The sequence below is a fragment of the Microbacterium sp. NPDC007973 genome, from assembly GCF_042958465.1.
In the GTDB taxonomy this organism is placed as follows: Bacteria; Actinomycetota; Actinomycetes; order Actinomycetales; family Microbacteriaceae; genus Microbacterium; species Microbacterium galbum.
In genome coordinates, this window is record NZ_JBIBJJ010000001.1 from 978,416 (window position 1) to 1,035,074 (window position 56,659).

General features: G+C 71.2%; 52 protein-coding genes (2 of these 52 cut by a window edge). 26 read left to right on the forward strand and 26 right to left on the reverse strand.

The window, feature by feature from the left end:
- Both ACFZA2_RS04830 and ACFZA2_RS04835 read left to right on the forward strand, forming a co-directional pair.
- Positions 1-199 carry the 3' end of a hypothetical protein gene (locus ACFZA2_RS04830; protein ID WP_315993667.1) on the forward strand. The gene continues 329 nt to the left of window position 1, outside the view, so only the last 199 of its 528 coding nucleotides appear in the window; its start codon lies beyond the left edge, outside the window; its stop codon occupies positions 197-199.
- A gap of 30 nt (positions 200-229) precedes the next feature.
- The gene (locus ACFZA2_RS04835) at positions 230-718 is read left to right on the forward strand and encodes a SprT-like domain-containing protein (RefSeq protein WP_315993668.1); all 489 of its coding nucleotides are present in this window, start codon (positions 230-232) and stop codon (positions 716-718) included.
- A gap of 142 nt (positions 719-860) precedes the next feature.
- Here the strand turns inward: ACFZA2_RS04835 and ACFZA2_RS04840 are convergent, their stop codons facing one another.
- Positions 861-1,481, reverse strand: coding sequence for a 2-phosphosulfolactate phosphatase (locus tag ACFZA2_RS04840; protein WP_391401300.1), 621 nt, complete (start codon positions 1,479-1,481; stop codon positions 861-863).
- Positions 1,482-1,620: 139 nt separating this feature from the next.
- Between ACFZA2_RS04840 and ACFZA2_RS04845 the strand changes: the two genes are divergently transcribed.
- Both ACFZA2_RS04845 and ACFZA2_RS04850 read left to right on the forward strand, forming a co-directional pair.
- Positions 1,621-2,130, forward strand: a complete 510-nt coding sequence (locus tag ACFZA2_RS04845; protein ID WP_315993670.1) for a hypothetical protein — start codon at positions 1,621-1,623, stop codon at positions 2,128-2,130.
- A complete protein-coding gene (locus tag ACFZA2_RS04850; RefSeq protein WP_391401304.1) occupies positions 2,127-2,636 on the forward strand; it encodes a GNAT family N-acetyltransferase in 510 nt (169 codons plus the stop codon). The genes ACFZA2_RS04845 and ACFZA2_RS04850 overlap by 4 nt, the downstream gene beginning before the upstream one ends.
- A 9-nt stretch (positions 2,637-2,645) precedes the next feature.
- Here the strand turns inward: ACFZA2_RS04850 and ACFZA2_RS04855 are convergent, their stop codons facing one another.
- The 3 genes from ACFZA2_RS04855 to ACFZA2_RS04865 form a co-directional block, all read right to left on the reverse strand.
- Positions 2,646-3,296 (reverse strand): response regulator transcription factor, encoded by a 651-nt coding sequence (locus ACFZA2_RS04855; protein ID WP_315993672.1) that lies wholly within the window; start codon positions 3,294-3,296, stop codon positions 2,646-2,648.
- Positions 3,297-3,342: 46 nt separating this feature from the next.
- Positions 3,343-4,530 carry a sensor histidine kinase gene (locus ACFZA2_RS04860; protein ID WP_391401307.1) on the reverse strand — a complete coding sequence of 396 codons (1,188 nt, stop codon included), beginning with the start codon at positions 4,528-4,530 and terminating at the stop codon, positions 3,343-3,345.
- Positions 4,531-4,616: 86 nt separating this feature from the next.
- Entirely contained in the window at positions 4,617-5,105 is a 489-nt protein-coding gene (locus ACFZA2_RS04865; protein WP_315993674.1) for an Lrp/AsnC family transcriptional regulator, read from the reverse strand.
- A gap of 108 nt (positions 5,106-5,213) precedes the next feature.
- On the opposite strand from ACFZA2_RS04865, the gene ACFZA2_RS04870 reads away from it, so the two are divergent.
- Together ACFZA2_RS04870 and ACFZA2_RS04875 are read left to right on the forward strand one after the other, a co-directional pair.
- Complete coding sequence (locus ACFZA2_RS04870) at positions 5,214-6,611, forward strand: DUF6421 family protein (protein ID WP_391401310.1); 1,398 nt, start codon at positions 5,214-5,216, stop codon at positions 6,609-6,611.
- 288 nt (positions 6,612-6,899) lie between these two features.
- Positions 6,900-7,622: an SDR family NAD(P)-dependent oxidoreductase gene (locus tag ACFZA2_RS04875; protein WP_391401313.1), complete on the forward strand. Its 723-nt coding sequence runs from the start codon at positions 6,900-6,902 to the stop codon at positions 7,620-7,622.
- A gap of 2 nt (positions 7,623-7,624) precedes the next feature.
- Here ACFZA2_RS04875 and ACFZA2_RS04880 read toward each other — a convergent pair whose 3' ends face one another.
- A complete protein-coding gene (locus ACFZA2_RS04880) occupies positions 7,625-9,196 on the reverse strand; it encodes an MFS transporter (protein WP_391401316.1) in 1,572 nt (523 codons plus the stop codon).
- 106 nt (positions 9,197-9,302) lie between these two features.
- The gene (locus ACFZA2_RS04885; protein ID WP_391401318.1) at positions 9,303-12,500 is read right to left on the reverse strand and encodes a DEAD/DEAH box helicase; all 3,198 of its coding nucleotides are present in this window, start codon (positions 12,498-12,500) and stop codon (positions 9,303-9,305) included.
- Positions 12,501-12,601: 101 nt separating this feature from the next.
- Here ACFZA2_RS04885 and ACFZA2_RS04890 point away from each other — a divergent pair, with 101 nt between their 5' ends.
- Positions 12,602-13,669: a threonine aldolase family protein gene (locus ACFZA2_RS04890; protein WP_391401321.1), complete on the forward strand. Its 1,068-nt coding sequence runs from the start codon at positions 12,602-12,604 to the stop codon at positions 13,667-13,669.
- Positions 13,670-13,757: 88 nt separating this feature from the next.
- Here the strand turns inward: ACFZA2_RS04890 and ACFZA2_RS04895 are convergent, their stop codons facing one another.
- Together ACFZA2_RS04895 and ACFZA2_RS04900 are read right to left on the reverse strand one after the other, a co-directional pair.
- A complete protein-coding gene (locus ACFZA2_RS04895; protein WP_391401324.1) occupies positions 13,758-15,680 on the reverse strand; it encodes a M3 family metallopeptidase in 1,923 nt (640 codons plus the stop codon).
- An 82-nt stretch (positions 15,681-15,762) separates the two neighbouring features.
- Positions 15,763-16,377 (reverse strand): NUDIX hydrolase family protein, encoded by a 615-nt coding sequence (locus tag ACFZA2_RS04900; RefSeq protein WP_315993683.1) that lies wholly within the window; start codon positions 16,375-16,377, stop codon positions 15,763-15,765.
- A 162-nt stretch (positions 16,378-16,539) separates the two neighbouring features.
- Here ACFZA2_RS04900 and ACFZA2_RS04905 point away from each other — a divergent pair, with 162 nt between their 5' ends.
- The 5 genes from ACFZA2_RS04905 (at position 16,540) to ACFZA2_RS04925 (ending at position 25,569) form a co-directional block, all read left to right on the forward strand.
- The gene (locus ACFZA2_RS04905; protein WP_391401327.1) at positions 16,540-17,208 is read left to right on the forward strand and encodes an alpha/beta hydrolase; all 669 of its coding nucleotides are present in this window, start codon (positions 16,540-16,542) and stop codon (positions 17,206-17,208) included.
- 278 nt (positions 17,209-17,486) lie between these two features.
- Positions 17,487-19,082: an ABC-F family ATP-binding cassette domain-containing protein gene (locus ACFZA2_RS04910; protein WP_391401330.1), complete on the forward strand. Its 1,596-nt coding sequence runs from the start codon at positions 17,487-17,489 to the stop codon at positions 19,080-19,082.
- A 180-nt stretch (positions 19,083-19,262) separates the two neighbouring features.
- Positions 19,263-23,936, forward strand: coding sequence for an ATP-dependent helicase (locus ACFZA2_RS04915; RefSeq protein ID WP_391401333.1), 4,674 nt, complete (start codon positions 19,263-19,265; stop codon positions 23,934-23,936).
- Complete coding sequence (locus ACFZA2_RS04920; RefSeq protein ID WP_366374258.1) at positions 23,929-24,705, forward strand: DNA-formamidopyrimidine glycosylase family protein; 777 nt, start codon at positions 23,929-23,931, stop codon at positions 24,703-24,705. Before ACFZA2_RS04915 ends, ACFZA2_RS04920 begins: the two co-directional genes overlap by 8 nt.
- Positions 24,706-25,161: 456 nt before the next feature.
- Positions 25,162-25,569, forward strand: a complete 408-nt coding sequence (locus ACFZA2_RS04925; RefSeq protein ID WP_076673580.1) for a transferase — start codon at positions 25,162-25,164, stop codon at positions 25,567-25,569.
- A gap of 110 nt (positions 25,570-25,679) precedes the next feature.
- Here the strand turns inward: ACFZA2_RS04925 and ACFZA2_RS04930 are convergent, their stop codons facing one another.
- Positions 25,680-26,069: a DUF1304 domain-containing protein gene (locus tag ACFZA2_RS04930; protein ID WP_391401338.1), complete on the reverse strand. Its 390-nt coding sequence runs from the start codon at positions 26,067-26,069 to the stop codon at positions 25,680-25,682.
- A gap of 34 nt (positions 26,070-26,103) precedes the next feature.
- Here ACFZA2_RS04930 and ACFZA2_RS04935 point away from each other — a divergent pair, with 34 nt between their 5' ends.
- From ACFZA2_RS04935 to ACFZA2_RS04970, 8 genes are all read left to right on the forward strand, one after another.
- A complete protein-coding gene (locus ACFZA2_RS04935; protein ID WP_391401341.1) occupies positions 26,104-26,826 on the forward strand; it encodes a LysR substrate-binding domain-containing protein in 723 nt (240 codons plus the stop codon).
- 195 nt (positions 26,827-27,021) lie between these two features.
- A complete protein-coding gene (locus tag ACFZA2_RS04940; protein ID WP_391401344.1) occupies positions 27,022-28,161 on the forward strand; it encodes an ABC transporter substrate-binding protein in 1,140 nt (379 codons plus the stop codon).
- Complete coding sequence (locus ACFZA2_RS04945) at positions 28,158-29,075, forward strand: ABC transporter permease (RefSeq protein ID WP_391401347.1); 918 nt, start codon at positions 28,158-28,160, stop codon at positions 29,073-29,075. Before ACFZA2_RS04940 ends, ACFZA2_RS04945 begins: the two co-directional genes overlap by 4 nt.
- Positions 29,072-29,875, forward strand: a complete 804-nt coding sequence (locus ACFZA2_RS04950) for an ABC transporter permease (protein ID WP_391401350.1) — start codon at positions 29,072-29,074, stop codon at positions 29,873-29,875. Before ACFZA2_RS04945 ends, ACFZA2_RS04950 begins: the two co-directional genes overlap by 4 nt.
- Positions 29,872-30,981: an ABC transporter ATP-binding protein gene (locus tag ACFZA2_RS04955; protein ID WP_391401353.1), complete on the forward strand. Its 1,110-nt coding sequence runs from the start codon at positions 29,872-29,874 to the stop codon at positions 30,979-30,981. The genes ACFZA2_RS04950 and ACFZA2_RS04955 overlap by 4 nt, the downstream gene beginning before the upstream one ends.
- 136 nt (positions 30,982-31,117) lie before the next feature.
- Positions 31,118-31,846, forward strand: coding sequence for a GMP synthase (locus ACFZA2_RS04960; RefSeq protein ID WP_391401356.1), 729 nt, complete (start codon positions 31,118-31,120; stop codon positions 31,844-31,846).
- Between the two features lie 80 nt (positions 31,847-31,926).
- Positions 31,927-32,742 carry a tryptophan-rich sensory protein gene (locus ACFZA2_RS04965; RefSeq protein WP_391401359.1) on the forward strand — a complete coding sequence of 272 codons (816 nt, stop codon included), beginning with the start codon at positions 31,927-31,929 and terminating at the stop codon, positions 32,740-32,742.
- A gap of 156 nt (positions 32,743-32,898) precedes the next feature.
- Positions 32,899-33,939 carry a sodium:calcium antiporter gene (locus tag ACFZA2_RS04970; RefSeq protein ID WP_391401362.1) on the forward strand — a complete coding sequence of 347 codons (1,041 nt, stop codon included), beginning with the start codon at positions 32,899-32,901 and terminating at the stop codon, positions 33,937-33,939.
- 27 nt (positions 33,940-33,966) lie between these two features.
- Here the strand turns inward: ACFZA2_RS04970 and ACFZA2_RS04975 are convergent, their stop codons facing one another.
- Positions 33,967-36,105 carry an alpha-galactosidase gene (locus ACFZA2_RS04975; RefSeq protein ID WP_391401365.1) on the reverse strand — a complete coding sequence of 713 codons (2,139 nt, stop codon included), beginning with the start codon at positions 36,103-36,105 and terminating at the stop codon, positions 33,967-33,969.
- A gap of 53 nt (positions 36,106-36,158) precedes the next feature.
- Here ACFZA2_RS04975 and ACFZA2_RS04980 point away from each other — a divergent pair, with 53 nt between their 5' ends.
- On the forward strand, positions 36,159-37,271 hold the full coding sequence (locus ACFZA2_RS04980) for an ROK family protein (protein WP_391401368.1): 1,113 nt from the start codon (positions 36,159-36,161) through the stop codon (positions 37,269-37,271).
- Positions 37,272-37,310: 39 nt separating this feature from the next.
- On the opposite strand, the gene treZ is transcribed toward ACFZA2_RS04980, so the two are convergent.
- The 7 genes from treZ to ACFZA2_RS05015 form a co-directional block, all read right to left on the reverse strand.
- Positions 37,311-39,062 (reverse strand): malto-oligosyltrehalose trehalohydrolase, encoded by a 1,752-nt coding sequence (treZ, locus tag ACFZA2_RS04985; protein ID WP_391401371.1) that lies wholly within the window; start codon positions 39,060-39,062, stop codon positions 37,311-37,313.
- 84 nt (positions 39,063-39,146) lie between these two features.
- Complete coding sequence (gene treY, locus ACFZA2_RS04990) at positions 39,147-41,552, reverse strand: malto-oligosyltrehalose synthase (protein ID WP_391401373.1); 2,406 nt, start codon at positions 41,550-41,552, stop codon at positions 39,147-39,149.
- Positions 41,553-41,557: 5 nt separating this feature from the next.
- Positions 41,558-43,780, reverse strand: coding sequence for a glycogen debranching protein GlgX (gene glgX, locus ACFZA2_RS04995; protein ID WP_391401376.1), 2,223 nt, complete (start codon positions 43,778-43,780; stop codon positions 41,558-41,560).
- A 97-nt stretch (positions 43,781-43,877) separates the two neighbouring features.
- Positions 43,878-44,360: a glutaminase gene (locus ACFZA2_RS05000; protein WP_391401379.1), complete on the reverse strand. Its 483-nt coding sequence runs from the start codon at positions 44,358-44,360 to the stop codon at positions 43,878-43,880.
- The gene (locus ACFZA2_RS05005; protein WP_391401381.1) at positions 44,357-45,208 is read right to left on the reverse strand and encodes a transposase; all 852 of its coding nucleotides are present in this window, start codon (positions 45,206-45,208) and stop codon (positions 44,357-44,359) included. The genes ACFZA2_RS05000 and ACFZA2_RS05005 overlap by 4 nt, the downstream gene beginning before the upstream one ends.
- A gap of 43 nt (positions 45,209-45,251) precedes the next feature.
- Positions 45,252-45,929: a GTP pyrophosphokinase family protein gene (locus tag ACFZA2_RS05010; protein ID WP_391401384.1), complete on the reverse strand. Its 678-nt coding sequence runs from the start codon at positions 45,927-45,929 to the stop codon at positions 45,252-45,254.
- A gap of 43 nt (positions 45,930-45,972) precedes the next feature.
- Complete coding sequence (locus ACFZA2_RS05015) at positions 45,973-46,125, reverse strand: hypothetical protein (RefSeq protein WP_391401387.1); 153 nt, start codon at positions 46,123-46,125, stop codon at positions 45,973-45,975.
- 115 nt (positions 46,126-46,240) lie between these two features.
- Here ACFZA2_RS05015 and ACFZA2_RS05020 point away from each other — a divergent pair, with 115 nt between their 5' ends.
- Positions 46,241-46,567, forward strand: coding sequence for a hypothetical protein (locus ACFZA2_RS05020; RefSeq protein WP_136586020.1), 327 nt, complete (start codon positions 46,241-46,243; stop codon positions 46,565-46,567).
- Positions 46,568-46,570: 3 nt separating this feature from the next.
- Here ACFZA2_RS05020 and ACFZA2_RS05025 read toward each other — a convergent pair whose 3' ends face one another.
- Complete coding sequence (locus tag ACFZA2_RS05025; protein ID WP_055959437.1) at positions 46,571-46,888, reverse strand: hypothetical protein; 318 nt, start codon at positions 46,886-46,888, stop codon at positions 46,571-46,573.
- A gap of 127 nt (positions 46,889-47,015) precedes the next feature.
- Between ACFZA2_RS05025 and ACFZA2_RS05030 the strand changes: the two genes are divergently transcribed.
- The gene (locus ACFZA2_RS05030) at positions 47,016-47,327 is read left to right on the forward strand and encodes a hypothetical protein (protein ID WP_315993707.1); all 312 of its coding nucleotides are present in this window, start codon (positions 47,016-47,018) and stop codon (positions 47,325-47,327) included.
- Positions 47,328-47,370: 43 nt separating this feature from the next.
- Here the strand turns inward: ACFZA2_RS05030 and ACFZA2_RS05035 are convergent, their stop codons facing one another.
- On the reverse strand, positions 47,371-47,625 hold the full coding sequence (locus ACFZA2_RS05035) for a hypothetical protein (RefSeq protein WP_391401393.1): 255 nt from the start codon (positions 47,623-47,625) through the stop codon (positions 47,371-47,373).
- A gap of 93 nt (positions 47,626-47,718) precedes the next feature.
- Positions 47,719-48,246 (reverse strand): MarR family winged helix-turn-helix transcriptional regulator, encoded by a 528-nt coding sequence (locus ACFZA2_RS05040; protein ID WP_391401396.1) that lies wholly within the window; start codon positions 48,244-48,246, stop codon positions 47,719-47,721.
- Between the two features lie 149 nt (positions 48,247-48,395).
- Between ACFZA2_RS05040 and ACFZA2_RS05045 the strand changes: the two genes are divergently transcribed.
- Entirely contained in the window at positions 48,396-48,896 is a 501-nt protein-coding gene (locus tag ACFZA2_RS05045) for a MarR family winged helix-turn-helix transcriptional regulator (RefSeq protein ID WP_391401400.1), read from the forward strand.
- 31 nt (positions 48,897-48,927) lie between these two features.
- Here the strand turns inward: ACFZA2_RS05045 and ACFZA2_RS05050 are convergent, their stop codons facing one another.
- Positions 48,928-49,167, reverse strand: coding sequence for a DUF3072 domain-containing protein (locus ACFZA2_RS05050; protein WP_315993711.1), 240 nt, complete (start codon positions 49,165-49,167; stop codon positions 48,928-48,930).
- 78 nt (positions 49,168-49,245) lie between these two features.
- Between ACFZA2_RS05050 and ACFZA2_RS05055 the strand changes: the two genes are divergently transcribed.
- Positions 49,246-50,211, forward strand: coding sequence for an alpha/beta fold hydrolase (locus tag ACFZA2_RS05055; protein ID WP_391401403.1), 966 nt, complete (start codon positions 49,246-49,248; stop codon positions 50,209-50,211).
- A gap of 96 nt (positions 50,212-50,307) precedes the next feature.
- Positions 50,308-51,411 (forward strand): FUSC family protein, encoded by a 1,104-nt coding sequence (locus tag ACFZA2_RS05060; RefSeq protein ID WP_391401406.1) that lies wholly within the window; start codon positions 50,308-50,310, stop codon positions 51,409-51,411.
- A gap of 15 nt (positions 51,412-51,426) precedes the next feature.
- Here the strand turns inward: ACFZA2_RS05060 and ACFZA2_RS05065 are convergent, their stop codons facing one another.
- From ACFZA2_RS05065 to ACFZA2_RS05085, 5 genes are all read right to left on the reverse strand, one after another.
- Entirely contained in the window at positions 51,427-52,671 is a 1,245-nt protein-coding gene (locus ACFZA2_RS05065) for an ADP-dependent glucokinase/phosphofructokinase (protein WP_391401409.1), read from the reverse strand.
- Between the two features lie 19 nt (positions 52,672-52,690).
- Positions 52,691-53,554, reverse strand: a complete 864-nt coding sequence (locus ACFZA2_RS05070; RefSeq protein ID WP_076673539.1) for a ketose-bisphosphate aldolase — start codon at positions 53,552-53,554, stop codon at positions 52,691-52,693.
- Between the two features lie 33 nt (positions 53,555-53,587).
- The gene (locus tag ACFZA2_RS05075) at positions 53,588-54,487 is read right to left on the reverse strand and encodes a carbohydrate ABC transporter permease (RefSeq protein WP_391401414.1); all 900 of its coding nucleotides are present in this window, start codon (positions 54,485-54,487) and stop codon (positions 53,588-53,590) included.
- Position 54,488: 1 nt separating this feature from the next.
- Complete coding sequence (locus ACFZA2_RS05080) at positions 54,489-55,418, reverse strand: carbohydrate ABC transporter permease (RefSeq protein ID WP_391401417.1); 930 nt, start codon at positions 55,416-55,418, stop codon at positions 54,489-54,491.
- A 73-nt stretch (positions 55,419-55,491) separates the two neighbouring features.
- Positions 55,492-56,659 carry the 3' portion of an ABC transporter substrate-binding protein gene (locus ACFZA2_RS05085; RefSeq protein WP_391401420.1) on the reverse strand. Its footprint extends 125 nt past the window's final position, so the window shows 1,168 of its 1,293 coding nt (coding positions 126-1,293); its start codon lies off the right edge, out of view; it ends in the stop codon at positions 55,492-55,494.

Consider the following 56,659-nt stretch of genomic DNA (forward strand, 5'->3'; position numbering starts at 1 on the left):
GAGCATCGCCGCCTTCGCGCTGCAGCACCGCGGCAAGGTGCACTACGACGAGGGCGACTACGAGGGCGCCCGTCGCGACTTCAAGCAGGCGCTCTTCCTCCGTCAGAACGCCGGCGCCACCGACGCGCAGCTCGAGTCCACGCTGCTGGCGATCGACGCAGCCGACCGTCGACGCACGCGCGAGGTCGTCGCGAGCTGAATGTCGTAGGCCACGCCTAATCTTCCGGTCATGTCCGATCTGCAGCGCGTACGCACGTGGGCCGAGGCGCTGATCACCCTGCACCTCGACGCGTCGTGGACGTTCGCATTCGACAACGCCAAGCGACGCGCGGGGCTGTGCGACTACAGCCGCAAGCGCATCAGCGTCTCGCGGTATCTGGCCGCCCGATACGACGACGACACCAACCATCAGACGCTCCTGCACGAGGTCGCGCACGCGCTCGCGGGGCCCTCGGCCGGCCACGGGCCGCGCTGGAAGCGCACGGCGCTCGAGCTCGGCTACGTCGGCGGCACGACCCATGCGGGCGAGACGGCGAACGAGCTCGCCCCGTGGGTGGGCACCTGCCCCGCCGGGCACGTCGCCTATCGTCACCGACGCGCGACGCGGCCGACGTCCTGCGCGAAATGCGCTCCGTCGTTCGACCCGCGCTTCGCGCTGTCGTGGGTGCACCGCGACATCACGCGCGCCGAACGTCGCGCTGCCGCCACTCCGCGGTGATGGCCCGCGGCCGGTGTCGCCGGGCTCGCGGCCGTCCGCGAGGCGCGGGCCCGATGACGTCGTCGCGTCATCCGTCCCGGCCCGCGCTGACAACACTTCGGCCTCGACCGCCGTTCGCGGGCTGACGCCCGGGCCTCGGGGCTCACGCGCCGACGAAGACCCCGTCGCGCAGCACCGGGACCACGGATACCGCGTCGCGCGCGGCCGCGGCGAGCACGGCGTCGCGACCCCCGTCGGCGGCGAGCGCGCGTCCCCCGCCGCTCGCCGTGAGCAGGTGGCGCACCGCCCCGCCCAGGGCACGGAAACCCTCGCCGGCGACGGCGGCGTCGGGCGAGGCGTGGTCGATGCCGAGGTCGCCGAGGGCGGCGATCACGGCGCCCGCACCGAGCAGGTCCTCGACGGCGAAGCGCACGCCCTGGTCGTCGGTCACCCCGGCCGCGAGGATCGAGATGCTGGTGCGCTCGCCGCGGGAGCGCTGCACCTCGAGCACGTGCGCCGCCACCGCCGCCGCGTTGCGCAGACCTGCCGCGACCACGTGGGCGCCCGTCTCGTGCGCCGCCCGGGCGAGAACGGCCGCCTCGTCGTCGTCCGCCGACACGTCGAGGCCGGCGGAGTTCTCGACGGCGGCGAGGGCGTGGGCGGTCAGGCCGAGCGGCTGCACGATCAGCACGACGTGCGCGGGGGCGAGACGGCGGAGCCCACCGAGGCCCCACTCCAGGCGCACCTGGTAGTCGGACTGCGACAGGGCGGGGTCGATCGGCATCCTTCGATGCTAGAACGACGGGGACGTCGTGCCCGCCGGTCCTCTCCGCTGATGACGGATGCCGCGGCGGGGGGCGGATCGTCACGGCGCGGCCGTCAACCCATCGCTCGCCCCCAGGCGGATCGGGCACCATCTGAGCATGCGGATCCTGCTGAAGTTCGTGATCGACTGCGACCCCGACGCCGCGTGGCGCGCCCTGCACTCCCCGCGCGCGGTCGCGGAGCTGTACGGACCCCTTCTCACCGTCGACGGGCTGACCCAGATGCCCCCCACCTTCGAATCCGGTGACGACGTGCCCGTGCAGATGAGCGTGGCCGGTGTCGTACCCGTCGGGCGCCAGCTCATCTCGGTCGCGGATCGGGAGACCAGCGACGCGCACGGTCGCGTCCGCGTGTTCCGCGACTGGGGCGTTCCGTTGACCGGACCGCTCTCGACCCTCGACGTGTGGGATCACCAGATGGCGGTCTCCGCCGCCCCCGGTGAGCCGGGGAAGACCCTGTGGCGCGAGCGCCTCACCATCGGCGGCGCGACGGCCCCCGCGCTGTGGCCCGGGCTGTGGGCGACGTGGCAGTGGCGCGCCGCCCGGATCCGAGCACTCGCCCCGACCTGGGCGCACGACCCCGAAGACGAGCCGAACGCCGAGGGATGAGCGACGTGCACGTGCGCGCGGCGACGCCCGGCGACAGCCGGTGCATCGCCCACGTGCACGTGCAGAGCTGGTGCGAGGCACGCACTGCGCAAGTGCCCGGCGCGCTCGTCGAACAGCTGGACGTCGAGCTCTCGGAATGGCGGTGGGCGGCGCGGCTGCGCGGGGAGACACCTCCGGGAGCCGAGCGCCTCGGGGATGCCTGGGTGGCCGTCGTCGACGACCGCGTGATCGGATTCGCCTCGGGCGGGCCGACGCGCGACGCCGATCGCCCGCGGTCGGAGTCGGAGCTGTACGCCCTGTACGTGCTCGCGAGCCATTACGGCACGGGCGCGGGGGCGTCGCTGCTGCAGGCAGCCGTCGGGACCGGCGCCGCCAGTCTTTGGGTGCTGTCGGACAACGAGCGCGCCCTCGCGTTCTACGCCAAGCACGGCTTCGCGCCCGACGGTGCCGCCCGGGCCGACGAGCGATGGGGCGGGTCGCTGACGGAGCTGCGCCTGACGAGGTGAGAGCCGGCCTCAGACGAGCCCGTGCCGGTAGGCGAACACCACGAGCTGCACGCGGTCGCGCACCGCGAGCTTGGTCAGGATGCGGCTGATGTGGGTCTTCACGGTCGCCTCCGACAGAAATTCGCGCTCGGCGATCTCGGCGTTGCTGAGCCCCGTGGCGGCGAGCGCGAAGATCTCCTGCTCGCGCTCGGTCAACGCGCCGAAGGCCTCGGGGACCGGCTCGGCACCGGCGCCGTCGGCGATGTGGGCGAAGAGTTCACGGGTGGCCTCCGCCGCGATGACGGCAGAGCCGGCGTGCACGGTCCGCACCGCCGAGAGCAGGAACTCCGGCTCGGCGTCTTTCAGCAGGAATCCGCTCGCGCCGCGCTGGATCGCCCGAGCGGCCGCCTCGTCGAGATCGAACGTCGTGAGCACGACCACGCGGGGTGCGTCGGGCTCGCGCAGGATCTCGGCCGTCGCCGTCAGGCCGTCCATCACGGGCATGCGCACGTCCATCAGCACGAGGTCGGGGCGCGTCGCCCGCACGACCTCGATCCCCTCCCGTCCGTCGGAGGCTTCTCCCACGACCTCGAGGTCGGGTTGCGAGTCGATCACCATGCGGATGCCGGCGCGGAACAGGGCCTGATCGTCGACGAGGACGATGCGGACGGGGGCGGTCATGCGAGGGAGCCTCTCGTGCGGGGATGGGTTCTCGGCATCCGTCCGCTCACTGCGGGGAGCCGATCGGAAGAGTGGCCTGGACGACGAATTCGCCGTACTCGGGCTCGGCCGTCAGTCGACCGCCGACGAGCTGTGCGCGCTCGCGCATCCCGATGAGCCCGTGGCCGCCGGCAGCGGGCACGCCGACGGCGGCAGACGTGGAGCGGGCGTTGCGGACCGACAGCTCGACGCGGTCGGCGAACCACCCGAGACGGACGCGCACGCGGGGATCGACACCGTGGCGGAGCGCGTTGGTGAGGGCCTCCTGCATGATGCGGAAGACCGCCAGCTGGATCGCGGCGGGCGGTTCGCCGGGCGGGACCGGGTCGACACGGACATCGAGCTCGACACCCGCCGCACGCACCCGGTCGAAGAGCTGATCGAGGTCGGCGAGAGTCGGCTGGGGGCCCTCTCCCTGGCTGTGGCGCAGCTGACTGAGGAGCACACGCACGTCGGTGAGGGCCGCCCGCGCGGTCGACGAGATCGTCGCGAGCGCGTCGGAGGCCGCCGCGGGATCGGCCGCGGCCGCGTACCGTGCGCCGTCGGCCTGCGCGATGACCACCGCGAGCGAGTGCGCGACCACGTCGTGCATGTCGCGGGCGATGCGCACGCGCTGCTGCTCGGCGATCGTCTCGGCCTCGGCGGCGCGCTGCGCCCGGCTGTTCGCTGCGGCGCGCATGGCCGTGCGCACCAGGGCGCCCGACACCCACGCGAGCATGAGCGCGAACCCGGATGCCAGCAGCAGGGCGCCCACGGCGAACCAGTCGTTGATCGTGAGCGGCGCCGACAAGCCCCGACCCACGAGGTAGAGGGGGACGATCGCCGCCCCCGCGATGCCCGAGGCGAACCCCCACCAGAAGACCCGCCTGCTGCCGTAGGCGGCGGTCGTGTAGAGCACGGCGAAGATGGCGAGGTCGGTGGGCGACGGCTGACGTCCGAAGCCCATCTGCAGGAACGCCCCCACCCAGGCCAGCACGAGGGCGAGTCCGGGCTGCAGGCGGCGCATCGCCAGCGCAGCGGTGAGGGCGAGGGCGACGAGGACCGCGCCGACGTTCTCCCCGACGACGGCGAGAGGGGCCAGCGCCCCGCTCGTGGTGCCCGCCAGCTCGACCGCAAGGGCGAGCAGCCCGAAGACACCGGCGACACCGAGGTCGGTGACCAGTTGATAGCGCTGCAGCGGGCGGAGGGTGAGCATCGTCCTCACGCTACGCGGCGACGCCGGGCGCGGCATCCGCCTGGGGATGTATCCGGGAGCCTCGGAAGGAGGACACCGGGGCGGCGTCAGCCGGGGAAGTCGGCGGGCTCGATCGGGCGCGCTTCGAAGAAGGTCTGCAGCACGACGGTCGTGCGCGTGTTGACCTGTGCGGCGGCGCGGATGTCGCGGATCAGCGCCTCGAGATCGCGCGGTGTCGGGACCCGCACGAAGAGCATGTACGCCGCCTCGCCCGCGATCGAGTGGCAGGCCTCGATCGCGCTCAGGTGAGCGAGCAGCTCGGGGGCGTTGTCGGGCTGGGCGGGGTCGAGCGGGGTGATCTCGACGAAGGCCGCGAGCGGACGACCCAGGGCCTCGGCGTCGAGGATCGGACGATACCCCTGCACGATGCCCCGGGCCTCGAGGCGGCGCAGACGCGACTGCACGGCGGAGACCGAGAGGCCGACGCGCTCGGACAGGTGCGAGAGCGTCGCCCGAGCATCGATCGAGATCTCGCGGACGATCGCCGCGTCCACCGCGTCGTCGAGGCGGGGGGCGCGCGCGGGGACCTCGGTCATGCGCTCGACAGTAGCAGTGCACCCGAACGGCACCCTGGTGCGTGCCGTAAGTTTTCCGTTAGCATGACGCTTTAGCAGGAATATTTACAGTCTCGATCGGAGGATGCCATGACCACCGCGACACCCATCCGTGCTGACCAGGATCTGCTCGGCGGTCGCACCGTCGACGCGGTCGAGCACACCCCCGCCTGGACCCGACTCAAGGCCGCAGCGTCCGCACTGCAGACGCTGCAGGCGAAGGACGGCTCGATCGACGACACCGCCGCGGCGGGGCCCCTCATCGACGACGTCGTCGAAGCGATCGACGCCCTCGCGCCGCTGTTCCCGCACGACGCCGCTTATCTCTCGGCATCCGTCGCCGACTTCCGTCGGTGGAAGGCCGAGGGGCTCGGGACGCCCGACTTCCTCGACTCCCTCGTGGCGTTCCAGCCCCAGGAGCACCGGGTCGACGGCATCCGTCACCTCGTCGTGTTCCCCATGTACACGCAGAACGGCTCGAGCTCGCGTCACGTCGAGGCGGTGCTGGTCGAGGCGATCTGGCCCGAGTTCATCGCCCGCCTGGAGACGGAGTACACCAACCGCCTGTTCGTCTCGCTGCGCCTCATCGACTTCACCGCGGGCTACGACACGAACTCCGCCGTGCTCTTCCCCGAGACGGTCGCGATGCGCGAGATCCCGACCTTCACCTGGGGCGCGATCTTCCAGGACCGCGAGGCTGCGCGGTACCGCCGGGTGACGCGCGCCGCCGCGGAGATCACGAAGCTCGACCTGCCCGAGGCCGCCGCGCGCATGCTCGACGACCAGGCGCTGACCGAGCAGACGTTCGTGATGTGGGACATCATCCACGACCGCACGCACATGCGCGGCGACCTGCCCTTCGACCCGTTCATGATCAAGCAGCGGATGCCGTTCTTCCTCTACTCGCTGGAGGAACTGCGCTGCGACCTCACCGCCTTCCGCGAGTGCGTGTCGCTGCAGGCCCGCCTCTCGGCGCGCGATGACCTCGACGAGGCGGAGCGCGCGATGCTCGAGCACGCCGAGCTCGTGCAGTACGCCGTCATCTTCGATCGCATCTTCCGCTTCGCCATCACCGGGTCGCGCGTGCGCAACTACGACGGACTGGGCGGGCAGCTGCTCTTCGCATGGCTCCACCAGCGCCGCGTGCTGCACTGGACCGACACGTCGCTCGCGTTCGACTGGGACGAGGTGCCGGCCGCCGTCGTGGCCCTGGCCGACGCGATCGACGAGCTCTACTGGCGCTCGATCGACCGACCGAAGACGGCGCACTGGCTCGCCGCGTACGACCTCGTGCGCGCCGTCGTGACCCCGCACCCCGCCTCGGTATGGGCGCGAGGCCTCCCCGACGACGTGCTCGCGGGCCTGCCCAAGGGGTACACCGACGCGGTGCTCGACGACGAGTTCCCCCTGTCGATGTTCTTCGAGGCGCTGGAGAAGAAGATGCGCCCGGTGATCGCCTCCACGGAGGGGATCCGCGGGACGGACTGACGCCGGGCCCCCGGCCCGGCTCCGGGTGCGCAGCTCAGCTCCGGGGCCTCGGCCCGAGTCGGGGCGCCGCGCCAGGGCCCCGGGCCGCTGCGGGCGCGCAGCGGCGCCGCGTCCACGCTCAAGAGCGTTCGAGTGTCCAGGACACGCCGTGTCGGGCCGCGCGGAGCGGCGTGTCTTGGACGCTCGACGGGGTCGCGGCCCCGGGCACGAGCCGCGGGGCACTCGCGCGCGCGGCTCGCGACGAGCACACTCGAGGGAACGTGACCGGCCGAGCATGACGGAGGACGCATGAGCGACGTGAGCCAGACGGAGACGCCGCCGCCGGAGCAGGCGCAGGAGCTGGTGCGGGGGCGCCTCGTCCTCCTCGCGGGCGGGACGAGCGCGGTGGGCCGCGCCGCGGCGCGCGCGCTGCTCGAGGCGGGCGCGCGGGTGGTGATCGTGGGCTCCGACGCGACGCGTCTGGCCGAGGCCGCGGCGGACGCGCCCGGTGCCCACGCGGAGCTGTGCGACCTCACCGACGCGGATGCCGTGTCCGCGCTGCGCGATCGCGTGCACGCCGCGCACGGCGATGTGGACGGCGTCCTCCACCTCGTCGGGGGATGGCGTGGCGGTGGCGGGCTGGCCGGTCAGAGTGACGAGGAGTTCGCGTTCCTGCTCCGCTCGCTCACGGCGCTCCGGGCCGTCAGCCGCGCCTTCGACGAGGATCTGCGGGCCTCGCCCGCCGGCCGTCTCGCCATCGTGTCGTCGACCTCGGTCGCCCGCCCTCTCGCCGGCGGCGCGAACTACGCGGCCGTCAAGGCGGCGAGCGAGGCGTGGACGCGTGCGGTCGCCCAGGGATTCGCGAAGAACGCCCGCGACGCAGAACGCGCGATCTCCGCGGCGGCCGTCATCTTCCGCGTGAAGAGCCTGAACGGTCTCGAGGAGGCCCTGGCCGCCGCCTTCGTCGCCCTGTGGGACGACACGGCGGACGCGTTCAACGATGTCGTGATCGAGGTCGGGGCGGGCGCCTGAGGTCAGCCTCCGGGATCGGGATCGCGCGCGGCCCCGCGTTCCGTCGACTCTCGGTCTGAGGCGCCGGGTGTCGCGGCATCGTCACGGCGCGACCCATCGGGAACCGCCGCCGCCGCAGACGCCGTGACAGGGACGGCCCCGGCGCCGACGGCATCCCCGTCATCGGATGCGGCGGGCGCGGCATCGACATCGCCGGTGACAGCGGCCGATCGGTACTGCGCCGACAGGACGCGATACGACCGCGTGAAGAAGGCGAGTACGCCGACCACGACCATGACGAGACCCGCCATCACGAAGACGAGCGCGATGCCGCGCGACTGTCCGTCGCCGAGCAGCCATCCCCACGTGGCGCGTCCGTCCGCTCCTTCCATGTAGGGGATGACCACGAACTGGGCGATCGGGGCGATGAGGAACGAGGTGATCGGGGCGGCCGCCGACTCGAATGCCGCGGCGAAGCCGAAGACACGGCCCTGGGTGGTGAACGGCACGACCTTCTGGATGACGGTCTGCTCCGCCGCCTCGACGGGAGGGATCAGCGCCATGTACACCCAGATGCCGATCGCGTAGAGCCACCACCAGTCGCGGAGCGTGAACACCGCTCCGAGCGCGCCCATGGCGATGACGATCCACAGCATGGTGCGGATCGGGTTCTTGCCGAGTCCGAACTTCGCGACGAGTCCTCCGCCGATGATGAATCCGGTCGCGGTCACCGCGAGGACGACGCCCCACACTTCGGCGTCGTAGACACGGCCGTCGATCTCGATGCGGAACAGCTCGAGACCGTAGGGGTCCATGAGCGCCATGTAGACGCCGCCGATGAGGTTGTTGAACGTCGAGAAGACGATGAGGGCGAACAGCCCCGGTGCGGCTCGCACCGCTCGCACGGCTCCGCCCAGGTCGACGAGAGGACCCCGTTCGACGCCCGCCGCCGGACGAGGTTCGGGGATGCGGATCGTGAGGAGGTGCACGAGCGCCACGATGGTGAGCCCCACGGCGATCGCCAGCGTCCACCCCATGCCGAGGAACCCGACCGAGAGCCCGCTGAAGACACTGGTCACGACGAACGCGAGACCCTGGACCGTGCCGACGAGGCCGTTCGCGTTCGCGTGACGCTCGACCGGCACGAGGAGGGTGACGGTGGTCGAGAGCGCGATGTTGCGGAGATTCTCGATGACCGCGCCGCCCAGGATGATCCCGGAGAACAGCCAGAACCACGGTCCACCGAGATCGAGCAGCGCCGCCTCCGGGAAGGCGATCCAGAGCGCGCCCGCGAGGAGGAAGGCTCCCAGCGTCACCACGCCGGAGAAGACCATGACGCGATGCTTCCGATGCCGGTCCACCAGGGAGCCGAAGACCATCGCGAAGATCGCGAGCAGCAGCATGTAGGCGCCGCCCACGATGCCCGTCGCCAGCACCGAACGCGTCTCGAGGTAGACCCAGAACGTGAGCGCGAACCAGAGGAAACTCGTCGTGACGTTGGCGGCGGCGGTGTTGATCAGGACGGCCAGGAACGTGCGCTGCCCACCCTCGACGGCGTCGGCCACCAGGGCTTCGGGAGGCTGCGGAGCGGACATGAGCACACGCTAGACCCGCCCTCCGACATCGGCCAGACCTCGGACGATGTCGGCGTGCGGGATCGCGCGTCTGCGCTCCGCGCCCGAGTGACACCGGGCAGTGCGGTCAATCGAGCAGACGGCGAATGTCGTCGGCGGTGAGGCTCGGGCCGCCCGCGAAGGCGCCCCCGCCCTCGTCGGCGCCTCCGTCGAGCACGCGGGAGAAGAGCTCGGACTTCGCCTCTCGAAGGGCCACGACCTTCTCTTCGACGGTGTCGGAGGAGACCAACCGGTACACGATGACGGGTCGGGTCTGCCCGATGCGGTGGGCGCGGTCGATCGCCTGATCCTCGACGGCGGGATTCCACCACGGGTCGAGCAGCACGACGTAGTCGGCCTCCACCAGGTTGAGCCCCACCCCGCCGGCCTTGAGCGAGACGAAGAACGCCGGGTCATCACCGTCACGGAACCGATCGATCTCGGCCTGCCGGTCGACCGTCGTGCCGTCGAGATACCCGGATGCCAGGCCCGCATCGGTGCAGCGCTGGCGAGCCGCTCGAAGGAACCGCGTGAACTGGCTCAGCACGAGCACGCGATGCCCCTCCGCCTCCGCCTCGACCAGCAGGTCTTCGAGCGCGTCGAGCTTCGCCGAGGGCGCGTCGCCCTCGTCGATGAGCGCGGGGTCGAGCGCCAGCTGACGCAGCATCGTGAGGGAGCGGAAGATCGCGAACCGGTTGCCCTCGGCGTCGTCGTCGAGCAGCCCCAGCAGGCGCTGACGCTCACGGTGGAACCGCCGATCGTAGAGCTTGCGGTGCGCGGGGTGAAGGGCCACCTCGATGATGGTCTCCTGCTTGGGCGGGAGTTCGGCGGCGACGAGGTCTTTGGTCCGCCGGAGCAGGAACGGCCGGATGCGTCGGCGCAGGAGATCGAGCCGTTCGGCATCGGCGCCCTTCTCGATGGGCGTGCGGTACAGCTCGGTGAAGGACTCGCGGGTTCCGAGCAGTCCGGGCGCCACGAGCGACATGAGCGCCCACAGCTCGAGGAGGTTGTTCTCCATCGGCGTGCCGGTGATGACGAGCGTGAAGGGCACCGCGAGGGCCCGGGCCGCCCGGTATCCGCGAGACGACGGGTTCTTGATCTGCTGCGCCTCGTCGAGCACGAGTCCCGACCAGGCGACCTCGGCGTACTGCTCCTGCTCGAGACGGAACAGGGCGTAGCTGGTGACGACGACGTGCGCCCCGGCCGCGGCCTCGGCGATGCTGTTCGCACGCCGCGCCCGCGTGGCGGCGATTGTTCGAACCTCGAGGTCGGGCGCGAAGGTCGCGCACTCCCGCGCCCAATTGCCCACGACGCTCGTCGGCGCGACGATCAGGAAGGGCGGAAGCGTCGGGTCGTCGGCACGCGCCGCTTCCATCATCGCGATCGTCTGCACCGTCTTGCCCAGTCCCATGTCGTCGGCGAGGATGCCGCCGAGCCCCTGGGTGCGCAGGAAGTGGAGCCAGTCGAGGCCCGAGCGCTGATAGTCGCGGAGGGTCGCCCGCAGGCCCGCCGGGGGCTCGATCCGGGTGAGGGACGCCTCGTCGGTCAGCCCGCGCACGCGCAGCCACCACTCGGCTTCGTGGACGGCGAGCATGCCGAGCTCGGACAGGTCGTCCCACAACCCCACGTTGTAGCGGTTGATCGCGAGCTCGTTGCCCGGCCGATCGGCGAGGGTACGGGCCTCGTCGATGACGGTCCGGAGGCGATCGAATTCCGGGCTGTCGAGCCGGACGTACTCCCCGTCGCCCAGGAAGAGAACCCGGTCGCCGAGCGCCAGGGCGGTGTAGAGGGCGGTGAAGTCGACCTCGACGTCGCCCACGGTGACCCGGGCGTTCAGGTCGAACCAGTCGCTGCCGTCGTCGGGCCCGGTGCTGAGCTGCACCACGGGAGCCTGGGCCGACGCGCGGTAATCGGGGTCGTCGCCGCGCACCTCCACGCGGACGGACGCGAGGGCCCTCAGCTGCGGCAGCATCTCGCTGGCGAACACGGCCGCCGTCGCGGGCGCCATCGCGCGGGCCGGCGCGGTCCCCGTCGTGAAGGGCGCGGGGATGTCGATCCGCAGTTCCTCGGCGAGGGCGGAGACCGCGCGCCACACGGCGCCCTCGTGCTCGTCGTGCCGACGGCCCCGCGTCGATGAGCGGTCCCACCGCGTCGCGAGCGACGTGGACCCCTCGAGATGCTCGACGGTCACCTCGAGCACGGGGCGCGGCGCCGGAGGAACCTCGACCGTGCCCCGCGGCGACACCACCGGCGCGTCGAGCTGCAGCCGCGGGAGGTAGTCGTGCAGGAAGGTCTCGGATCCGCGCTCGTCGACCGTGAGCGCGCTCGATCGGGCGAGCAGCCCGCGGACCGGTCCCGACGCGGGTGTCGCCAGCCGCGCGAGCGTGATCCGCTCGTCGTCGCCGTCGCGGTCGGCGACGAAGGCCACGGCCACGGCGGGGTCGCCCACCACCCAGGAGGGCAGGGCGGCCGTCTCGACGTCGACGCCCTCCACCGTCCCGCGCACGTGCAGGGTGGAGCCGCGGCGGTCGAGCGACACCGCCGCGGTCACGGGCTCGTCGACGACGCGGACCGGGTGATGGACACCGGCACCCGACACGAGCGGGACCCCGGCGGCGACGACCGCTTCGAGCTGCAGCCACAGCGAGTGGGGCGGGACCGCGGAGAGCGGCATCCACTCGTCGGAGAGGTACGCGCCGGCGCTGAAGCGCCCCAATCGCCCCAGGCTGTCGAGCGCGGCGCGTGCCCGCGGGTCGGCTGGAAGGGCCGCGAGGGCGGACCAGCCGGCCCGGCCCTTGATCCACGTGCCGCGGGTGCCCCGGACCCCCGGCCGCGCGCTGAGGGTGAGCGCCGTTCCGTACCCGCGCCCGCCGCCGCGACGGATGGAGAGGAACAGGCAGAGATCGAAAGGGGCCTCGTCGTCGACGACCGGGGCGGCGGCGAACAGTTCGTCGAGCGAGCGCTGCCACTCGGCGCGGGGCGGGCGCCCCGCCGAGATGAGGCGGTCGAACAGCACGAGAGCCGCCGCGCACGAGTGCTCGCACTCGGGGCCGCGCCCGCACGAGCACCAGCCCGACAGGCGGGACAGATCGTCGGGGACGCGGAGCTCGAGGTGTTCGTACCCCGACGCCCCGAAGGACTGCGCCGTGACGACCAGCACGCCGCTGACGGATCGGGCGTCGCCCACCTCGACCGAACCGTAGACGAGCAGGCGGTCGGCGCGCATCATCGCGGATGCCGAGAACATCTCGCCGGCGATGCTGAGTGCTTCGGGGTCCAACCGCATGCCTCCATTGTGGTCGGGACCGCCGACACCCCGACGCGGTGTGCGGACATCCGTGGAGCGATCCCCCCTGGGGAGGAGCCGGGAAAAGTTACGCTGGAGGGGTGACTTCCCTCCACGACACGTCGGTGCGCGGCTTCGCGTCCGACAACTATTCCGGCATCCACCCCGACGTGCTCGCCGCGATCGCGACGGCCAACGAAGGCCACCAGGTCGCGTACGGCGAAGACGTCTACACCGCGCGCCTGCAGGAGCTGTTCGTCTCGCTGCTGGGCGACGGCGTCGAGGCGTACCCCGTCTTCAACGGCACGGGCGCCAACGTCGTCGGGCTGCAGTCGATGCTCCCCCGCTGGGGCGCCGTGATCTCGGCATCCACCGCGCACATCAACGTCGACGAAGGCGGAGCACCCGAGCGCGTGGGCGGCATCAAGCTGCTCACGGTCCCCACCGACGACGGCAAGCTCACGCCCGAGCTCGTCGACCGCGAGGCCTGGGGCTGGGGTGATGAGCACCGCGCGCAGCCGCTGGTGGTCTCGATCACGCAGTCGACCGAGCTGGGCACCCTCTACAGCGTCGACGAGATCCGCGAGCTCGCGGCGCATGCGCACGGGCACGGCATGCGGCTCCACATGGACGGCGCGCGCATCGCGAACGCCGCCGCCGCCCTCGACGTGCCGCTGCGCGCCTTCACCCGTGACGCGGGGGTCGACGTGCTGAGCTTCGGCGGAACCAAGAACGGCGCCATGATCGGCGAGGCCATCGTCGTGCTCGACCCCGAAGCCTCGACCGGTCTGACGTACCTCCGAAAGCTCGACATGCAACTCTCGAGCAAGATGCGCTTCGTCTCGGCTCAGCTCGTCGCCCTTCTCGACGGCGACCTGTGGCTGCGCAACGCCCGGCACTCCAACGCGATGGCGCAGCGCCTGCGCGCGGGCGTCGAGGCGGGTATCGCCGACGGCTCGATCCAGGGCGTCGAATTCACGCAGCCCACGCAGGCCAACGGCGTCTTCGCGACCCTGCCGGTCGGAGTGGCCGATCGCCTGCGCGCGAGCTTCCGGTTCTACGACTGGGACGAGATGCGCCGCGAGGTGCGCTGGATGTGTTCCTTCGACACGACCGAAGACGACATCGACGCCTTCGTCGCCGCGATCGCGCGCGAGACGACCGCGTGATCTGACGCATCGACACCCGTCGCGGGCGGGATCGACGCGAGAGCGAGGGCCGCTGCATCCGGATGGGGATGCCGCGGCCCTCGTCGTCTCACGCCCCCGCGAGCCAGTCGCGGTAGGCGTCGAATGTGCTCTCGCGTCCGAGGAAGGCCATCACGAGCTCACGCGCGTCGCGCGTGCCGCCGGGCTCGAGGATCTCGCGACGGTAACGCGTCGCCGTGTCGACGTCGAAGAGGTCGTCGCCGAACGCCGACAGCAGATCGCGCGCGATGACGAGGCTCCACTGGTAGGTGTAGTAGCAGGCCCCGTAGCCCGTGAGATGACCGAACCCGGCGTACGAGTGCGAGCCGTCGAGCGGGGTCACCGGACTCGCGGCGCGGTAGTAGCCGTCGACCGCGGACTGCAGGTCGGCGGGCCGATCGACGTGCAGGCGGTACGAGGTCGTCGCGTGCCCGAGCTGCCGGGTCACCTCGAGACCGCGCCCGAAGGCGTCGGCCGTGCGAATGCGCGCGACGAGGTCGGCGGGGATGGACTCGCCCCGGTCGTTCACGGCGAAGGCGGCGAGCGCCTCGGCGTCCCACGCCCATTCCTCGAGCAGCTGGCTGGGCGCCTCGACGAAGTCCCACTCGGTGGCGACCCCCGTCCAGCGCGCCCATTTCTGGTGGCCGCCGAGGATGTCGTGCACGAGATGACCGAATTCATGGAAGAAGGTCACGACCTCGTCGTGCTCGAGCAGTCCGCGCGAGAAGTTGCACAGCAGGACCGATTCCGGCAGCGCGCGTCCCGCGATGCCGGAGGCGAGTCCGAAGCATGCGGCGTGGTTGTACTTGCCCTCGCGAGGGTGGAGGTCGAGGTGGATGCGACCGAGTCGCTCGCCCGCGCGGACGACGTCGTACGTGCGCACGTCGTCGTGCCACGAGGGAGCCTCGACGGGCACGTACTCCACGTCGAGCAGGCGCCCGGTGGTGGCGAGCACCCCGTCGAGCACGCGGTCGAAGCGGAAGTACGATCGCACCAGCTGCGCGTCGACGTCGTACTCCTCGCGCTTGAGCGCGCTGAGGACGTACCAGAAGTCCGCGATCGTGACGGCGTCGGCGGCGGGGTCGTCGCGGCGCAGGCGGGCGAGGACGCGCTCGTACTCGGCGGTCGCCGCCGGGGCCGCCGCCTCCGCCACCCGTTCGAGGAACGCGGCGACCGCGGCGCTCGAGCCGATCATGCGCGTCTCGGTCTCGTAGTCGGCCCAGTCGCCGTATCCGAGGATCCGGGCCCGCTCGGCACGGACGGCGAGCAGCTCGGCCAACACGGGCTCGTTGCCGGGCCACGCGAGGTCGTTGTACGCGCCCACCAGCGCGTGGCGGACCGACCGGTCGCGCGCATACTCGCGCACGGGCATGAGATCGGTGTACTCGGTGGTGAGCGTGACCATCCCCTCGTCGTCGGCGGGGTGCTCGGCGAGGAAGTCGTCGGGCAGGCCGTCGAGCGCCGACGCCGGGACCTTGATCTCGCGACGGCCTTCGCGGATGTTGCGCGAGAACGTCAGCGACAGCTCGGTGTCGCGATCGGTCAGCTCCCGCACGCGCTCTCGGTCGGCATCCGCGAGGTCGACGCCCCCGCGACGGAAGTCGCGCCGCACGTGCTCGAGGAAGCGCTGCTCGTCGGCGTCGAGCCCGTCGGGGTCGGCCTCGGCGAAGACGCTCCACAGCCCGCGGTCGAGGAGACGGCGCGACTGCACGGCATCCACGGCCTGCGCCTGCTTCTCGGCGGCGTCGCGGACCCCGGCATCGGGGTGCGACTCGCTGAGGAGGTGGGAGGGCGCCGCGGCCTCGGCGAGCGCGAGATCCGCCTCGTTCCAGAGCGCGAGACGCTCCCGCAGCGTCATTTCGGCCTCGGCGACGAGTCGCGCGTCGATCTCGGCGACCCGATCGAGAAGCGTGCGCGGACGCTCATGGGCGAACGCGCGCCAGCCGTCGAGGTCGCGGGGCAGGGTCAGGGGTTCCAGGGGAGAATCCGGCATCCTCCGACCCTAGGCAGAGCCTCCGACGCCGGGCAATGGGCGGTGGAGAACCTCCGGGCGACCCGCCGCTGGGGAGGAAAGGTCAGCGCAGGGCGCCCACCGAGGCCAGCGCGAGCCGGATGAGCGTGCCGCGACCGCCCTCCATCTCGTCGGAGAGCGCATCGGATGCCGCCTCCTGCGGCGACAGCCACGTGACCTCGAGCGCGTCCTGGCGCGGTTCGCACGTGCCGGTGACGGGCACGACGTATGCGAGGGACACGGCGTGCTGCCGGTCGTCGTGGAAGGCGCTCACACCCGGGAGCGGGAAGTACTCCGCCACCGTGAACGGGGTGGGCTGCGGAGGCAGCAGGGGGAACGCCATCGGTCCGAGGTCGTTCTCGAGGTGGCGGAAGAGCGCGTCGCGCACCGTCTCGCCGTAGCGCACGCGGCCCGACACCAACGTGCGGGTCATCTCGCCGAGCGGCGTCGCCCGCAGCAGGATGCCGACCTGCGTCACCGCGCCCATGCCGTCGGTGCGCACCGGGAGCGCCTCGACGTAGAGCATCGGCAGGCGTCGACGCGCCTCCGCGAGCTCGACCTCGCTCAGCCAGCCCGGGTTGGGGTGGGGACCTCCCTGCGCGCCTGAGAACGAGGCGGAGAGCGGTTCGCGCTCGTCGCCGTTGTCGCCGGGTTCGGGGTCGGGGGTGCGCACGGGCATGCTCCCTGTATATCAACGTCTGCTCCGGATGCCGCGTTTCCGATGCCGGCGCGGTCGCCGGGCGATCGTCCGGGGCGGTTCGCGCGCGACGGCTTCCGGGTCCTCGCCCCCGCCACCCCTCGCGCATGCCATCGTGTCGGAGGCCTTTGCCACAATGGCGGCATGAGTGCGCATCCCTCCCTCGACCCGTCCGTCGTGCGGTGGTCCGTCCCCCCGAGCGAGCGCGGCGACCGGCCGGTGCTCCTCCTGCTCCACGGCTACGGCTCCGACGAGCACGACCTGTTCGGTCTCGCGCCGTACCTGCCGGAACGGTTCGTGGTCGCGAGCGTGCGGGCGCCCCTCGCGCCGCCGTGGCCCATGCCGGGCGCGTCGTGGTACCCGATCGAGGGCCTCGACGGTCGCGACCCCGACGCCGTCACCCTGGCCGCGCGCGCGGTGCTCGCCTGGGTCCGGGATGCCGTGGGCGACGCGCCCGTGGGCCTGCTCGGGTTCTCGCAGGGCGGCGCGGTGGCCCTGCAGACGCTGCGCGCCGATCCCGACGCCGTCTCCTTCGCGGTCGTCCTCGCGGGATACGCCGCGGGCGGGGAGCTCCCGGGAGACGCCGTCCTCGCCGCGCGTCGACCCCCGGTGTTCTGGGGACGCGGAGCGGCGGACGACGTCATCCCGGCGGCCCTCGTCGACGCGACGGCGCAGTGGCTCCCCGTGCACAGCGAGCTCAGCGGCCGTGTCTACCCGGGTCTCACCCACTCGATCTCGCAGGACGAGCTCGACGACGTACGGGCGTTCCTCGACGCGCGACTCGCGCTCGCGTCGCCGTCGAGCACCGGGTGAGCCGTGACGCCGGTGCGACCTCGCGCACCGGCGGCCGTGCCTACGCTCACGGATGTCGTGGCGCCCTCCCTCGATGCGGCCGGGGGTTCCCCCACGACCGGTCTGCGGTTACGGTGGATATTCCTGTCCCCGAGAACGAGGTCTCCTCCGGTGAAGAACGTCGACGCTTCCGCGCCCCTGTCCGCGCGCTGACCCGTCGACCCGCCGTTTCCTCGGCCGCCCTCCGCTGACGCGGACGGGTCCGGTGTCCGCGCATCCCGCGTTCCCGGAGTCCCGTCATGTCAGCTCTCTCCCCCTCTCTCGTTCTCGACCGCGTCCGCCTCGTGTGGCCCGACGGAACCGTCGCCCTCGACGAGGTCTCCGGCGCCCTCGGCCGGGGGCGCACCGGTCTCGTCGGCCGAAACGGAGCCGGCAAGTCCACGCTCCTGCGCGTGGCCGCGGGGCACCTCACCCCCACGTCCGGCACGGTCTCGGCATCCGGTGACGTCGTCATGCTCCCGCAGCGTCCGGCGGCGGATCCGCACCGGCCCGTCTCGGCACTCCTCGGCGTCGAGACGGCGCTCACCGCCCTTCGCGCCATCGAGTCGGGCGACGTGGCACCGCACCACTTCGACGCGGTCGGCGACGACTGGGATGTCGAGGCCCGCGCCCACACCCTGCTCGCCGAGGCAGGTCTGGCATCCGATGCCCTGGACCGCACGGTCGGGGAGCTCTCGGGAGGGGAGACGATGCTCACCGCGCTCGTCGGGCTCCGCGCCCGCGCGGCCGATATCACGCTCCTCGACGAACCGACCAACGACCTCGACCGCGACGCCCGGGCGCGCGTGAGCGAGCTCGTCGAGAGCTGGCCCGGCACGCTGATCGTCGTCAGTCACGACGTCGGTCTGCTCGAGCGCATGGATGCCACGGCCGAGCTCTACGGCCGCACCCTGAGCGTCGTCGGCGGCCCCTACAGCGCGTGGCGTGCGCAGCGCGACGCGGAACAGGAGGCCGCCGTGCGCGCCGAGCGCGACGCGGCCCAGTCCCTGCGCCGCGAGCGTCGCCAGCGCATCGAGTCGTCCGACAAGCTCGCCACCCGATCGCGCGTCGCGCACAAGGCGCAGGTCGAGAAGCGCGTCCCCAAGATCATCGCGGGAGGACGGGCGAACGCGGCGCAGGTGAGCGCCGGGCGGCTGAGCACGGAGATGAAGGGCAAGGAGGATGCCGCGCGCGCGGCGCTGAGCGAGGCGTCGGCCCGGGTGCGTGACGACGACGTGGTGCGCATCGACCTGCCCGATTCGGGCAACGCGGCCGGGAGACGGATCCTGTCCCTCGGCGACGGCGAACGCGAGTGGATCGTCACGGGTCGCGAGCGCGTCGCCCTGGTGGGTCGCAACGGCATCGGCAAGACGACGCTGCTGGAGAGCCTCGTGGGCGAAATGGACCCCGCAGGGCCGATCCGCGCCCGAGCGAGCGTCGAGCACATCGGCTATCTGCCGCAGCGTCTCGACGGCCTTGACGACGCGGCATCCGTCCTCGACACCGTGTGCGCGGCGGCGCCGCGCGTTCCGGTGGCGCTCGTGCGCGATCGACTGGCACGGTTCCTCGTGCGCGGGGATGCCGTCGGTCGACCCGTGGGGTCGCTGTCCGGCGGCGAGCGCTTCCGCGTCGCGCTCGCGCGGCTGCTCCTCGCGGATCCCCCGCCGCAGCTGCTCGTGCTCGATGAGCCGACCAACAATCTCGACCTCGACACGGTCGATCAGCTCGTTGCGGCGCTCCAGGCCTTCCGGGGCGCCGTCCTCGTGGTCAGCCACGACGACGCGTTCCTCGCGCGCCTCGGCCTCGACCTCCGGCTGCGGGTGGACGACGGGCGCCTGTCCGAGAACGCGCCATGAGGCGGGCGGCTGGGCGCCGAGGCCGCCCGCCTGTTCCGAGATCCCCTGCCCCCGCGCCCGATCGCGGACGGTCTCGCTCCTCGTCCGCTCTCACGGCTCGGTGTGACGAGATGGCGCTGTTCCGCGACCAGCGAACGTCAAGCCCGAGCCGATGTCGGAGGTCCGGGAGAGGATGTCGGCATGGCCGACGTGCTCGAGAAATTCGGTCCTGCGACGCAGGACTGGTTCCGGGGCGCCTTCTCCGCGCCCACCAACGCGCAGAAGGGCGCGTGGGAATCCGTGTCGTCCGGTCGCAATGCGCTCGTCGTCGCCCCGACAGGTTCGGGCAAGACCCTCTCGGCCTTCCTCTTCGCGATCGACCGCATCTTCCGCGAGAAGGCCCCCGAGGCTGCGGATGCCGCGCCCGCGCGCCGGGGCAGGAAGACCGCCGCCAAGACCCCGGCGGCGAACACCCGCGTCCTGTACATCTCCCCCCTGAAGGCGCTGGGCGTCGACGTGGAGCGCAATCTCCGCTCTCCCCTCGTCGGCATCGGCCAGTCGGCACGACGGCTCGGCATCGACGTCCCGGCCGTGAGCGTGGGCGTGCGATCGGGAGACACCAGCTCGAGCGACCGCCGGAAGCTCGTCACCGATCCGCCCGACATCCTCATCACCACCCCCGAGTCGCTCTACCTGATGCTCACGAGCCAGGCGGCCGAGACCCTGCGCGGCGTGCACACGGTCATCATCGACGAGGTGCACGCGGTCGCCGCCACCAAGCGCGGTGCGCATCTCGCGGTGAGCCTCGAGCGTCTCGACGCCCTCCTCGATGCGCCCGCCCAGCGCATCGGTCTGTCGGCCACGGTGCGGCCGATCGACGAGGTGGCGCGGTTCCTCGGCGGAGCGCAGCCCGTCGACATCGTGGCGCCGAAGGCCACGAAGGCCTTCGACCTCTCGGTCGTCGTGCCCGTCGACGACATGCTGAACCCGCCTCCGCCGCCGGGATCCCCTGCGCCCGACGACGCCGGCGAGGGCGAGTGGTTCTCCGAGCGCCCCGAGAGCACCGAGATGGCGGGGTCGGTCTGGCCCCACGTCGAGGAGGCCATCGTCGATCGCATCCTGGAGCGGCGATCGACCATCGTGTTCGCGAACTCCCGTCGGCTCGCCGAGAGGCTGACCGGACGACTGAACGAGATCTACGCCGAGCGCCAGGGCATCGACGTGCCCGAGCCGACCGTGCCGGCGGTCCAGATGGCGCAGGCGGGCTCGTCCGCCGGGGTGTCCGCGATCCTCGCGAAGGCCCACCACGGTTCGGTCTCGAAGGAACAGCGGGCCCAGGTCGAAGACGAGCTCAAGTCGGGCGCATTGCGCTGCGTGGTGGCCACGAGCAGCCTCGAGCTCGGGATCGACATGGGCTCGGTCGACCTCGTCATCCAGGTCGAGTCGCCGCCGAGCGCGGCATCCGGGCTCCAGCGCGTCGGGCGCGCGGGCCACCAGGTCGGCGAGGTGAGCCGCGCCGCCCTCTTCCCGAAGCACCGCAGCGACGTGCTGCACACGGCCGTGGTCACGGAACGCATGCTGGGCGGGCGCATCGAGGCCATCTCCGTGCCCCAGAACCCGCTCGACATCCTCGCGCAGCAGACCGTCGCCGCCTCCGCCCTGGGATCGATCGACGTCGAGGAATGGTTCGACACGGTCAAGCGCAGCGCACCGTTCCGGTCCCTCCCCCGGTCGGCTTACGAGGCGACGCTCGACCTCCTCGCCGGCCGCTACCCCTCCGACGAGTTCGCCGAGCTGCGTCCCCGGTTGGTGTGGGACCGCGATGCCGGAACGCTGACGGGGCGCCCGGGCGCCCAGCGCGTCGCCGTGACCAGCGGCGGCACCATCCCCGACCGTGGCCTGTTCGGCGTCTTCGTCGCCGGAGAATCGCAGAACGCCCGCGTGGGCGAGCTCGACGAAGAGATGGTCTACGAGTCGCGGGTCAATGACGTGTTCACCCTCGGCACGACCAGTTGGCGCATCGTGGAGATCACCCACGACCGCGTGAACGTCGTCCCGGCGTTCGGGCAACCCGGAAAGCTCCCGTTCTGGCACGGCGACGGCATCGGGCGCCCCGCCGAACTCGGCGAGGCGCTGGGGAAGTTCTCGCGAGACATCGCCGGAGTCGACCGCACCAAAGCCGAGGAGCGGCTGCGCGAATCCGGACTCGACGACAACGCCATCACCAACCTCCTCGCCTACCTGGCCGAGCAGCGCGAGGCCACGGGGAGCCTTCCCACCGACAAGACGCTGACGGTCGAGCGCAGCCGCGACGAGGTCGGCGACTGGCGCATCATCCTCCATTCCCCGTACGGCATGCAGGTGCACTCGCCCTGGGCCCTGGCCGTCAACGCGCGTATCCGCGAACGGCTCGGCGTCGAGGGCGCCGCCGTGGCGAGCGACGACGGCATCATCGCGCGCGTTCCGGATGCCGCGGCCGAACCGCCCGGCGCCGACCTCTTCGTCTTCGAGCCCGACGAGCTCGAGCAGATCGTGACCGACGAGGTCGGCGGCTCAGCGCTGTTCGCCTCGCGGTTCCGCGAATGCGCCGCTCGTGCCCTGCTACTCCCCCGACTCAACCCCAATCGCCGCTCCCCCCTCTGGCAGCAGCGGCAGCGCTCCGCTCAGCTGCTCGAGGTGGCGAAGCGGCATCCCAGCTTCCCGATCATCCTCGAGACGCTGCGCGAAGTCCTCCAAGACGTCTACGACCTGCCCGCCCTCTTGCGCCTCACCCGGCAGATCGGCGAGCGGAGGATCCGCCTCGTCGAGATCACGACCTCGCAGCCCTCGCCGTACGCCCGCGATCTGCTGTTCGGCTACGTGGGCGCCTTCATGTATGAGGGCGACTCCCCCCTGGCCGAGCGTCGCGCCGCCGCACTCTCGGTCGATCCGGCGCTGCTGAGCGAGCTGCTGGGCAAGGTCGAGATGCGCGAGCTGCTCGACCCCGAGGTGATCGCGCAGTTCGAGCGCGAAGCGCAGCGCCTCGACCCCGACCGACGCGCTCGGGGCGTGGAGGGGGTCGCCGACCTGCTGCGCATCCTGGGCCCCCTCGACGCGGCCGAGGTGGCGGCCCGTCTCGACAGCGAGGGGGACGCCCTCGCCGAGGCGGAACAGCACCTCGCGACGCTCGTCGACGACCGTCGCGCCATCCGCGTGACGATCGCCGGTGTCGCGCGCGTGGCTGGCATCGAAGACGCCGGCCGTCTGCGCGACGCGCTGGGCGCGGCGCTGCCCGTCGGCATCCCGAACGCCTTCCTCGAACCGCTCGCCGATCCGCTCGGCGACCTCGTGGCCCGCTACGCCCGCACGCACGCCCCGTTCACGACGGATGCCGTGGCCGAGCGCCTCGGAGTGGGTGTCGCGGTCGCGCGTCTCACTCTGCAGCGCCTCGAATCGCAGGGGCGCCTGTCGAGCGGGTTCTTCCTCCCGGAGGCATCGGGGGGCACGCGCGGCGACGACACCGAGTGGTGCGACGTCGAGGTGCTGCGGCGGCTGCGCATGCGCTCCCTCGCCGCGATCCGGGGCAGCGTCGAGCCCGTGCCGCCCGCCGCCTATGCGCGGTTCCTGCCCGTATGGCAGCACCTCGGTCGGCCGCTCGAGGGCATCGACGGCGTCCTGGCCGTCGTCGAGCAGCTGGCGGGGGTTCCCATTCCCGCGAGCGCGTGGGAGTCGCTCGTGCTCCCCTCGCGCGTCGCCGACTACACCCCCGCCCTGCTCGACGAGCTGACCGCCACGGGAGAGGTCGTCTGGTCGGGCCACGGCACCCTGCCGGGCCGCGACGGGTGGATCGCCCTGCACCCGGCGGAGGCTGCCCCCTTCACCCTGCAGGATCCGGATGACGCCGATGACCCCGCCCCCGACTCGCTCGAGGCGCGGCTGCTCGCGGCGCTCACCGGGGGCGGAGCGTACTTCGCGGCGCAGCTGAAGCAGCTGGCCGGCGCCGAGAACGAGCAGTCCGTCAACGACGCCCTGTGGGCGCTCACCTGGGCGGGGCGCGTGACGAACGACACGTTCGCTCCGGTGCGCACCCTGCTCAGTGGCGGAGGGCAGTCGCACCGCGTCGCACGGCGGGCTCCGCGAGCCCGGATGTACCGCGGCGCGGCCATGCCCCGCGCGACCTCGGCTCCGCGTCCGCCCTCGCTCGGCGGACGCTGGTCGCTCCTACCCGAGCGCGAACCGGATGCCGCGGCGCGCGCGACCGCGACCGCGAGCCTCCTTCTCGACCGATACGGCGTCGTCACGCGCGGCGCCGTCCAGTCGGAGGGGGTGCCGGGCGGGTTCGCACAGGTCTACCGCATCCTCGCCGGGTTCGAGGAGGCCGGGCACTGCCGACGCGGCTACGTCATCGAGAAGCTGGGCGCCGCGCAATTCGCGGCATCCGCGACCGTCGACCGCCTGCGCGAGTTCGCCGCGGTCGCCGATCCCCCACCGCTGCGGACCGTCACGCTCGCAGCGACCGATCCCGCCAACCCCTACGGCGCCGCGCTCGGCTGGCCCGCGATCGAAGGGGTCACGCACCGGCCCGGACGCAAGGCCGGAGGCCTGGTCGTGCTCGTCGACGGCGAGCTGACGCTGTACCTCGAGCGCGGGGGGCGCAGCGCCCTGGCCTTCACCGATGACGAGGCGTCGCTGCAGGCCGCTGCCCGCCATCTCGCGGAGACGGCGCGGAAGAGGCGGCTTGACACGCTGACGGTGGAACAGGTGAACGGCGAGTTCGTCTACGGCACGGCCGTCGGGCGCGCCCTCCGCGAGGCGGGGTTCGTGGAGTCGCCGAAGGGCCTGACGCTGCGCAAGCTCACCGCCGGCGACACCCTGCGAGAGGCCGCCCGTGCCTGAGGGCGATACCGTCTACCGCGCCGCCGCGAAGCTCAACGCCGCTCTGGCGGGCAAGGTCGTCACACGCTTCGACATCCGCGTGCCCGGTAGCGCCACCGCCGACCTGCGCGGCGAAACCGTTCACGAGGTCGCGGCCCGCGGCAAGCATCTGCTCCACCGCATCGGCGGGTACACCCTGCACTCGCACCTCAAGATGGAGGGCCGCTGGGACCTCTACCGTCCCGGCGAGCGATGGCGACGCCCCGCGTTCAAGGCCCGCGCGATCGTCGGGGTCGAGGGCGTGGATGCCGTCGGCTTCGACCTCGCCATGGTCGAGGTGCTGCGCACCGCCGACGAGCACACCGTGATCGGGCACCTGGGCCCCGACCTGCTCGCGGACGACTGGGACGAGGCGGAGGCGGTGCGACGGGTCGCGGTCGACGACAGGGCCGCCCATGTCGCCCTGCTCGATCAGCGCAACGTGGCGGGCTTCGGCAACGTCTACGCCAACGAGCTCCTCTTCGTGCGGGGAATCGCCCCCACGACCCCCGCGACGCAGATCGACGCCCGCGCCACGATCGCCCTCGGCGAGCGCATGATCCGAGCGAATCTGCCGCGCCCGGAGCGCACGTTCACCGGCGACAGCAGGCCCGGTCGCCGCTTCTGGGTCTACGGGCGAGAGGGCGCGCCCTGCCGGCGCTGCGGGACCCCGATCCGCGCCACGACCCTGGGGGCGACGGACACGAGCGAGCGCAACGTGTTCTGGTGCCCCACCTGCCAACCCGGCTGACCCCGGCCCGCCCCGCACCACGGGTGTCCGCGTCGCGCGCGCCACGCTCGGCGGCGCGCCGTGCCCCGCCCCGCATCGCAGGAGTCCGCCTCACGCGCGGCGACGCACCGCGGGCCCGCCTCGCACCACGCCAGTCCGGATCTCCCGCCCGAGTCGCGCGCCCGGCTGCCCGCGGATCCGGCTCGCACCGGGCGGGTCCGCAGCATGCGCCCGGGTCACGGCATCCGCTCGAAAACCGACGCTCCCGCAGGTCGCTGTCAACCCGGCCGCGACTGTCGGTTCGACATGCGAGAACAAGGGGACAACACAACGCCGGACGACGGACCGCAGACGATCTCTCGACATCGAGGAAACCGATAGCGGGAGGGGCGACGAAGAACCATTCGAGGGAATGAAGAGCATTCCCCACCCGTTGTCAGACATGTCGGCATACCCGAAGGCCGACCGGAGGGGATCGTGGGAAAGAACTACATCGACATCGAGAACGACCACGGCGAGACGCTGCGTTACCGCAAGCACGTCAATGGTCGAGGACTCGTCGCGCACGGCGCGAAGGTCCACCCGTCGGCGCTCGTGGAGAACGGCGCTTACGTCGAACCCGGCGTTCAGATCGCGGCCGGTGTTCGAGTGGGTCGCGGCGCGTGGATCGAATCCGACGCCGTCATCGGTCCGGAGGCCCGCATCGAACCGCACGCGCACATCTGTGCGGGAGCGGTCATCGGCGCCGGAGCGCACATCGGCGTCCGCACCCAGGTCGGCCACAACGCGCGGATCGCGGTGGGGTCGCTCATCGGCGACGACGAGATCATCAACGACGGCGAAGCCGTCGCGACCGACCGCCGGGGCCTGCGCCTCGCGGCCTGACCCCGCCGAGGGGCATTCATCGACCCGCACGACTCCACCGAGCGTGCGGGTCTTCGTTTTCCCCGGGCGGGGCGCCGGCGCGCCGCCGGGGGCGCGTGGTGGCCGACCGGTCAGGCGAGGATCGTCAGCACGAGTCCCAGGAGCGGGAGCGTCCCCTGGATGGCGGCGGGGCGGAGATACTTCCGACCCGAGGTGACGAGCACGAGTGCGGCCGCGAGCATCGAGCCGAGCGAGAAGATCAACAGCGTCCGCCCCGCGACGTCGCCCGTGCCGTTCACGATCCACAGCACCACGCCCACGCCGGCGCCGATCGCGAGGAACAGGTTGTAGAACCCCTGGTTGTACGCCATCGGCTTCGTGATCTCAGCGGCGCGCTGATCGGCGATGCCGAACACCTTCCACGTCTGGGGCCGCGTCCACCGCACGCTCTCGAGCACGAAGATGTAGACGTGCAGCAGGGCAGCGAGCCCCGCGATGACGAGTGCCAGGACGCCGGTCATCCCCCCACGTTAGCGGCGCGGCTAGCCTGGGACCATGGTGAACGGTTCGGGCTCCCGCGGTCGCGGCGGCGCGTCGCGACGAGGGGGGCCCGCTCGTGCGGCGTCGAAGGGACGACCGCGCCCCGCGCCGAAGACCCCGCGCCGCGCCGAGCCGACGCCTCCCCCCGAGCCGCGCGAATTCCGCCTCGGGGCCGTCCCGGGGGCGACGCCCGGCAAATGGATCGGCGTCTGGCGCGAGCGCTTGCCGCACGTGTCACTGGAGCTCCGCGAGATCCCCGTCGCCGCGCAGCGGGAGGCGCTCGGCGACGTCGACGCCGCCCTGGTGCGGCTTCCCCTCGCGGCATCCGACGACGTCCACGTCATCGAGCTGTACGAAGAACTCCCCGTGGTGGTGACGGCCACCGAGTCGCACCTCCTCGCAGCCGATGAGCTCACCCTCGCCGACCTGGCCGGCGAGATCGTGATCGTCCCCGCCGACGACGTGCTGCACACCGAGGTCCCGAATGCCGTGGCCCCGGCGTTCGCGCCCCCGGCCGACACCGCCGAGGCCATCGCGACGGTGGCCGCGGGCGTCGGCGTCGTGATCGTTCCGATGTCGCTCGCGCGCGCTCATCAGCGCCGAGACGTCGACTACCGCGTCCTCGCCGATGGCCTGCGCTCCACGGTCGCCTTGGCGTGGCTGCGTGAGAACACCACCGACGACGTCGAGACCTTCGTCGGAATCGTGCGCGGTCGCACCGCTCGTTCCTCCCGCTGAGGACCGTGATCGGCGCCCGGCCTGGACCGGCGGGGCCCCTCTCGTGTGGCCGCCTGTGCGCGATCCGTTTCACCCGCGGATGACCTGAGTTCACCCGGCGCGCTCCCGGCGGTCATGAGTGCCCCATAGGTTCGCTCCGTCTCATGCCCGCGGCGGAGCCCGCCGGCACTCCCGAGAGATCCGAGAGGAACCCCCATGTCATTCCCGAGCTTCTCCGCCGGACGCCCGATCGCCGGATTCGCCCTCGTCACGGTCGCGGCCCTCGCCCTCGCCGGATGCGCGGGCGGCAGCGCGGCCTCCCCCGCCGACGGCGGCACGGACGCCGCGACCGCGACGAGCCTCGCCGACTTCGGCGCTCTGGCCGACCTCGAGACCGCCGCGAAGGCCGAGGGCCAGCTGAACGTGATCGCCCTGCCGCGCACGTGGGCCAACTACGGGGAGATCCTGGACCTCTTCGCGCAGCGCTACCCCGAGATCACCGTCAATGAGCAGTCCCCCGACGTCTCCAGCGCCGAGGAGATCCAGGCGGCGACCGCCAACGAGGGCCTCGACACCGCGCCCGACGTCTTCGACCTGGGCCTGGCGGTCGCCCTGCAGAACACCGACCGGTTCGCCGCGTACAAGGTCGAGACCTTCGACGAGATCCCCGACGCGCTGAAGGAGCCCTCGGGGCTGTTCGTCGGTGATTACGGCGGGTACATGTCGATCGGATACGACTCGGCGCGCTTCCCCGCCCCGACGCAGCTGAGCGACCTGCTGAAGCCCGCGTACAAGGGCGCCGTCGCGATCAACGGCGACCCCACGCAGGCGGGCTCGGCGTTCGCCGCCGTGGGCCTGGCGACCGTGCAGAACGACGGCACGCTCGACGACTTCACGCCCGGAATCGAATTCTTCGGCGAGCTCAACGCGGCCGGCAACTTCCTCAAGGTCGACCCCACCGACGCCACGATCGCGAGCGGCGAGACCCCGGTCGTCTTCGACTGGGACTACCTCAACGCCGCGCAGGCCTCCGCCGTCCCCACGTGGAAGACCGTGGTACTGCCGGGCACGGGCTACGCCGGGTACTACAACCAGGCCATCAACAAGGACGCCCCGCACCCCGCGGCGGCGCGCCTGTGGCAGGAGTTCCTCTACAGCGACGAGGTGCAGAACCTCTGGCTCAAGGGCGGAGCGCGCCCGGCCCGCATGGAGGCGATGACCTCCGCCGGAACGATCGACGAGGCCCTCGCCGAGGCGCTGCCGACCGCCCCCGGCGACACCGTCGTCCCGACGGAGCAGCAGTCGACCGCCGCCGGCGAGACCCTCGGACAGAAGTGGGCGACGGCGGTCCAGTGACGGTCCTCGACCAGGTCGTCGCCCCCGCGGTGCCGGAGCCGTCCGTTCCGGCGCCGCGGGGCGCGGCGCGTCGCGGGTGGAGCGCGGTCGGCCTCCTGCCGTTCGTCCTCTACATCGCGCTCTTCCTCGTCCTGCCGACGGTCCTCGCGGTCGCCTCCGGCTTCGTCGACAAAGCGGGGGTTTTCACGCTCGACAACGTCGCCGCCCTCGGCGACCCGCTGGTGCTGTCCACGTTCGCGAATTCCGCGATGCTGTCGCTGGCGACGGCCGCGATCGGAGCGGTCATCGGCGCCCTGGTGTGCTGGGCGATGCTGGGGCTTCCCGAGTCGGGCGCGGTGCGCACAGCCGTCGATGCGGCATCCGGAGTCCTCGCCCAGTTCGGCGGGGTGATGCTCGCCTTCGTGCTCATCGCCGCGATCGGCGCGAAGGGCGTCGTGACCGTGGCGCTGGCCGAGCTCACCGGGATCTCGCTGTACGAGAACGGGATGTGGCTCTACGACCTGCCCGGGGTGGCCATCGCCTACCTGCTGTTCCAGGTGCCGCTGATGATCATCACGTTCATGCCGGCCCTCGCCGCGCTGAAGCCGCAGTGGATGGAGGCGCACCTGACCCTCGGCGGCACGCGCGCCGGGTTCTGGCGTCAGGTCGGGATGCCGGTGCTCGCCCCGTCGTTTCTCGCGAGCTCGCTGCTGCTGTTCGCGAACGCCTTCTCGTCGTACGCGACGGCCGCGGCCCTGGCCAGCCAGGGTTCGCAGATCGTGCCCTTGCAGATCCGCTCGGCATTGACGAGCGAGACGGTCCTGGGGCGGGAGAACCTCGCCGGGGCCCTCGCCCTGGGCATGATCGTCGTCGTCGCCCTCGCGATGACGCTGTACTCCCTCGTGCAAAGACGCGCTTCGAGGTGGCGGTCGTGAACCCTCTCGCTCCCCCGCGCGCAGCGCGCTGGATCATCGGCGTCGTCGTGACCGCCGTCGTCGCCGTGCCCTTCGTCGCCACGCTGCTGTTCACGCTCGCGCCCGCCCCCGGCGCCTCGGGCCTGTCGCTGACGCACTGGGCCGGTATCTTCGACCCCGCGAACGCGGCGAAGTACCGTCCGATCTGGACGGGCCTGGGCAACTCGCTCGTGCTCGCCGCCGTGACCGTGGCCCTGGTGCTCTGCCTGTTCACCCCGACGATGGTGCTCGTCGCCCTCGCGTTCCCCGGGCTGCGTCGCGTGTTCGAGTTCGTCGCCCTGCTGCCGATCTCGCTCCCCGCGATCGTGCTGGTGGTGGGTCTCACGCCCATCTACCTGCAGATCGGCCGCAGCCTCGGAACCGGAGCGTGGACGCTCGCCTTCGCCTACGGCATCCTCGTCCTCCCGTTCGCCTACCGCTCGATCCAGGCCTCGATCGACGCGATCGACGTCACGACCCTGGCCGAGGCGGCGCGCACGCTCGGCGCGGGATGGAGCGCCGTGCTGCTGCGGGTGATCCTGCCCAACCTGCGGTCGGGCCTGCTCGCGGCCTCGCTCATCTCGGTGGCGGTCGTGCTCGGCGAGTTCACCATCGCGTCGCTGCTCAACCGGCAGACGCTGCAGACCGCGCTTCTCGTCGTCAACAAGCAGGACGGCTGGGTCGCAGCCATCTTCACGCTGCTGGCCCTCGCGTTCGCGTTCGTGCTGCTGCTCGTCATCGGACGCGTCGGACGCATCGGCGTCGGAAGGAAGACCTCATGACCACCGCCGACTCCCCGGTCCGCGCGCTCCCCGACACCGACGCGAACGCCCTGCTGCTTGGCGAGCGCGAGAGCGCCGGCGTGCAGCTGCGCGGTGTCGTGAAGGACTACGGCACGACCCGCGTGCTCCACGGCGTCGACCTCGACGTCGCCCCCGGGGAGTTCGTCTCACTGCTCGGGCCCTCGGGCTGCGGCAAGACCACGGCGCTCCGCGTGATCGCCGGGCTCGAGAGGGCGAGCGGAGGCGACGTGCTCATCGGCGCACGCGACGTCTCGACCGTGCCGACGAACAAGCGCGACATCGGCATGGTGTTCCAGTCGTACTCTCTCTTCCCCCATCTGCGCGTTCTCGACAACGCCGCCTTCGGGCTGCGGCGCCGGGGGGTCGGCACCGCGCAGGCGCGGCGACGCGCGGGCGACGCCCTCGATCTGGTGGGGCTCGGGCATCTGGCCGATCGCTACGCGCACCAGCTCTCCGGGGGCCAGCAGCAGCGCGTCGCCCTCGCTCGCGCGCTGGTGACCGAACCGCGCGTCCTCCTGCTCGACGAACCCCTGTCCGCCCTGGATGCCAAAGTGCGCGTGCAACTGCGCGACGAGATCCGCCGCATCCAGCTCCGTCTCGGCACGACCACCGTTTTCGTGACGCACGACCAGGAGGAGGCCCTCGCGGTCTCCGACCGCGTCGCGGTGATGGGCGCCGGTCGCATCCTGCAGGTGGGCAGTCCCGAAGACCTCTACCTGCGCCCGGCCGACGCCGAGGTGGCGGCGTTCGTCGGCGCGTCGAGCCTGGTCCCGGGCGTCGTCGCCGGCGGGGCGGTCGAGGTCTGGGGCCGACGCCTGCCCCTCATCGCGCCGGCACCGGACGGGGCATGCGAGGTGTTCGTGCGGCCGGAGAACATCCGACTCGTCGGGGCGGGCGAGGACGGCGTCGCAGGTGTCGTGGAGCAGAGCACGTTCCTCGGGAGCACGCGCCGCTCGCTGCTGACGATGGCGGACGGGTCTCGCGTGCACGTTCAGCACGGGGCTGATCTCCCGTTGACCGTGGGCGACCGGGTGCGGGTACGTGTGGACGACGTCGACGTGCTGACGAGGCCCGTCTCGGTGTGACCGGAATCGACCGGGCGTCCCTCCCCGTTCCACGCGAGCCGCCCCGTACGCGGATCACCCCGGGCATTGAGCGCAGAACGTGTCGAGGCATGTCCAGACCTGCGTCGTGTCGGCGCGGCCCGCATAGAATCCCTGAGTGACCGCCCCCCTCCTGTACGTCTGCGCGCGCCCTCAGCGGGTCGCGGCGGTGGCGGAGTGGGCGTCGTTCCGCGACGGACTGGGGGTGCGCGACGACGACCTCGTGCACCACGACCTCGTGCGCGAGCCGCTCCCGGCCGACCTCGACCGGTTCGCCGCGGTCGTCGTGGGAGGCAGCCCGTTCAACGTCACCGACCCCGACAAGACCGACGAGCAGCGCCGCCTCGAGAGTGATCTCGAGCGCCTGGCCGCCGCCGCGATCGAGGGCCGGACGAGCGCGCTGTTCACGTGCTTCGGGATCGGCGTCGTCACGCGCTTCCTCGGCGGCGAAGTGACCCTCGAGCATCCCGAGGGCACGGGCCCCGCCGACATCTCGCTCACCGACGCAGGCCGCACCGACGAGCTGTTCGGCATCCTGGAACCGCGTTTCGAGGCCCTGACCGCGCACAAGGAGGGCACCGCGAGCGTGCCGCCGGGGGCGACGCTGCTGGCCGAGAACGCGGTCTGCCCGGTGCAGGCCTACCGGGCGGGGCGCGCGCTGTGGGCGACGCAGTTCCACCCCGAGCCGACGACCGAGGCGTTCGTGGAGCGCATGGTCGTGTACCGGGATGCCGGGTACTTCGATGCCGACGCGTTCGACGAGGTGTCGGCGCACGTGCGCACCGCGTCGGTCGAGCAGCCCACCCGGCTTCTGCGCTCTTTCGCCGCTCGCGCCGTCGCCGCCTGACCCGGCGCCCGCGCGAGCAGACGTCGAGACGATGTCAAGCCTCCTGGGTCGATTTACCTAGCTTTTCTAGTGTTCTCGGTATGAACGCAACAGCTCAGTGGCGGGGCGCAGACCTCGCGCGCCAGATCGTCGTCCTCTCCGCGGTGTCGTTCATGCTCATCGCGGCCGTCATCGGGGCGGGCGCCTTCGGCAATTCCGCCGTCGAAGACCAGCAGGGCGGCGCCCTCGACACCGACGGGTCGTACCTCGCGCCGGCGGGACCCGCCTTCTCGATCTGGTCGATCATCTACCTCGGTCTCATCGTCTACGCGATCTGGCAAGCCCTCCCCCGCCAGCGCACGAACCCGCGCCAGCGCGCCCTGGGCTGGCTCATCGCGCTCACCATGACGCTGAACGGACTCTGGCTGGTCGCCGCCCGCTTCGGAACGCTGTTCCTCACCGTCGTCGTGATCGTCCTGCTCCTCGCCGCTCTCGGCTGGACCTTCCGCGTCGCCGTCGCCACCCGCGAGCCGCGCGGCGGCGTGGTCGACTCCGTGCTCATCGACGGCGTCACGGGCCTGCACCTCGGATGGGTGACCCTCGCGACCGTGGCCAACACCGCCGCGTGGCTCACCACCGTCGTCCCGCCGTCGTGGGAGGAGGGGGCGGATGCCATCGGCATCGCGGTGCTGATCGTCGTGGCGCTCATCGGGCTCGCGATCGCCTGGCGCAGCTCGTGGCGCGTCGCTCCGGCGCTCGCCCTGGCCTGGGGCCTCAGCTGGCTGGCCGTGGAGCGCTTCGGCGGACAGCCCCAGAGCGCACCGATCGGGGTGACCGCGATCATCGTGGCCGTCGTCGTGCTGGCGCCCCCCGCGATCGTGAGCACACTGCGCCTGATCCGCCCGAACGTCGACTGACCGGGCACGAGCGCGCGAGCGCGTGCGGGGCGCCCGATCCGCTGCCGCGTCGACGGTCTGGCGAACGGGACCTCGGCGGATCCACAATGCCTAACCCCTCGGCATCCGCCGCACAAGAGCGTCGGATGCCACGGCGACCGGTGGTCTGATCGGTGCGTGGACTCGTTGCCCTTCGCCCTTCTCGTCGTCATCTTCGTCGCCGCCGCCGCGGTGGTGTGGGTAGCCGGCATCCAGCTCTCGAAGGCGACCGACGTGCTGGACGCGCGGCTGCATCTGGGCAGCGCCCTGGGCGGGCTCATCGTGCTCGCGGTGGCGACCAACCTGCCCGAGATCGCCATCACCGTGTCGGCCGCGATGTCGGGCAACCTCGAGGTCGCCGTCGGCAACATCCTCGGCGGGATCGCCCTGCAGACCGTCGTGCTCGTCATCCTCGACGCGTTCGGCAAACGCGGTCGCGGCGTCAAGCCGCTCACCTACCGTGCGGCCTCGCTCACTCTGGTGCTGGAAGGGCTGGCCGTGGTGGCGGTCCTGGCGGTCGTCATCGCCGGCAGCCAGTTGCCCGACAGCCTGGAGGTGCTGCGACTGACGCCCGACGTGGTCCTCATCGCCGCGCTGTGGATCATCGGGCTGGTGCTCGTGCAGCGGGCCGGAAAGCACTTGCCGTGGCACGAGGACGGCCGCGCCCCCGACGCGAGCCCGAAGCCCGCGCCCGCGAAGAAGAAGATGAGTACCAAGAAGGCCGCGACGGTCTTCTCGGTCTCGGCGCTCGCCACGCTCGTCGCCGGTGTCGTCCTGGAACGCGCCGGTGACGCGGCCTCCTCCCAGATCGGCCTGTCGGGCGTGCTGTTCGGTGCGACGGTGCTGGCCCTGGCGACATCCCTGCCCGAGATCTCGACCGGCCTGCAGGCCATCCGTCAGGGTGACGACAACCTCGCCATCAGCGACATCTTCGGCGGCAACGCCTTCCTTCCCGTGCTGTTCCTGCTGGCCACGGTGATCTCGGGATCGGCGGTGCTCCCGCGCGCGAACGGCGCCGACATCTACCTGACCGCGCTCGCGGCTCTCCTGACGCTCGTGTACGTCGTCGGCCTGATCTTCCGTCCGCAGCGACGGATCATCGGAATGGGCGTCGACTCGTTCGTCGTGCTCGTGCTCTATGCCGTGGGCATCGGCGGGCTGTTCGCCATCTCCGCCTGAGCCACGGCCGTCACGACCGCGGACCGATCACGCGGAGAGCTCGACGACTACCGCCTGCTGGGGGTTCTGGACGGGCGGCCGCAGGCCGGCGGCGGCCAGCTGCCGCCCGGTGAGCACGGTGTCGTGGTGCGCCCAGGGCAGCGGGGACTGCGCCGGCTCCTGCACGAGCCCGCCCGGGGTGACGAGCCGCACCCGGTACGGGCGGTCGGGGTCGAGCCCGGGGAGGCGCACGCGGCCCGCGGGGGAGGCGATGAGCGTCTCGGTCTGCGCGATCGTGAAGAAGGCGTGATCGCGCTCGGGAGACACCACGCCGCGGACATCGAGCCCGGGGTCGGTCGTGTCGACGTTCACCAGGCGCCCGGTCGCCACGAGCGGTCGCACCCGACGAGCCAGCGACACCCACTCGGCCACGAGCGCCCGCTCGTCGCCGGAGAGGGTCGTGAGATCCCATTCGATGCCGAAATGGCCGAACAGGGCCACGGCTCCGCTGAAGGCGAGCGACACGGTGCGCCCCGTCGAATGCACGTGCGGGGTGGTCAGGTGCATACCCATCATCTCGGGCGGAACGACGAGCGCGGTGTGCCGCTGCGTCTCGAGCCGCTCGACCGGGTCGAGGCAGTCGCTCGTCCAGATGCGGTCGGTGCGGTCCAGGATGCCGAGATCCACTCGCGCTCCCCCCGAGGCGCAGCTCTCGATCTCGAGTCCGGGGAACGCGGCCTTGAGCTCGTCGATGAGGCGGTACACGGCGAGCGTGTGGGCGTGCACGGCCGAGCCTCCACCGGGCCCTGTCGCGGCATCCACGAGGTCGCGGTTGTGATCCCACTTCACGTACGCGATCGGGTAGGCCCGCAGGACCGCCGTCATGCGCTCGAGCAGGTAGGCGTAGGCGTCGGGGCGCGCGAGGTTCAGCACCTGCTGCTGGCGGGCGGAGGGCGGCAGCTCATCGCGCCCGCGCAGGATCCATTCGGGGTGCGCGCGGGCGACGTCGCTGTCGGGGTTGACCATCTCTGGTTCGAACCACAGACCGAATTCCATGCCCTGGTCGATCACGTGATCGGCCAGCGGGCTCAGACCGTCGGGCCACACGTCTTCGTCGACGAACCAGTCGCCCAGGCCCGCGGTGTCGTCGCGGCGGTGGCGGAACCACCCGTCGTCGAGCACGTAGCGCTCCACGCCGATCTCGGCGGCGACGTCGGCGAGCTCGAGCAGCTTCGGCAGACGATGGTCGAAGTACACCGCCTCCCAGGTGTTCAGGGTGATCGGGCGCGGGCGTCGCGGGTGCTGCGGACGCGCGCGCCACGTGGCGTGGAAGCGCGACGCGAGCTGATCGAGCCCCTCGCCCCACGAGCCGTACACGATCGGCGACGACACCTCGCCACCGGGGGCGACGACGATCTCACCCCACGCGAGCAGTTCGCCTCCCGCGAGCAGCGCCTCACCGAGCGGCAGCCGCTCGGCGAACACGCGCTGATCGCCGCTCCACCCCACGTGGATGCCGTGCACGAGCCCGCTCTCGAACGCGAAGCCCGGCCGTCCGACGGCCAGGAGCAGCGTGGCATCCGCACCCGGTCGCCCCCGACGACTCTCGCGCAGGTGCGTGCCGAAGGTGAAGGCGTGACGCTGCGCCGAGCGCTCGCGCAGATGACGCCCGGTCGTGTCGAGGATCTCGGTCGCCTCCCACGGCACCGGGAAGGTCGGCTGCAGTGCCTGCACGACGAGGTCGTCGGCGCCGTCGTTGACCAGCGTGAGCCGCTGCGTGAACACGCCCGCGGCGTCCACCCGCAGCTCCGCGCGAAGGCTCAGGGAGCGCTGCACGTCGACGAGATGCAGCGTCACGGCGTCGACGGTCGGATCGACGGATGCCAGGGAGAAGACCGTTCCCTGCACCACGCCGCCGCGCCCTCCCTCGAACCCGGGGGCGCCGGGCCACCCGGCCGCCGCGGTCGGCACGATCGTGAGACGGGGCGTCTGGTCGATGCCGCCCGAGACGCGCTGCGGCTGCGCGGCGACGACCAGCGACGACAGGGCCTCCGCGCCGAGCTCGCCGAGGTCGGCGCCCCAGTGGATGATCGCGGGCGCCGGGTGCGCGGTGAGGTCGACGACGACGCTCGTCCCGCCGTTGCGGAGATGAACGGCGGTCTCGGCGGCGGTGACGGGATGAGACATGGCATTATTTTTATCACGGAAGTTATTCGCGCTCGATCGACGAGGAGGCCGCCATGCTCACCGACAGCGAAGCCGCCGTCGCGCGCGAGGTGCTCATCCACGGGCCGCTCTCGCGCAGCGCCCTCGCGACCCGCCTGCATCTGTCGCCGGCGAGCCTGACCCGTCTCACGCGTCCGCTGCTCGACGCGGGGCTGCTCGTCGAGCTCGACGACGGCGACGGGCAGGCATCGGTCGGCCGCCCATCGCGTCCTCTCGACCTCTCCCCCACCGCCGGGACCTTCGTGGGAGTGAAGCTGACCGGTGAGCGTCTGTACCTGGTCACCACCGACATGCGCGCCCAAGTGATCGCCGCGCACGAGAGCGCTCTCACCGACGCCTCCCCCGACGCGGTCGCCACGATGATCGCGGGCCTCGTGGAGGCCGTGAACGGAGTACGCGGCGTCGGTGTCGCACTCGGGGGGCACGTGGGCGGTGTCGCCCTGGACGCCCCGTTCCTCGAGTGGCGGAACGTGCCGTTCGCCGAGATGCTCGCCGAGCGGCTCGGAATCCCGGTCGCGCTCGAGAACGACGTGGTGGCCCTCACCGACGCCGAGCGCTGGTTCGGCGTCGGACGAGGCATTCCCGGATTCGCCGTCGTGACGATCGGCGCCGGTGTCGGTCTCGGCCTCGTCGTGGAGGGGCGCACCGTCCGCTCCCCCGACGCGGCCCACGGCACCGTCGGACACCTCCCCCTCCTCGCCGACGGCCCCTCCTGCCCGCAGGGACATCGCGGCTGCGCCGACGCCCTGCTGACCACCGGCGCGCTGACCGCGCGGGTGTCGCGGGACCTCGGACGCACGGTGGGCGCGGACGACGTGTTCTCGCTCGCCCGCGACGGGGAACCGACGGCCCGGGCCGCGATCGACGACGCCGGCGAGGCCCTCGGCATCCTGTGCGCTCTGGCGGCGAACCTGTCGCTGCAGGCCGACATCGTGCTCGCCGGCGAGGCGACCGCGATCGTCGACCTCGCGCGGGACCGCGTCGACGAGGCCCTCGCGCGCGTCCGTCCCGGCGGCTCGACACCGGTGCGGGTGCACGTCGACCGTGCCGGCTTCTCGGCGTGGGCGCGGGGAGCCGCAGCCGTGGCGATCCAGGCCGAGATGGGGCGCATCCCGCAGACACGCTGACGGCCCCGTCCGGCGCGGGACGGGGCCGTCAACGAGACGTCAGAGCACCGGCCCCACGATCGCACTCGCCCCCGCCGGCACGCTCAGCGCCGAGCCGTCGAGCACCACGCCCTCCGCGGTGGCGAGCAGCACGCGCGCACCGGAGGCGACGGATGCCGAGGCTTCGGCATCCGAGAGGTTGACCACGACCACGAGGTCACGGCGGCGCAGCTCGTACACGCGCCCGCCCTCGGCCTCACGGGCCGCCGCCGACAGCCCGTCGCGAGAGGGGTCGGTCAGCTCGGGGCGCTCGCGCCGGAGCTTCGCCAGCTCCCGGTACAGACCGAGCAGCTGCGCGTGGTCGCCCTCGCCGACCTCGTCCCAGTCGAGCTTCGAGTTCTCGAAGGTCGACGGGTCCTGCGGGTCGGGGACGGTGGACTCGTCCCAGCCCATCTTCTCGAACTCGGCGATGCGCCCCTCGGCAGTGGCCTTCCCGAGCTCGGGCTCGGGGTGCGAGGTGAAGAACTGCCAGGGCGTGGTGGCGCCCCACTCCTCGCCCATGAAGAGCATCGGCGTCCCGGGAGCGGTGAGCGTCAGCACAGCTGCCGCGGCGAGGTGGTCGTAGTCGAGGGACTGCGAGAGGCGGTCGCCCGCGGCACGGTTGCCGATCTGGTCGTGGTCCTGGGCGAAGGTCACCAGGCGCCAGTTCGGCACATCCTCCGGGATCGGTTTGCCGTGCTTCTCCTCGCGGAACGACGAGTACGTGCCGTCGTGGAAGAAGCCGCCCTCGCTCACCTTGCGGAACGCGTCCAGATCGGCGAAGTCCTCGTAGTAGCCGATCGTCTCGCCGGTGAGGGCGACGTGCGCGGTGTGGTGCCAGTCGTCCGACCACTGCGCGGTGAGCCCGTACCCGCCCGCCTCGCGAGGCAGGATGAGCTTCGGGTCGTTCATGTCGCTCTCGGCGATGGTCGTGAGCGGGATGCCGCGGTGCGCCGACAGGGCGTCGGTGCGCTCCGCGATCTCCTGCAGCACGTGCGGGTCGCGGTGGTCGAGCAGCGCGTGCACGGCGTCCAGGCGAAGCCCGTCGACGTGGTAGTCGCTCATCCACATGAGGGCGTTCTCGACGATGTAGGCGCGCACCGCGTCTTCGTCGAGGTTGACCGAGTCGCCCCACGTGTTGCGGCTGCCCTCGCGGAGGTACTCACCGAACTCCGGCAGATAATTGCCCGAGGGTCCGAGGTGGTTGTAGACGACATCTTGGATGACGGCCAGGCCCACGGCGTGCGCCGCGTCGACGAAGCGCTGGTAGGCCTCGGGTCCGCCGTACGCCTCGTGCACCGTGTACCAGAGCACGCCGTCGTAGCCCCAGTTCCACGTGCCGTTGAAGCCGTTCACCGGCAGCAGCTCCACGTGGGTGACGCCGAGGTCGACGAGGTGGTCGAGGCGTCCGATCGCGGCATCCAGGGTCCCTTCGGGGGTGAAGGTGCCGAGGTGCAGCTCGTAGATCAGCCCGCCCGCGAGCTGCTTGCCCGTCCAGGCACTGTCGTTCCAGGCGTACACCGAGGGGTCGAACCACGCCGACGCCTCGTGCACGCCGCCGGGCTGGCGGCGCGACCGCGGATCGGGACGCAGGTCGTCGCCGTCGCCGAGCACGAAGCCGTACCGCTCGCCGTCGGCGAGATCGATCAGCGCGGTCCACCAGCCATCCGACGCCGACGTCATCTCGATGTCTTCCACGACGGTGTCGCCGCTGTCGTCGAGGCGGCGAAGCCGCACCCGCGTCGCCTTGGGTGCCCAAACGTCGATGCTCATGAGATGTCCTTACGCGTGAGGTGCCAGAAATTGTCGCTGCGGGAGCGCGTGAGGCGACGAATCTCGGCGCCTCACGCGCTCGGGTCAGAAGATCAGCAGGGCGACCGGGAGGAACGCCAGCAGATCGGCGAGGGGGGTCGGGCCGCCGGCGAACGAGCGACCGGTCAGCACGTCGACGACCGGCACGTCCGGCAGCAGCACGACCGTGTCGCGCCACCCTCCCGCGGCCTGCAGCCCGTGGGGCAGGCGCGTCGCGACGGTGAAGACGCCGCCGCGATCGAACGCCACGACGTGATCGGATGCCACCCCGGCAGCCTCCAGCGGACGGTAGATCTCCAGCGGGTGCTCCCGGCGCAGCCGCAGCGCGCGCGAGGTCACGAGCAGCTTCGCCGCGCCCGTGGCATCCACCGCCGGCGGGGTCGCTCCGGGTGCGTCGAGCGATGCGAGCATCCGACGGCGCTCGGCGAAGTCGACCGCACGGCGGTTGTCGGGGTCGACCAGCGACTGCTCCCACAGCTCCGAGCCCTGGTAGACGTCGGGGACGCCGGGGCCCATGATCTGCAGCAGCTTCGCCGAAAGACCGTTCGACCAGCCCGCGGGCGAGATCTCGTCAACGAACGCACGGACGCGCTCGGCGGCGGGACCGGTGGCCGCATCGACGACCGCGTGCATGCGCTCCTCGAAGGCCTCGTCCTGCTCCCACCATCCGGTGACCTCGCTCGCCTCGCGTGCCGCCTTCTCGGCGTAGGCGTGCAGGCGCTCGCGGTAGACCTTCAGGCCTTCGGGAGTGGATGCCGACCCCGGCCACGCCCCCACGATCGCCTGCCACAGCAGCGCGTCGAAGGGGCCGTGCCCGGTCGAGGCGATGCCGCGGAACTCCGCCAGCACCTCGGCCCAGCGCTCCGGGATCTCCGCGAGCACCGCGATGCGGGCACGGGTGTCCTCGCCGCGTTTCGTGTCGTGCGTCGACAGAGTCGTCATGGCGGTGGGCCACGACGCGTGCCGCAGCGCCTGAGCGGTATGGAAGCCGTTCACGTCGAGCGAGAACTGACCCGGGTCGCCGCCCACCTCGGTGAGCGAGCCCAGGCGTGTGTATCGGTAGAACGCCGTGTCCTCGACGCCCTTGGCCATGACCGGCCCGGTCGTCTGCTGGAAGCGCCAGGCGACCTCGAGGCTCGTGTCGGCGAGCACCGGGACGAGCTTCTCGATCACATCGCCCAGCTCGGGCCGGCGTATCTCCGCCTCGCCCGCGGCGGCGTCGAGGTGCGCGCGACCGGCGGGGAGGTAGGAGCGGTAGACGGGGAAGCAGGCGAGGATCTCGGCGAGCGCGTCCTGGAGGACGTCGGCCTCGAACTCCTCGCGGAGCGCCGTCGGGAGCCCCCGCACGAGCCGGCGGATCTCCGAGACCTGGATCGAATCGGCGATCTTGCGCTTGGTGTCGTGGATCAGGTCGTGCCAGCCGGTGAGCGGCGCGAGGTCGCTGTCGGCGCGCAGGCGCGCATCGAGCGCGTCGAGCGCCGCCTCGCCCGCGGGGTCGGTCAGCACGCGATCGATCTCGGCGAGAGCGTCGTAACCGGTCGTGCCGGCGGTCTTCCACCAGGAGGGCAGCGCCTCGCCGTGCTCGAGGATCTTCTCGCCGAGCACGTAGCCCACGTCGCCGTCGCCGGCCTCCTCGAGCGCGACCGCGAGCCGGTCGAGGTAGCCGCCCGGGTCGACGAGACCGTCGGGGTGGTCCACGCGCAGCCCGTCGGCGAGGCCCTCGCGCACCCAGCGGAGGATCTCGACGTGCGTGGCGTCGAACACCTCGGGCAGTTCGACGCGCACACCCGCGAGGGTCGTGACGGCGAAGAAGCGCCGGTAGTTGAGGTCGTCCGCCTCATCTTGCCAGAACCGCAGCTCGAAGTTCTGGGCGTCGAGGAGGGCTTCGACCGCGTCGCGCGAACCCGAGGCCGCGGCATCCGTGCCCGTTCCCGGCGCCACCGGGAAAGCGTGGTCGTAGTACCGGATCAAGCCGTCGGGGGCGTCGTCAGCGGGCGTCGGGTCGTACGAGATCTCGCCGATCACCGCGGCGAGGTCGTCGCCGAGCACCGGCACGCGCACCTTGCCGCCGCCGAACTCCCAGTCGATGTCGAACGCGTCCGCGTGCGTCGACGCGCGGCCCTGGCGCAGCACATCCCACCACCACGCGTTGCTGCGCGGCTCCGAGACGCCCATGTGATTGGGCACGATGTCGATCAGGATGCCGAGCTCGTCGGCGCGCGCAGAACGCACGAAGCGGTCGAGACCCTCCGCACCCCCGCGCGCGGGATCGACGCGCGAGACGTCGACGACGTCGTAGCCGTGGTCGGAGCCGGGGGTGGCTTCGAGGATCGGCGACAGGTACGCCCACGAGACCCCGAGGTCACGGAGGTATCCCGTGACCTCGGCGGCGTCGTCGAGGGTGAACGATTCGCGGATCTGCAGGCGGTAGGTCGAGAGCGGAGTCCGCATGTCGCTCACAGCTCCGGCTTGGGCGCCTGGCCGGGCAGGTCGTCGGTGCCGACCACCGGGATCTGCGCCGTGAGGGAGGCGGCGACCGAGTGGTCGACCTCGGGCTCGGGCAGGTGGTGCTCGCGCAGTACGATGAGCGACTTCGGCTCGAGCGGCAGCGTCTCACCGGGCTCGAGCGGCTCGGTGTTCGCCCGCTCCCCCGCGGTGTCGACGTACGCGTCCCACTTCGGGGCGTAGTCGAAGTCGGGGAGCTGGAAGTCGACCTTGTCGTCGCCGGCGTTGAACAGCACGAGGAAGTGGTCGTCGCTGATCGACTCGCCGCGGCGGTCGCGCTCGCGGATGCCCTGGCCGTTGAGGAAGACACCGACCGCGAGACCGAAGCCGTTGTCCCAGTCCTCGGGCTGCATGAGCGAGCCGTCGGGCCGCAGCCAGACCACGTCGGGAATCGGCGCCCCCTCCTCCATCTTCACGGGGCGGCCGTCGAAGAACCGGCTGCGGCGGAAGGTGGGGTGCTGCTTGCGCAGGCGGGCGAGGGCGGCCGTGAACTCGATGAGCGGGGCGTCGATGTTCGACCAGTCCACCCACGTGATCTCGTTGTCCTGGGCGTAGCCGTTGTTGTTGCCGCCCTGCGTACGGCCGAGCTCGTCGCCGTGCAGCAGCATCGGCACGCCCTGGCTGAGCAGCAGCGTCGCGATGAAGTTGCGCTGCTGCTGAGCCCGACGCTTCAGCACCTCGGGGTCGTCGGTCGGACCCTCGACGCCCATGTTGCTGGAGCGGTTGTGCGATTCGCCGTCGTTGTTGTCTTCGCCGTTGGCGTCATTGTGCTTGTCGTTGTACGACACGAGATCGCGCAGCGTGAAGCCGTCGTGAGCGGTGACGAAGTTGATGGATGCCACCGGGAAACGGCCCGAGTGCTCGTAGAGGTCGGCCGAACCGGTCAGGCGCGAGGCGAACTCGCCCAGAGCCTGCGGCTCGCCGCGCCAGAAGTCGCGCACCGTGTCGCGGTACTTGCCGTTCCACTCGGTCCACTGGGGCGGGAAGTTGCCGACCTGGTAGCCCCCGGGGCCGACGTCCCACGGCTCGGCGATGAGCTTGACCTGCGAGACGATCGGATCCTGCTGCACGAGCTCGAAGAACGCCGCGAGGCGGTCGACCTCGTAGAACTCGCGCGCGAGGGTGGAAGCGAGGTCGAAGCGGAAGCCGTCGACGTGCATCTCGAGCACCCAGTAGCGCAGAGAGTCCATGATCAGCTGCAGCGTGTGGGGGTTGCCCACGTTCATGCTGTTGCCGGTGCCGGTGTAGTCGGTGTAGTAGCGCTTGTCGTCGTCTTCGAGGCGGTAGTAGGCCTCGTTGTCGATGCCGCGCATCGACAACGTCGGGCCCATGTGGTTGCCCTCGGCCGTGTGGTTGTAGACCACGTCGAGGATGACCTCGATGCCGGCCGCGTGCAGCGCCTTGACCATGGCCTTGAACTCCTGCACCTGCTGACCGTGGTCGCCGGTGGAGGAGTAGGTGTTCTGGGGGGCGAGGAACGCGATGGTGTTGTAGCCCCAGTAGTTCGACAGCCCCTTCTCCTCGAGCGTGGAGTCGTTGACGAACTGGTGCACGGGCATGAGCTCGATCGCCGTGACGCCGAGCTTCTTGAGATGGTCGATGACGGCCGGGTGCGCGATACCGGCGTAGGTGCCGCGCAGCTCCTCGGGGACGTCGGGGTGCAGCTGGGTGAGGCCCTTCACGTGCGCCTCGTAGATGAAGCTCTCGGCGTAGGGGATCTTCGGCTGGCGGTCGCCCGACCAATCGAAGAACGGGTTCACGACCACGCCCTTCATCATGTGCGGGGCGGAGTCCTCGTCGTTGAACGAGTCGGGGTCGCCGAACTCGTAGCTGAAGACCGCCTGGCCCCAGTCGACCTGTCCCTCGACGGCCTTCGCGTACGGGTCGAGCAGGAGCTTCGCGGGGTTGAAGCGCTTGCCGTTCGCCGGGTCGTACTCGCCGTGGACGCGGTAGCCGTACCGCTGCCCGGGAAGGATGTTGGGGAGGTAGGCGTGCCAGACGAACGCGTCGACGTCGATCAGCTCGAAGCACGTCTCCGTTCCGTCCTCGTCGAAGAGGCAGAGCTCTACCTTCTCTGCCCCCTCACTGAACAGGGCGAAATTCGTCCCGTTACCGTCGTAAGTGGCCCCGAGGGGATAACTGGATCCTGGCCATACCTGCTGCACGTCGCTCACGATAGACCAGCGTCGTTTCCGCGAACGGGCGGGGTCACGGCTGTTGACACCCGGGGCGCCCCCGACTATGTGCGCAGGTTTTCGGGCACCGGGGATCTCACGCGCGCTCCGGCGGATGCCGGAGCAGCTCGACGCGCTCGTCGAGGTACCGCGCCAGCGGCATCCAGCCGCCCGCGGCGCTCCACCGCACGAGCGTCTCTCCCTCTCGCACCGCGAGCGGACGCGACGCCGCCTCGAGCAGGGACGGATCCACCGGATGCCACCCGATGTGCACCGTCTCGCCCTCGGGCACGCCGCCGCGCGCGGCGGCGGCGGCGAGCTCGGCGCGGCGCCGCTGCGACTCCGCCGCGAAACCACGACGCACCTCGGCGCGGGCTCGGACGACGTGACCGGTCGCGAGCACCTCGTCATCGGTCACGAGCAGCACTCCGAGGTGCCACGCCGTTCCGCGCGGCACGATGCGGGGAGCGCGCCGGATGCCGAGCAGCCGCCGCCCCTCCTGCAACTCGCCGATCCGCTCGCGCGGGGCGTCGACGAGACGGGCCCGGGCGGCATCGAACAGGGCCGCGGCGTCGGTCATGCGTCCGCTCCCGCGTCTCGCGCGGCCTCCGCGCGTTCGAGCGCGCGCGCCGCGTCGCGGGCGGCCGCCGCGGCATCGTGCAGCGTCTTCTCGTGTTCGGCCACCGTCGCCTCGGCCTCCGTCGCCTCGGCCTCGGCACGGCGCAGGTCGGCGCGGAGCCCGTCGACGCGCTCGCGCAGTCGATCGGCACGCTCGCGGGCCGTGGCGAGACGCTTGTCGACCGCGGCCTTCTCGCGTTCGGCGTCCGCCTGCGCGCGCTCCGCTTCGCGCACCGCGCGCTCCGCGGCCTTGCGCGCGCGACGCGCCGCCAGGTCATCGGGCGGAGCGGGCGCGGGGGCGGCGGCGGGGACCGAGCCCGCCACGGCGGCGCCCAGGGCGGAGGCGTCGAGATCGGCCAGGTCGATCGCGGCGACGAGTCTGCCGGTGAGCACCACCGCCGCCACGGTCGCATCGACCACCGCGGCGTTGACGGTCTTCTCGACCGCGTCCGTGACGGCCGCGCTGAGCGGGGTGCCCGCCTCGGACGCCAGGTCGGCCGCGCGTCGCGCGAGGGCGGCGACGAGCTGGCGGCGCTGCCGCCCCAGACGCGCCAGCTCCGCGGCGTCCAGGTCGTCCTGGGCCTCGTGCAGGGCGCGCGACAGCTCCACGGCCTCCCCCAGCTGCCCGTCATCGACGAGGAGGTTCACGGCCCACGCCGCCACCGTGGGCTTCCGCAGCTTCGCGATACCGCGCCCGAGGGCACCGCCCGCAGCGGCGGCGCGTTCGTTCCGGGCGGCGGTGAACCGTGCGGGGGGCAGCGCGAGCAGCTCGGCGGCGGCTTCGTCGAGGCGGGCGGCGTCGTCGCTCATCCCCTCATTGTCGTCGCCCTCGGCCGCGTCGACCACCTGCGGATCAGAGCGAGACGACGCCCGGGCGCGGACCGCGGATCTCACGGTGCAGACGTTCCATCCGAGTGTCGAGCTCGGCGGCCGTGTCGGCGGCGTTCTTCAACTCGGCGAGCAGGTCCGCCGGCACGAGCCGGTCGTACTTGTAGTAGATCTTGTGCTCGAGGCTCGCCCAGAAGTCCATCGCGATGGTGCGGAACTGCACCTCGACCGGGACGTCGACCCGCCCCGTCGAGAGGTACACCGGCACCTCGACGATGACGTGCAGGCTCTTGTACCCGTTCGCCTTCGGCTCGGCGATGTAGTCCTTCACGTCGCGGACGGTGATGTCGTCCTGCCGGGTGAGCAGATCGGAGAGACGGTAGGCGTCGTCGATGAAACTGCAGGTGACCCGGATGCCGGCGATGTCGGTGATGGCCGAGCGGATGGAGTCGAAGTCGGCTTCGATGCCCTTCCGCCGCACCTTGTCGACCAGGCTGTCCGGCGACTTCACCCGGCTCGAGACGTGCTCGATGGGGTTGTAGGCGTGCATCTCCTGGAACTCTTCGCGCAGGATCGAGATCTTCGTCTCGACCTCGGCGAGCCCGAAACGGTACTCCATGAGGAAACGCTGGAACTCGTCGCGAAGAGCCCGCAACGCCGCCCCGGAAACGGTGATCTGCTGATCGTCCAGCGGGTCCGACATGTTTCCGACGGTAGCCGCGGCGTCTACGAGGTCGCTGGGAGCGTCACGCGGGCGGGGTTGCGCGCGGCGGCTCCGTCGCGCGCGGAACCAATTCGCCGTCGACGACGTCGATGCCGATCAGTCCTTGGAAGACCTCCGGCAGGTCGTCGGGGTCGCCCGCCGGTTCGGGATGCCGAGGGATGGGGGGATGTGTCACGGCGCCTCCTTCCGTGCAATCGCTCCACTGTGACAGGCGGCCGGGGCGCTACCGGTGGTCTTGACACCCGCCGACCCCGGGCGTATCCACGCGACCCCTGGCGTATCGTGAGGGCATGGGGACCATCCACTACGGCGGAAGCGGCACCACGGTGCACATCGAGGACCGCGCTCTGGCCCACCTCAAAGTCGTGATCTCGACGAAGCTCCGCCGCGGCGAGAGCTTCACGCTCTCGTGGCGGCACCGCGACGATGAGGAGCGCGGTCGCAGCACGCTGTGGCTGCACCCGGCGATCCCGCTGCGGTTCGTCTTCGACGATGCCGAACCCACGACCCTCAGCAGGGAATGGATCGAACGGCTCGCCGACTCGGCGAACTCCTCGGGCGGGATCATGCTCGTCCCCGAGGACGTCACTCCCGCGCAGGACGCCGAGAAGCGCTAGAGGTCAGCCCTCTTCGACGTGGGCGTCCTCGCTCGGCTCCGGCGTGATGGCCAGGCCGTTGGGCCCGGATGCCGCGAGCATGAGGTCTTCGACCCATACGCGGTTGATGCGCGGCTGACGGCTGCCGTAGAAGTGGAACTGGATCGGCACCGACGGGTGCATCCAGAAGCTGCGGCGACCGCTGCCGTCGCCGACCTCGACATCGAACATGAACGACTCGGAGCGGCGCAGCTTGTTCATCACCACGATGCGAAGGTGCGCCAGCGTGCGGTCATCGATGTCGACGGCGTTCGCGACGGTGTCGTAGATGAATCGGCCCATGCGGAAAAGCCTAGTCGAGGAACGCAGTTCCGTCCGAGAACCGCGATCCGGGCGATCGGGTGCCACGCGCACCGCCCGCGGGGCAACCCCCGGGAGCCATCGAACTCGCGGCGGCTACCGTGCCCGTGTGGGAACGCTGTACTACGGCGACGTTGCGACGCCGATCGAGATCGAGGACCGCGCCCTCGCGCACGTCAAGGTGGTCATCGCGACCAAGCTGCGTCGTGGCGAGAGCTTCACCCTGTCGTGGACACACGGCCCCGGGCAGGAGGTGGGGCGCAGCACCGTCTGGCTGCACCCGTCGATTCCGTTGCGGTTCGTGTTCGACGAGCCCGAGCCCGCCCTCCTCAGTCGCGCCTGGATCGAAGCCCTCGCGACGTCCGCGAACTCCTCCGGGGGGCTGCTGCTCGTCCCGGAACCGGATCAGCCCGGAGCCTGAGCCCGACGCGGCGGCCCGCGTACGCCCTCGCCTGCCGTCCGGTTCAGACCGGCGGCTGACCCAGGATCTCGCGAGCTCCCTCTTCGACTGCGGCCGGAACGACCAACGGCCGACCCGCGGAGAACGCCTCCCATTCGCGGAGGACGATCGCCTCGATGCGGGCGGGATCCTCACCGGGATAGTCCTCGCGCAGACGCGAGAGGACGCCGCGGAACGAGGCGACCTGCACGCCGTCGACCGACGGGAAGACGTCGGACGCACGAGCGGGCTCGTTCACGTCCACCGCCTTGTCATCCATGACCTCATGGTTTCACGGCTCCGCCGGGGCGCCTAATGCTGCGGGGGAAGGAAGGTCGCCTACCTTCTTAGCGCCCGTTCGACCGGCATCCGCTCAGTGCGCGGCGTCCGCCGTCACGGGGTGGGGGTCGACCTGGTCGACCGCGTCCTGCAGACGGCCCAGACACGCGATGACGGCCGAGCTCTCCTCGGGCGTCATGTCGACGACGGCCGCCATCATGCGGGAGTGCATCGACCCGAGAGTGGCGCGCACCTCCTCATCGCTCGCCGCGGTGGCCACGATGAAGATGCTGCGTCGGTCGCTGGGGTGCGGCACACGCGTGACGTGGCCGGACTTCTCGAGACGATCGACGATCGCGGTCGTCGAGGCCGTGGATACGCCGAGGTAGCGCGTGAGCTCGCTGGGCGAGACCTGGCGGTCCTGCCCGGCCGCTTTGAGCAGGTACCGCAGAACGAGGAGCTCGTTCTCGCCCATCGACATCGATTCGCGCGTGCGACGACGCATCGCGACCTCGGCCGCACGGTACACGCGGAAGGCCTGCAGGACGTCGACGGCGCGGCGGCGGCGATCTTCTTCGCTCGCGCCGTACCAGTAACGCGACGACTCGGACCCGTTTTCCACCAGGGCAGCTTACGTCAGGGCGGCTCGTCCAGCCCCCTGCCGGTGCGCGTGGTGCACAGGTACGATGGTAAGTAGATCAGCTATCTACTCGACACACGCGTAGATCGACATCGGAGACACTAGCGCAGCGAGACACAGGGAGAGACGAAATGGGGGGCACGGCGAGCACGGACGACGTGGTGAAGGCCCTCAACGACCTCACCGACTCGGGCATCGCCTCCGAGCGTGCGGCTCTGTCCGCCCTCGGGATCGGCCCGAACGACGCGAAGGTGCTTCGGTTCCTGCTGCAGCGGCTGCCCGACGACGAGCCGGTCACGCCGCGGATGCTCGCCGCAATGCTGGGGATCTCCTCGGCGGCGACCACGGCGCTCATCGACCGCCTCGCCGAAGCCGGGTGGGTCGAGCGCGAGCCCTACCCCGGCGACCGACGGTCGATCGTCGTGCGCGAGACGATCGCCGATTCCTCCCCCGCCCGCCGCATCCTGTCGGTACGGCGGGCATCGGCCACCGCGGCCGCGGCGAAGCTCGGGCCCGCGGAGCGCCGCATCGTCGCCGACTTCCTCGACGACATCGCGCGGGGCGAGCGGGCGGACACGGACGCCATGGCCGCGGACGACGAAGCGGCCGACGAAGCGTCCCGCACGGCCTGATCGGCTCGCGCGGGACGCTCGGCGACGCGAGTCACTCGGTGGCGCGACCGGTCTCGTTCTGCAGGCGGTCGATCTGCTCCGAGGCTTCGGCCTTCGTGAGGTCGGCCGGGATCTCCTCGCCCGCCTCGCGAGCGAGGGTGTCGAGGTAGCTGCGCTGGGGAGCGGTCATCGGCTCATCGCCGGTGACCCAGTCGGACGGGTCCTTCTCGGCGGGGTTCTCACCCTCGCGGACGGCACCCAGGGTCTCTTCTTCGCGGGAGGTATCGCTCATTCCGCCACGCTAAGCGGCGGACTCCGGCACACCCCCGGGATTGACAGGTCGCATCACCGGGTGCGGCATCCTTGAGGGATGGCTTCCGACCACCGTTCGATCGACGTGCAGGTCGAGTCGTACCGCTCTTCCCGTGCCCGCACGCGCGTCACGCGCCTGTCGACCGGCGCGACCGAGGGGCGCTCCTTCGTCCTGATCGCGGGGATCGGGGTGGCGTCGACCTACTTCGAGTTCCTCGCGCCATTACTGGCCGAAAGAGGCGAGGTCTACGCCCTCGACCTCCCCGGGTTCGCCGGGGTGCCGGCATCCGGTGCACAGCCCACCGCCTCCTTCTTCGCCGACCAGGTGGAGGGCGTCCTCGACCACTACGGCCTGACCGACCCCGTGCTCATCGGGCATTCGATGGGGACCCAGGTCGTGACGGAGGTGCTCTCGCGCCGGGCCGACCTGTCGCACGCCGTGCTCGTGAGCCCGGTCGTCGATGAGGACGAGTCGGGAGCCGTGGTCCAGGCGGTGCGCTTCGTGCAGTCGACCGCGCGCGAATCGATGCACGTCGCGCTGCTCGCGGTCTCGGCGTACCTGCTGTGCGGCCTGGTCTACTTCCTCGAGACGCTTCCCTACATGCTGCGCTACCGCATCTCCGACCGCATCGGGGCGGGTCATGCGAAGCTGCTGCTGCTGCGCGGCGAGTTCGACCGCTCCTCGCCACGGCGACTGCACTCGCGCCTGGTCGCGCGCGCCCGCGATGCGCGACGGTGGGAGATCGAGGGGGCGGCGCACTGCGTCGTCAACAGCCACGCGGTGGGGGTCGCCCGGCTCGTGCTGCGCCACATCGACGACGACCTCCCCCGGAAGGGGCGGATGCCGGCGGCAGAGGCCGCGGTCCCGCCGGCGCAGCACGCCGACGTGCGCATGGTGCTCGGGGCCGTGGGCAGCCGGCTCGCGGAGTGGTTCAGCGCGGCGCGCGACGACGACGACGGGGTGGAGAAGGCGAAAGCTCGGCACGCGCACGTGCTGTGGAACGCGTACCGTCCCGGGCGCTGACGTATCTCGACAGCTCCGGCGCGGCAAGCCCCGCGACGACCGGGCGCCCGACGTTCAGCATGGGAACGTGCCGACTCGCCCCCGCACTCCGCGCCCATGACCGTTCCCCCCGCCCTCGATCCCCGTCGCTGGTGGGCCGACGCCGTCTCCGCCGATCGGCTGCTGCTGGCGGCCAAGACCGCTGTGGCCGCCGCCCTCGCCTGGTACCTCGCGCCGTTCGTTCCCTTCGCCCAGAGCGAGTACTCGTACTACGCCCCGCTCGGTGTGCTCGTGAGCATGTACCCCACGGTCGCGCGCTCGGCGTCCAGCGGCGTCCAGGCGCTGGTGGGACTCGCCCTCGGTATCGGGTTGGGACTCGGATCGCTCGCGGTGGTGGGAACGGGCCTCCCCCGCATCGTCGCGGTCGCGGTCGTGATCCTGATCGGCGTGCTGCTGGCCGGGGTGCGCGCCCTCGGCGTCGGCCGCGACTGGGTGGCGATCGCGGCGCTGTTCGTGCTGCTCCTGGGGGGCGCGGACCCCGACGGCTACTCGTCGTCGTACCTCATGACGATGGCCTTCGGCGTGCTGGTGGGCGTGGTGGTGAACCTGGTCGTCGTGCCTCCGCTGCGCGTCGGGCGGGCCGACGATCGTCTGACGCGGCTGCGCGATGCGCTGGGCGCCGCCCTGGACCGCATGGCGGACGCTCTGGCCGGTCACGCCTTCGACCCCGAGGCCGCGCGGGCCGCGACGGAGGGACTCACGGCGACGCTGGCCGACGTGCGCGAGGAGGTGGACCTGGCCGACGAGAGCCGGCGGTACAACCCCCGCGGGCGCCGCCTCCACGCGCCTCGCGACCTCGGCCGGCGGCGTCTCGACGCGCTGACCGGCACCGCGGACGCGACCCGCGAGCTCGTCGCCGCCCTCACCCGACTCACGGCGGGACCCGACGCCGACACGCGGCTCCCCGACGACGCGCGCCGCGCCCTCGCCGCGGCCGTTCGCGCGGTGTCGCGCCTGGTGACCACACCGCCCGAGCCGGAGGGCACCGCCGCGCAGCTCCACGAGGCCGACACCGCACTCGCCGCCTACACCCAGCGCCTTCGACGACTGGATGCCGATGACGAGCCTCTCGACGGGTGGGAGGCCGCCGTGGCGCTGCGCCGGGTCATCGCGGCGTGCGGGCCGTTCTCCGACCCGGATGCCGACACCGGGGCGCGGTGATCCGAGCGATTGCGATCAGCGCGCGATCGTCGCCGCCGCGTCGAGGGCCCGCTCGAGGGCCGCGGCGGTCGCGATCCGCGCCGCCGCCGGAACGGCCGCGAGGAACCCTCCGACGAACGTGTCGCCGAGGCCGATGGTGGTGGGGTGCGGGGTGTCGACCACGAACGCGGCGACCCCGACGGCGGACAGAACCCGCTCCGCCTTCGCGACGACCGCCGCTCCCCCGGCGTGACGGGGCAGACGCGCCGTCTCGTCGAGGTCGGCCGCGGTGCAGGCGTCGCCGAGGCGGTACCTCGTCGCCGCCGTGCGCACCGCGCTCTCGAGCCCGGCCCGGTGGGCCGCAGCGCGGGGGCCCACCGCGATCGCCCAGTACTTCGTGTGCACGACGAGCGCGCGGGCCGGGATGAGGGCATGGGCCTCGGCGAGCGCCGCGACGACGTCGTCGGGTGAGAGCAGATCGACGGGGCGCGCGAGGTACTCCTGGAGCTCGTCCTCGTTCATCCCGTAGACGTCGATGCGGTCGAGCAGGCGCGCGCGCACGATCGCCGACAGCTCGCGCTGATAGAACCCCGCGTCCTCGTAATAGACGAGGGCGTCCGCGGGAAGACGCCGCATCGCCGTGGCGAGGTCGTCGAGACGATTCGCGAGCAGGTCGGCATCCTGCATCGTGTTGAAGCCCGAGACGAGGAACGCGGCGGCGCCGGCGAGTGCGTCTCCGAGATCGGCGGCGATCGCCATCTCGCGGTTGGGCGCGTCATTGGCGAAGATGAGGCGGTTCGATGAGGGAGCGGTCACCTCCGCGTCGACCAGGCGCACGGTCGTCCCCTCGGGGTACTGCACGATGAGGTGGGGGTCGAGCGTGTCGCGCGTGGCCGAGGACACCACCCGCATCGACCGCGGGAGCAGCCTGCGCACGTTGTCGTCGATGCTCACGAGGTGCTGCACGGTCGGGACGCCGATGCGGTCGAGGGCGATCCCCGCCCGCACTCCGGTCCCGCCGAGGGTGATCTCGACGTCGAAGTGCGCCGCGAATCGCTCCACGATGTCGGAGGAGAGGACGAAGCGCTCGCCTCCCCCGCCCGTGGCGAGGAAAGCGAGCACCGTCACGACGAGCGCCCGCTCGTCGATGATCGGCGTCGTGGTGGTCAGCTCGTCGGAACGGATGCCGTACCCCTCCGCGAGGGCGGACAGGACGGCGGCATCCCACCGGATCTCGTAGTCGACGGTTCCGCCGAGCCCGAGCACGAGGTCTTCTGCCATGGCGCCGATCATCCTCCGATCAATACAGGTCGGCCTTGCCGGCGGCGCCGAACAGGTCGATCTTCTCGGCCGCCGTCACCTTCATCGCCGCGATCGGCTCGGGCTGGATGGCGTTGGGCTCACGCAGACGACGGTCGGTGCCGAGCACCTCGCGCATGCGGTCGTGGTACGCGACCTTGATGTCGCTGGAGATGTTGATCTTGTTGATGCCGAGCGACACGGCGCGGGCGAGTTCGGCATCCGGGTTGCTGGAGCCGCCGTGCAGCACGAGCGGGATGCCGACGGCCGCCTTGATCTGCTCGAGCAGGTCGTGGCGCAGCTCGGGGTTCTTGTCGGAGGGGTAGAGCCCGTGCGAGGTGCCGATGGCGATCGCGAGGCTGTCGACGCCGGTCTGCTCGACGAAGCGCACGGCGTCGTCGACGTTCGTGTAGATGATCTCGGCCGCACCCGACTCGCCGTAGCTGTCGTTCGCCCCGATCGTGCCGAGCTCGCCCTCGACCTGCACGCCGACCGCGTGCGCGGCCTCGACGACCTTGCGGGTCAGGGCGACGTTCTGCTCGAAGGGCTCGAGCGAGGCGTCGATCATGACCGAGGTGAACCCGGCCTGGATCGCGGTGATGATCTGCTCGTAGGTTCCGCCGTGGTCCCAGTGGATGGCCACGGGCACGCTCGACCGGTGGGCGCGGGCGTGCATGGCGGGGATGAGGTCGGTCGTGATGTGAGACACCTCGTCGGGGTGGATGGCGATGATGACCGGAGCGTTCTTCTCCTCGCTGATGTCCATGATCCCGGTGAACATCGCCCAGTCGCTGATGTTGAAGGCCGGGATGGCGAAGCTGTGGGCGTTCGCCACGTCGAGGATGGACTTGCCGGTGTAGAGCACGGATTTCTCCTTGTTCGGGGTGGTTGGTCGGGATCAGCTCTTCACCGAGCCGGCCGTGAGGCCGCTGATGAAGAAGCGTTGGAAGAAGAGGAAGAGCACCAGCACCGGGATCGAGCCGAGGATGCTCATCGCCATGATCTGGTTCCACTCGTAGGAGTGCTGGCCCATGAGCAGCTGGATGCCGATGGGCACCGTGCGCATGTCGATCGTCCGCGTGAGGGTCAGGGCGAAGAGGAACTCGTTCCACGCGATCATGAACGTGTAGATGCCGACCGACACGATCCCGGGGATCGAGATCGGCACGAGCACGCGCCATAGGGCCGTGAAGGAGCCGGCGCCGTCGACGCGGACGGCCTCGTCGAGTTCCTTCGGCAGGGTGTTGAAGTACCCGGTCATCATGATGATCGCGTAGGGCAGCGTGAACACCATGTACGTGAAGATCAGCCCGGGGTAGGTGTTGTACAGCCCCAGCCCGACCATGAGACCGAAGTACGGGATCAGCAGCGTGATGGGCGGGACCGCCTGCACGCTGACGATGATGACGTTGACGATGCGCTTGCCGCGGAACTCGAAGCGGCTGAAGGCGTAGGCGGCCTGGATGGCCACGAGGAGCGTCAGGACCGTCACCGCTCCCGCCACGACGTAGCTGTTGATGAAGAACCGCACCGTCTCGGGGTTGGTGAAGATCGACACGTAGGCGTCGAACGAGAAGGTGTCGGTGATCAGACGCGGCGGCAGCTCGAAGATCTGCGTGTTCGATTTGAACGAGCTCGACAGCATCCACAGCACCGGACCGGCGGCGAAGACGGCGCCGAGGATCAGACCGACCATGACGGCGGTCTTGGCGAGGCGTCGTCGGGCGGCGGTGCTCGACGGGCGCCGGCGTTCCGGTGCGGTCGACACGCGCGGGCGCGCGGGGGTGGTCAGGGCCATGTCAGTCCCTCGCCTTCTGGTGGCGGACGTAGAGCACCGCGATGATCATCGACATCGCCAGCACCAGCACCGCTGAGGTGGAGGCCATGGAGAAGTCGTACTTGGCGAATGCGAGCTTGTAGGTGAAGGTGCTGAGCATCTCGGTGACATCGATCGGCCCGCCGCCCGTGGTCAGCCAGATGAGGGCGAACTGCTGCGAGGTCCAGATGAGATCGAGCAGGACGAGGCTGACGATGATCGGACGCAGCTGAGGGATGGTGACGTTCCAGAAGCGCTGCGCGGGGCTGGCGCCGTCGACGGTCGCCGCCTCGTAGAGGTCGCTCGGGATGCCCTGGAGTCCTGCGAGCAGGCTCACCATGAAGAACGGGTAGCCGGCCCAGATGTTGATGAAGGTCACCGTGCCCAGCGCGAGCTGCGGCGACGCGAGCCACTCGATGTTCGTGTTGAGCAGGAAGTTGACGATGCCGTTGGGGGCGAGCAGCATCCGCCACAGCACCGCGATGACGGCGACGGTGAACAGCCACGGCAGCACGTACAGGCCGCGGAAGATCGCCCGGGGAACGGCGCCGATGAGGCGGGAGTTCAGCATCATCGCGAACGACAGCCCCAGGACGAGGTGGGCGGCGACGCTGGTGAGCGTGAAGAAGAGGGTGTTGCCGGTGGCCTTCCAGAAACCGGGGTCGGTGAGGATCGCGACGTAGTTGTCGACACCGACGACCTCGGGGCTCTTGTTCAGGATGACGTTGTCCTGGAAGGAATAGCCGATCACCATGACGATCGGCACGATCATCAGGACGAACAGCAGGATCAGCGTCGGCGAGAGGAAGACGTAGGCCTCGCCGGCCTTGCGGAGCTGCCGGGTGCGGCGCGAGACCGGTCGTCCGGTGACGATGACCTCGGTGTCGGGGGGAGTCAGGGTGCGCATGGTCATGGTGTGCGGCTTTCGATGGGCGGGATGCCGCACCGCCCGCGAAGGCGGTGCGGCATCCCGGATCGGGGTCGGATCAGAACTCCGACGTCCATTCGTCCTGCGTCTTCTTCAGCGCGTCGCTCATGGACTGCTGACCGTCGAGCGCGGACTGGAACTCGGTGCCGAACTGGCGCATGAGCTCCTCGGCGACGGGGAGACCGGTGAACTCGTTCGCCGGGTACCCCTCCTTGTAGATGTCGAACGCCGTCTTGAACAGCTCGTCGTCCTCCACGAACGTGGGCACGCTCTCGGTGTTGCCGGGGAAGGCCTTCGCCATGGTCGACAGCTCGCTGTTGACGTCCTTGCCCATCAGGAACTGCACGAGCTTGAACGCCGCGTCCTTGTGCTCGGAGTTCTCGGCGACACCGATGCCCCACGAGGCGTAGGGGATGCCGCGCTCGCCCGAGAAGCCGTCTTCGGCGGGGATCGCCGAGATGGAGAATTTCAGGTCGGGGTTGGACTCGCGGATGAGGTTGATGTGCGCGAGCGAGTCGATCATCATTCCCACGCGACCGTTGGTGAACTCCTCGACCTTGTCCTGCTCCTTCATCGTGAACGATCCGGGCGCGATGACCCCGTCGTCCCAGAGCTGCTGGATGTACTCGGTCGCCGAGGCCACGTCGTCGTTGGTCAGGTCGGGCTGGCCGTCCTTCAGCATCGAGCCGCCGGAGGCCCACACCCACGACATCACGTCGTTCTGCACGCCGTTGGGCGCCTCGAGCGAGAGCGGAAGAACCCAGCCCGAAGCGTCGGTGCCGAGGGCCTTGATCTTCTTCGCCGCGTCCGCGAACTCGGTGCGGGTCGAGGGCGGTGCGCTGACGCCCGCCTGCGAGAGCAGTGCGTCGTTGGTGAACATGGGGTAGACGAAGTTGACCACCGGGATCATGTAGGTGCTGCCGTCGACCTTGATCTGGCTGGCGAGCTGGCTCTCGTCGTAGCCGGAGTCGCTCATGAGCTGCGACAGGTCGGCGATGACGCCCTGCTTGGCGAAGTCGCTCACCCACGCGCCGTCGAGACCGACGACGTCGGGCATGGTGCCGGAGGCCGCGCCGGCGAAGAGCTGTTCCTTCGTCGAGGCGTAGGGGCCGCTCACCAGGTCGACCTTGATACCGGGGTTCTCCTGTTCGAACTGGTCCATGAGACCGCGGAACTGGCCGTCGCCGAGCTCCGGCTCCCACCACTGAGCGAACTCGATCGTGACG

Bases quoted from the DNA above. Each gene is read 5' to 3' on its own strand.
- ACFZA2_RS04835 (WP_315993668.1), top strand. From the start codon at position 230: ATGTCCGATCTGCAGCGCGTACGCACGTGGGCCGAGGCGCTGATCACC.
- ACFZA2_RS04840 (WP_391401300.1), bottom strand. From the start codon at position 1,481: ATGCCGATCGACCCCGCCCTGTCGCAGTCCGACTACCAGGTGCGCCTG.
- ACFZA2_RS04845 (WP_315993670.1), top strand. From the start codon at position 1,621: ATGCGGATCCTGCTGAAGTTCGTGATCGACTGCGACCCCGACGCCGCG.
- ACFZA2_RS04850 (WP_391401304.1), top strand. From the start codon at position 2,127: ATGAGCGACGTGCACGTGCGCGCGGCGACGCCCGGCGACAGCCGGTGC.
- ACFZA2_RS04855 (WP_315993672.1), bottom strand. From the start codon at position 3,296: ATGACCGCCCCCGTCCGCATCGTCCTCGTCGACGATCAGGCCCTGTTC.
- ACFZA2_RS04860 (WP_391401307.1), bottom strand. From the start codon at position 4,530: ATGCTCACCCTCCGCCCGCTGCAGCGCTATCAACTGGTCACCGACCTC.
- ACFZA2_RS04865 (WP_315993674.1), bottom strand. From the start codon at position 5,105: ATGACCGAGGTCCCCGCGCGCGCCCCCCGCCTCGACGACGCGGTGGAC.
- ACFZA2_RS04870 (WP_391401310.1), top strand. From the start codon at position 5,214: ATGACCACCGCGACACCCATCCGTGCTGACCAGGATCTGCTCGGCGGT.
- ACFZA2_RS04875 (WP_391401313.1), top strand. From the start codon at position 6,900: ATGAGCGACGTGAGCCAGACGGAGACGCCGCCGCCGGAGCAGGCGCAG.
- ACFZA2_RS04880 (WP_391401316.1), bottom strand. From the start codon at position 9,196: ATGTCCGCTCCGCAGCCTCCCGAAGCCCTGGTGGCCGACGCCGTCGAG.
- ACFZA2_RS04885 (WP_391401318.1), bottom strand. From the start codon at position 12,500: ATGCGGTTGGACCCCGAAGCACTCAGCATCGCCGGCGAGATGTTCTCG.
- ACFZA2_RS04895 (WP_391401324.1), bottom strand. From the start codon at position 15,680: ATGCCGGATTCTCCCCTGGAACCCCTGACCCTGCCCCGCGACCTCGAC.
- ACFZA2_RS04900 (WP_315993683.1), bottom strand. From the start codon at position 16,377: ATGCCCGTGCGCACCCCCGACCCCGAACCCGGCGACAACGGCGACGAG.
- ACFZA2_RS04905 (WP_391401327.1), top strand. From the start codon at position 16,540: ATGAGTGCGCATCCCTCCCTCGACCCGTCCGTCGTGCGGTGGTCCGTC.
- ACFZA2_RS04910 (WP_391401330.1), top strand. From the start codon at position 17,487: ATGTCAGCTCTCTCCCCCTCTCTCGTTCTCGACCGCGTCCGCCTCGTG.
- ACFZA2_RS04915 (WP_391401333.1), top strand. From the start codon at position 19,263: ATGGCCGACGTGCTCGAGAAATTCGGTCCTGCGACGCAGGACTGGTTC.
- ACFZA2_RS04930 (WP_391401338.1), bottom strand. From the start codon at position 26,069: ATGACCGGCGTCCTGGCACTCGTCATCGCGGGGCTCGCTGCCCTGCTG.
- ACFZA2_RS04935 (WP_391401341.1), top strand. From the start codon at position 26,104: ATGGTGAACGGTTCGGGCTCCCGCGGTCGCGGCGGCGCGTCGCGACGA.
- ACFZA2_RS04940 (WP_391401344.1), top strand. From the start codon at position 27,022: ATGTCATTCCCGAGCTTCTCCGCCGGACGCCCGATCGCCGGATTCGCC.
- ACFZA2_RS04955 (WP_391401353.1), top strand. From the start codon at position 29,872: ATGACCACCGCCGACTCCCCGGTCCGCGCGCTCCCCGACACCGACGCG.
- ACFZA2_RS04965 (WP_391401359.1), top strand. From the start codon at position 31,927: ATGAACGCAACAGCTCAGTGGCGGGGCGCAGACCTCGCGCGCCAGATC.
- ACFZA2_RS04975 (WP_391401365.1), bottom strand. From the start codon at position 36,105: ATGTCTCATCCCGTCACCGCCGCCGAGACCGCCGTTCATCTCCGCAAC.
- ACFZA2_RS04980 (WP_391401368.1), top strand. From the start codon at position 36,159: ATGCTCACCGACAGCGAAGCCGCCGTCGCGCGCGAGGTGCTCATCCAC.
- treZ (WP_391401371.1), bottom strand. From the start codon at position 39,062: ATGAGCATCGACGTTTGGGCACCCAAGGCGACGCGGGTGCGGCTTCGC.
- treY (WP_391401373.1), bottom strand. From the start codon at position 41,552: ATGCGGACTCCGCTCTCGACCTACCGCCTGCAGATCCGCGAATCGTTC.
- ACFZA2_RS05000 (WP_391401379.1), bottom strand. From the start codon at position 44,360: ATGACCGACGCCGCGGCCCTGTTCGATGCCGCCCGGGCCCGTCTCGTC.
- ACFZA2_RS05005 (WP_391401381.1), bottom strand. From the start codon at position 45,208: ATGAGCGACGACGCCGCCCGCCTCGACGAAGCCGCCGCCGAGCTGCTC.
- ACFZA2_RS05010 (WP_391401384.1), bottom strand. From the start codon at position 45,929: ATGTCGGACCCGCTGGACGATCAGCAGATCACCGTTTCCGGGGCGGCG.
- ACFZA2_RS05020 (WP_136586020.1), top strand. From the start codon at position 46,241: ATGGGGACCATCCACTACGGCGGAAGCGGCACCACGGTGCACATCGAG.
- ACFZA2_RS05025 (WP_055959437.1), bottom strand. From the start codon at position 46,888: ATGGGCCGATTCATCTACGACACCGTCGCGAACGCCGTCGACATCGAT.
- ACFZA2_RS05035 (WP_391401393.1), bottom strand. From the start codon at position 47,625: ATGGATGACAAGGCGGTGGACGTGAACGAGCCCGCTCGTGCGTCCGAC.
- ACFZA2_RS05045 (WP_391401400.1), top strand. From the start codon at position 48,396: ATGGGGGGCACGGCGAGCACGGACGACGTGGTGAAGGCCCTCAACGAC.
- ACFZA2_RS05050 (WP_315993711.1), bottom strand. From the start codon at position 49,167: ATGAGCGATACCTCCCGCGAAGAAGAGACCCTGGGTGCCGTCCGCGAG.
- ACFZA2_RS05055 (WP_391401403.1), top strand. From the start codon at position 49,246: ATGGCTTCCGACCACCGTTCGATCGACGTGCAGGTCGAGTCGTACCGC.
- ACFZA2_RS05060 (WP_391401406.1), top strand. From the start codon at position 50,308: ATGACCGTTCCCCCCGCCCTCGATCCCCGTCGCTGGTGGGCCGACGCC.
- ACFZA2_RS05065 (WP_391401409.1), bottom strand. From the start codon at position 52,671: ATGGCAGAAGACCTCGTGCTCGGGCTCGGCGGAACCGTCGACTACGAG.
- ACFZA2_RS05075 (WP_391401414.1), bottom strand. From the start codon at position 54,487: ATGGCCCTGACCACCCCCGCGCGCCCGCGCGTGTCGACCGCACCGGAA.
- ACFZA2_RS05080 (WP_391401417.1), bottom strand. From the start codon at position 55,418: ATGACCATGCGCACCCTGACTCCCCCCGACACCGAGGTCATCGTCACC.